This is a genomic window from Streptomyces sp. CB02056, assembly GCF_001905545.1.
GTDB lineage: Bacteria > Actinomycetota > Actinomycetes > Streptomycetales > Streptomycetaceae > Kitasatospora.
Window position 1 is genome coordinate 109948 of record NZ_LIPD01000016.1, and the last position, 57174, is coordinate 167121.

The following is a 57174-nucleotide window of genomic DNA, read 5'->3' on the forward strand; positions in this document are numbered from 1 at the left end:
GAGCCCGTACCGCGCCTGAGTACTCCGGTACGCCGGGTGCTCCGGTACGGCGAAGGGGCCCGCTGCTCCCCGTGCAGCGGGCCCCTTCGTCCTCCCCATCCCCTCCGTCCCCTCCTGTTCCCTCCCGCTTCCCCTCCGTCGCCGCCGCCCGGCTTCCCCGTCCGAGCGCCCCTGCCGGCGTCCCCACACATCGCAATTCCTCCCCTCGGCCGATCATGGCAATCCTTGAGTGCTGTCACTCGTACGAGGGGCTTTGCCGGTTGACCAGCGGGTACACGGAGGCCTTATCCGGACATGCGTATGACGGGCCCCGTCCCCGGTGGGGGACAAGGCCCGTCACTCGCGCGCGTGGTGTCGCGCGGAGCACGCCCTCACCCGATCGGCAGAGGGCGGCTGGTCTCGGGGGCGTCCGACACGCCCGGGGCCGAACGGAGCAGGCCGGATGGCGCGGCTCGGACGGAGTGGGTCGGACGGAGCGGCCCGGGCTCAGCCCACCGGCGCGGGCTGGGCGGCCCCGGCGGTGCGGACCGAGGGCGCCTCGCGGCCGCAGGCGTACGCGAGCGGGCTGATCAGTTCCGCGGCGTCCGGCAGCCAGCGGTTGAGCGCGGTGGGGGAGCGGGCCCACTGGGCGTACCCGACGGAGCCGATCCGGGACGGCGGGGCGACCGTCCAGTCCCCCTCGCCGCGGGCGACCAGGTCCAGCCGGCCGGGCGGCCAGCCGAGCCGGCGGAGCATCTCCGGGAGCCTGGCCGCGACCCCGGGCAGCACCAGGAAGTGCAGCCGCCGCCCGATCCGCCCGGGCGCGGCGGGCTGGACCGCCACCGGTCCGAGCTGGAGGTCCATCCGCTCCATCCGGGCGAGCGCCAGGCAGCCGGCCGTCTCCGGGACGTCCAGGACGTCGAACGAGCGCCCGGTGGGCAGCAGGATCGACGCCTGCGACCGCTCGGTCCACCAGCTCCGCACCGCGCCGGGGCCGGCGCTCGCCTGCCGCGCCCAGTCCGGGTCCAGCGGGTGGGCGCCCGGCAGCGTGCAGCGCCGGTCGCCGCAGGAGCAGCGGACGCCGCCGTCGCCGTCGTCGACCAGCCAGGCGCCCGGGGCGACCTCCCAGTGGCGGGTCTCGGCGTAGCCGACGGCTTCGATGAGTAAGGGGGGCGGAGCGGCCTTCTCGTTCCGGTCCGCGTCGGGGATGTCTTCCACGGGGTGCTCAACTACCGTGCGTGAGGCTGGTTACGGCCCGGAGCCGCCCGGTTGGGTGCATCGCGGCAATGTCACCCGTTCCGGTTAGTCGACCGAGTTGAAGGGCCCGAGGGCAGGCGCAGCGGGGGCGCACAGGAGCATTTACCAGGGCGCAAGGGGGGTGCGGTTCGTCACCGTGGGTATCCCGCTGGCGTTGCTGATCGCTAACCTGGTGTCAGATTCCTTGGACGGTCGGACAGTCGGCAACAGATCAGCAGAATCGTCGCCCGCCGGCCGGGACCGGAGGGTGTGGGGAGGCGAAGCCCAATGGCCGCGAGACCACTCGTCGCACGACAGCCCAACGAGCGTCTGCAGCAACTGATCCAGGAGGCCAGCTGTTCCAATGCCGGCCTGGCCCGCAGGGTCAACCTCTGCGGCGCCGAGCACGGGCTGGACCTTCGGTACGACAAGACCTCCGTCGCCCGCTGGCTGCGCGGGCAGCAGCCGCGCGGGCAGGCGCCGGCCGTGATCGCCGAGGCCCTCGGCCGCAAGCTCGGCCGCAGCGTGTCGGTCGAGGAGATCGGCATGGCGGACGGCAAGAACCTGAGCTCCGGCATCGGGCTCCAGTTCGCGCCGACCATCGGCGCCGCCCTGGAGCAGGTGTGCGAGCTGTGGCGCAGTGACGTCGGCCGGCGGGACTTCCTGACCGGCGCGACGGTCGCCGCGTCCGCGCTGGTGGAGCCCAGCCGGGACTGGCTGATCACCCCGCCGGACCCGGTGGTGGCGCGGGCCGGCGGCCCCCGGGTCGGTCCGACCGACGTGGCCGCGATCAAGGCGACCACCGCGATGCTGGTCGACCTGGACCACCGCTTCGGCAGCGGCCACGTGCGCCCGGTGGTGGTGCACTACCTCAACTCGGTGGTCTCCGGCCTGCTCGGCGGCGCCTACCGGGAGGAGACCGGGCGCCAACTCTTCGCCGCCGTGGCCAGGTTGACCGAACTGGCCGGCTACATGGCGGTGGACACCGGACAGCCCGGGCTCGCCCAGCGCTACTACATCCAGGCGCTGCGGCTGGCCCAGGCCGCCGACGACCGCGGCTACGGCGGCTACGTGCTGGCCGCCTCGATGAGCCACCTGGCCGCCACCCTCGGCAACCCGCGCGAGATCGCCCAACTCGCCCGCGCCGCCCAGGAAGGCGCCCGCTCGGTGGCCACCCCGACGGCGATGGCGATGTTCTACGCCGCCGAGGCCCGCGGCCACGCCCTGCTCGGCGACGCCCGCTCCTGCGAGACCGTGTCGGCCAGGGCGCTGGAGGCGATGGAGAAGCGCCGCCCGGAGGACGACCCGGACTGGATCGCCCACTTCGACGACGCCTACCTCGCGGACGAGCTCGCCCACTGCCACCGGGACCTGGAGCAGGCCGGCCCGGCCGAGCACTACGCCCGGCGGGCGCTCGACCTGCACCCGCCGACCCGGGTCCGGCGCCGCGCGGTGGACCTCGTCCTGCTGGCCACCGCCCAGCTCCAGCAGCGGGACCTGGAACGCGCCTGCGAGACGGGCACCCAGGCGGTCCGGCTGCTGAGCGGGCTGCGCTCCAACCGGGGCGTGGAGTACCTGGACGAGTTCCGGCGCCGCCTGGAGCCCTACCGGGAGCAGCGGGTGGTCCGGGAGTTCCACGCCCGGGCCGACGCCGAGGCGGCCTAACCAGGGGCCGCCGCGGATCGTCTGTGCAGGGAGCGTGACGGATGTCCCGCCCACGTGGTCACCCGGTGAGGCGAACCGGTAGCGTGGGCGCGACGTCCAATGGAACTGTGATGCTCCCAAGAACCGACGAGATGTGGTCCGCCGTCAGTGCGCGGTCCTGCACAGGTGAGGAATCGCGTTGAGTCAGCGCCGCTCGTACCCGAACTCCGGTGACTTCAACCTGGACGACCTGTTCCGCCCCGAGCCCGGCCAGCCCCAGGGCCAGCCGGGCCAGCCGGGCCCGCCGCAGGCCCACTCGGCGGTGCCGCCGCAGGCCCACTCGGCGGTGCCGCCGGTGGGACAGCCGTCCGGGCAGCCGGAGTACCTCGGCGAGGGCGCGCACGCGCTGCCGACCCAGGCCATGCCCGCGCAGCCGATGCCCGGCCAGTCGATGGCGGGCCAGCCGATGCCCGCGCCGAACGCCCCGTGGGGCGCGCCGCAGCCCGGCTACGGCGCCGCGCAGCCCGGGTACGGTGCGCCGCAGCCCGATCCGGCCCCGGAGACCCAGTACCTGCCGCCCTACCCCGGCGGCGACCCGCAGACGGCCGGCTACCCGGCGGCGCAGGCCCAGCCCGGCTACCCGCAGCCGCAGCCCGCGCCCGGCTACCAGGCCTACCCGCCGGCCGCGCAGCCGCAGCCGGCCTACCCGGCGCAGGACTACCACCAGGGCTACGCCCCGGAGCAGGGGCAGGACTACGGCCAGGGCTTCGACGCGACCCAGGCGGGTGGCTCTAGGCGGGGCGGGCGTCCGTCCAACAAGCTGATCATCGGCGGTGTGGTGGCGGGCTGCGCGGCGGCCGGCATCCTGGTCGCCGTCCTGATGAACGGCGGCAGCGAGCCCACGGACGACACCAAGAAGACCGGCCCGGTGGCCGCCACTGCCGGCGCCACCGGCACCGGCGCCCCCGGGACGGCGAGCGCGAGCGGCTCCGGCGCGGCCGTCGACCCGGACGTCAAGGCCCAGGCGCAGCCGCTGTCGGACCTGCTGGGCACCGCGAGCGACAGCCGCAGCTCGGTGGTCTCCGCGGTCGCCTCGGTGCAGAAGTGCGACAAGCTGCCCGAGTCCCAGCAGGCGCTGACCGCCGCGGCCGGCAAGCGGCGCGAGCTCCAGAGCAAGCTCGGCCAGCTGAAGACCGACAAGCTGCCCGGCGGCCAGCAGCTGGTCGACCAGCTCAACGCGGCCTGGACGGCCTCCGCCCAGGCCGACGACGAGTACGCGGCCTGGGCGCAGGACGCCCAGGGCGCCTGCGACGCGAAGAAGCAGGACAACCCGCACTACAAGAACGCCGTCCAGGCCAGCGGCACCGCGACCACCGCGAAGAAGCAGGCCGCCACCCTCTGGAACACGATCGCCGCCCAGAGCGGACTGCCGAACCGGAACGACGGCGACCTCTGAGCGACGGCGACCGCTGAGCGACGGCGGCCCCTGAACGACCGGAGGGGACGGGCCCGAGGGCCCGTCCCCTCTCCGGGCGGCGCGCGTCAGGCCGGCGGACGGCCTCCGGTGAGCGTCCAGCGGATGTCCACGAAGCCCGGCTGCTGCAGGGTCATCCGGCCGTTCCTGACCACCTGGTAGGTGACCCAGGTGTTCACCAGCCGCGGCGACCCGCTGCTGGGCAGCATGTTGGTGGTGCCCCAGTTCAGCGGCGGGGTGATCCCGACGTCGATGACCTCGCCGCCGTCCAGCAGCGAGGAGACGGCCTTCGAGGAGACCGGCTTGCCGGCCTCCGCCAGCTTCTGCACCGCCGTCCGGAACACCTCGTACGCGACCCAGGTGGTCTGCACGCCTGGGTCGGAGACGTCGATCGGGTGCCCGTTGGTGGTGTCGGTGCGCACCACGGCGCGCAGCCCGTCCCAGATCTTCGCCGACTCCGGCGGGTACCAGCTGGTGACGTAGGCGCCGCCGAGCGGGCCCGAGTCGCCGCCGGTGGAGTCCACCACCGACTGCTGGACGCTGCCGATGATCGAGGCGATCCGGGTGTTCTTCGGGTTCAGCCGCCGGTAGGAGTCCAGCAGGTTGCCGGTCGGCTCGGCGGCCAGGGCGCTGGTGACGCAGGTGCCCGGCTCGTCCTTGCCGATCGCCTTGCGGACCACCGGGGTGTAGTCGGAGGACTGCTCGGGCGCCTTGACGTCCGTCAGCCGGATCCCGGCCGGCCGCAGCGCGGTGCCCAGGTAGCCGAGCAGGTTGTCGCCGGCCGGGGTGTCCGGGCGGACCAGGGCGACGGACTTGCAGCCGGCGTCCACCAGCTGGCGGCCGTTGCCCGCGATCAGCGCCGGCATGCCGCCGTCCACCGGGTAGGACAGCGGGCTGGCGAACTCCGGCTGGGAGAGCCCGTAGCCGCCGATCAGCGGGATGCCGGCGCGCTCCAGCACCGGCATGAACGCCTCGCCCCACTGGCTGTACGAGCCGATCACGGCGACCGCCTTGGCGTCCACCGCCTGCTGGGCGCAGGCGCGGGCACCGTCCACGGTGTTGTGCTCGTTGCAGGTGATCACGCGCAGCCGGTGGCCGTTCAGTCCGCCCTTGGTGTTGACGTCCTGGCCGATGGCGGAGGCGAGCGCCGTCATGCCCGGGCGGTCGGCGGAGCCGGTGCCCGCCGGGGCCCAGGTCATCACGGTCAGGTCGCTGCCACTGGTGGAAGCATCGGCCGATCCGCCGCACGCGGAGGCCGAGAAGAGGGTGGGGAGCAGGACCGCGGCGGTGGCGGCGGCTGCGATCGGGCGTCGGCGGCGGCGTCGCACGATCGGGGGACGGGCCTGGAAGGAGTCCCTTCGGCTGGTCATCGGTTTTCCCTCTCTGGGGCGCCCTCCGGCGCACCGGAGCAAGCCAAGCCCCGGCGCCGCAAGCCGAGAGGGCCGAAGTGCGAACGGACGGCAAACGGACGCCGAAATCCGGGGCGGTACGCGTGTAGATCGCGAGTGGAGCACGAACAGACGGGGAACGTACGATCGTTCACCATGTCCGCCAGCACAGATTCTTCGTATCGGTCCACCCGAAACCCTTCTCGTCCGGGCCACCGCTCCAGCACGATGGGCGGCATGCCGCTCAACGACCTGCCCTGGTGGCGCTGGCGAGCCCGAATGCGCTCGGCGCTGCACATGCTGTCCGACCCCGGTTTCCAGCACGAGGCCTGGCTGACCGGCCGGGAGGGGTACGGCGACGTGACCGACGCCGTCTACCGGCTGGTCGAGGACACCTGGCTGGACCACTGGTCGGCCGAGAAGTACGTCGGGACGATCTTCCGCGACGCCGCCGAGGCCGCACTGGTGGACGTCGCGGTGCTGCGGGCCGTGCAGATGCTGCACGAGGTCGGTGCGGACGCGCCGGCCTCGGCCTACCTCGGCCACCCCGGCTGGCCGGAGACCGTCCGGGCCGCCCGCGAGGCGCACGTCGCGATGGCCGTGGGCGACGGGGACGACCCGGACGCGCCGCCGAAGTCGCTGGACGTGCTGCGCATCCTCACCCGGGTCTGACCGCCGGGCGCCGCCGTCCCGCAGTAGCAGCCGCCCCGCGGCAGCAGCCGTCCCGCAGTACGGGCAGCGGGACGGCGCATGTCCGGGATGTGACACGCTGGACCGTCCACGCACGTCACGACCTAGAACGGGATACCCCCAGTGCAGCAGCCGGCCGGCGCCCAGTACGTCCTCACGCTGTCCTGCCCCGACAAGCAGGGCATCGTCCACGCTGTCTCCAGCTACCTCTTCATGACCGGCTGCAACATCATCGACAGCCAGCAGTTCGGGGACGGCGACAGCGGGCTCTTCTTCATGCGGGTGCACTTCTCCGCCCCCGAGCCGGTCACCGCCGACAAGCTGCGGGCCAGCTTCGCCGCGATCGGAGCCTCCTTCGGCATGGACTGGCAGATCCACCCGACCGAGCAGCGGATGCGGATCGTGCTCATGGTCAGCAAGTTCGGGCACTGCCTGAACGACCTGCTCTACCGCACCCGGATCGGCGCCCTGCCGGTGGAGATCGCCGCGGTGGTCTCCAACCACACCGACCTGAAGGACCTGACCGAGAGCTACGGGGTCCCGTTCCACCACATCCCGGTCACCAAGGACACCAAGGCCGAGGCCGAGCAGCGGCTGCTCGACCTGGTCGCCGAGGAGAACGTCGAACTGGTCGTGCTGGCCCGCTACATGCAGGTGCTCTCCGACCAGCTGTGCACCGCGCTGTCCGGCCGCGTGATCAACATCCACCACTCCTTCCTGCCGAGCTTCAAGGGCGCCAAGCCGTACCACCAGGCGCACGCGCGCGGCGTGAAGCTGATCGGCGCCACCGCCCACTACGTCACCGCCGACCTGGACGAGGGCCCGATCATCGAGCAGGAGGTCGCCCGGGTCACCCACGACGTCAGCCCCGACCAGCTGGTCGCGCTCGGCCGGGACGTCGAGTGCCAGGCACTGGCCCGCGCGGTGAAGTGGCACAGCGAGCACCGGGTGCTGCTGGACGGGACCCGTACGGTCGTCTTCGCCTGAGGCGCGGCGCCGGGGCCCTGGGGCCCGCTACGGCCTGGAGAGCAGCGGGAGCGCGTGCAGCACCTCGCGGACGGCGGCCCGGTCGCCGTGGGTGCCGACCGGCAGCCGGTCCGGGTCGCGGTGCGCCGCGGCCAGCTGGCACAGCTCCAGGCCGTCCAGCACCATCGAGGCCACCGGCTCGGTGCCGTCTCTGCCGGCTCTGCCGTCGGTGCTGTCGGAGCCGTCGGTGCGGAGGCCGTCGCCGTCGAGGGGGACCAGCCACTCGCCGCCCGCCGGGCCGTCGACCATCAGCCGCACCCGCCGGGCCGCCTTGACCCCGCCCACCGGCGCGGCTGGCACCCCGGCGAACTCGGGGCGGGCCGCGCGCAGCCCGGCCAGCGCCCGGGGGAGCAGCCGGACCACCAGCTCCACCATCTGCCGCAGGTGCTGCGGCGCCGGCGGGTCGTACGGGTAGGCGACCGCCCGGGCCACGTCCTCGCCGTGCACGAAGCACTCGAAGGCGCGGTCCACGAAGGCGTCGCGCAGCGGCAGCACCGTGAAGCCGTAGTCGACCGGGGTGTTGCCCTGCGGCCGGAGCGCGGCCCCGCGCACCAGGTCGTGGGCCTGCCGCCGCCAGCGGGAGCGCACCGACTGCGGTGCCAGACCGCGCTGGTCGGCGACCAGCCGGGCGGTGCGCGCGGTGATCGCGGCGTACGGACCGCCCTGCGCCGGGACGCGCGGCACCGCCGGACCGGCGGCCGGCTCCTGCGGCGGCACCCGCCGCCCGATCCGCGCGGCGGGCAGGCCCGGGGCGGCCGGCACCGGGTCGGGCAGACCGAGCGCCAGCGCCAGGAAGCCGTCCACCGCGGTCAGGTGGCCGAGCACCTCGGCCGGGCGCAGCCACTCGGTGCCGCCGTGCCAGGGCAGTTCGGCCACCTCCTGCCACTCCTCCGGGCCGAGGTCGCGCAGCAGCGCGTCGAGCTTGGCGGTCTCCGCCGTGTACGGCATCCCCCAGGCGGGGACGGGCAGTTCGGCCGGCCGACGGGCCAGGCACCAGTCGAGCACCTGCTGGCGCAGTGAGCCGGGCTGGTCCAGCGGCTCGTCCAGGGAGAGCCAGCCGGCCGCCTCGCGCAGCCGGGCCGCCTCCTCGGCGCACTCCCGGCAGTCGCGCAGGTGCTGCTCCAACTCGGCCGCCTCGCGGGCCGGGCAGGCGCCGAGGGCCCACGCGCCGAGCAGCGAGCGCAGGGCGTCGTGCTGCTCCTCAGTGCTGCTCACGTCTCCCCGTCCCCGTGCCCGATTCCGTCCCCGGCTCCGTCCTGGCGGGCGCGCTCCTCGGCCAGTTCGGTGGCCAGCAGCTCCAGACCGAGCCGCATCCGCTGCTTGGCGACCTGTTCGCTGATGCCGAGCAGCCGGGCCGTCTCGTGGTAGGTGCGACCGTCGTAGTAGGTCACCGCGATGGTCTCACGCAGGGGTTGGGGCAGGGAGTCGACCACGTACTGCATCCGCGCGGCGGTGGCCACGGCGCGGATCTCGGCCTCCGCGCCCGGTCCGCGGTCGGCGGCCCGCCGCGCCCGCAGCCGTTCGACCGCGCGGTGGTGGGTCAGCGCGCCGAGCCAGGAGCGCAGCGAGCCCCGGGCGGGGTCGAAGTCCTCGGGGTGCTCCCAGACGTGGGCGAAGACCTCCCGGGTGAGCTGGGTGGCGGCGGCCTGGTCGGCCAGTATCCGCCCGGCCAGGCCGTGCACCATCGGCGCGAGCTGGTCGTAGAGTTCGCCGAGCGCCGTCTCCTCGCCGCGGGCGAGGCGGCGCTGCAACTGCTCGTCCCAGCGCGGGGTCCGCTCCGGGGTGGCCATCGGGAACCACCCTCCTGACGGGTTCGCTGGCGTACCCAACGGTATCCCGCGGCCGGGCGGCGCCGGGGGCGATTCCGGCAAGAACGGAACCGTTCCCCACGGATCGCCGTCCTCCTGGACGTGCTCCCCGGTCCGGACCGCCGACCCCGGGACCGGACCGCCGACCCCGGGACCGGACCGTCGTCCTCCGGGACCGGGCCGTCGTCCTCCGGGACCGGACCGTCGGATGGTGCGACGGTCGGTCGATGTGACGGCAGGGGCGGCGGGGGCGTCCGTCGGCGCCGCCGTACGAGCACCGTCGGACACGCGCCGCACGGGTGGTTCGCGAGTGGCGGGCGGGGCGCCCGGGGTGCGCGGCGGTAGGTTCCCGACCGCGGGACCGGCAGGTCGGCCCGGGTCGGACGATCACCGGTACGAGGCTCGCGAGCGTGAGCGGGACAGTATGCACCGCGCTGTCGCCCGATCGCCGGAATATGCCCGAAGCGCTTGCTGCGTTCCGTCCCCCCGCCCATCCTGAGGCGTATTCGTGTCGCGGCCGGTGCCCGACCGACGAGACGGCGCGGACGAACGGGCGCGGGCGAACGGATCGCGCGGGCGCCCGGGCACGGCTCGGGCGGCACCGGGCGACGGGCTCGGGCCCGCCGGCCGGTCCGGCCCGACCGGGACTCAGCCGAACTGCGAGTGCGGGTGGTGGAGCGGTGCAGGTTCTTCAGGTACAGCTGGCGGTGCAGGCTGACCCCGCCGAGGTCGGTCGGGCCCGCCGGTGGGTGCGCTCGCGGCTGCTGAACCACGGGGTGGACCCGGACGCGCCGATGGCCGAGACGGTGGTGCTGGTGGTCTCGGAGCTGGTGACCAACGCCGTGGTGCACACCGGCTGTCCGGCCGTGCTGCGGCTCTGTCTGCCGGTGGCCGACGGCCCGCAGGAGGGCGGCCCGGCCGCCCCGCTGCGGGTGGAGGTCGCCGACGCGAGCCAGGCCCCCCCGGCCCCGCGGCACGCGGGCGCGGACGAGGACGCGACCAACGGGCGCGGCCTGGAGCTGGTCGAGCTGCTCTGCGAGCGCTGGGGCTGGTACCCGGACGGCTCGGGCAAGCGGGTCTGGTGCGAGATCGGCAGTGACGCCCGGCCGACCGAGCCGCTGGCCGACGTGGACTGGGCGGCTTTGGCGCAATAGCGGCTTTCGCGGCGGCCGTCCGCGGGTGCCGATCACCGGTGCTGATCACCGGCCGAAAGGTGACGCAACCATTCCGAATTTCGGACTACCCATTGACGTGACGTATCCGACTGATCACTCTTGGGTGCGGCGCTCCGTTGCGAGGGGACGCCGAGGGGACGTTCGTCCACCGTCGCGGTGCTGCTGTCCAGGGGATTCGTGCCAGCAGGGGGGATCGCGGACGGTCGGCCACGGGCCGCTCCTTGGCGAGTGCGGAGGGTGTGGCGCGGACTCAGGGCTCGCGCGCCGCGGTTGGATGGCGGCCTGCCGTGCCGTGCTCGCAGTGCGCTCGGCCTGCCGCCATCCAATGCGTCGCCCCCGTGCGACAGGATCCGGCCACCGGCCGGTCCGTTCCCAGACTTCGCTCAGGAAGCCCGTCGGGTAGGGCCTTCGGCGACGGTGGGGCTCCCGTGGCCGGTGCCGCTCTCGGGGAGGGCGCTGCTTTCGGGAAGGGCGCTGCTTTCGGGAAGGGCGCTGCTTTCGGGGAGGGCGCGGAAGGTGCGCCGGTAGGCGCTCGGCGCGACGTCGAGCCGGCCGCGCAGCTGGAGCCGCAGCGAGGCGGCGGTGCCGAAGCCGGACTCCCGGGCGACCTGGTCGATCGTCAGGTCGGTCCGCTCCAGCAACTGGCGGGCCCGCTCGGTGCGCTGGGTGGTGATCCACTGGCCGGGGCTGGCCCCGGTCTCCTCCCGGAAGCGCCGGGTGAAGGTCCGTACGCTCATCCCCGCCCGGTCGGCGAGCTGCCGCAGCACCAGCGGCCGGTCCAGGTGCTCCAGCGCCCAGGCGCGCACCGCGGCGGTGCCGCTGTCGCCGGGGTCCACCGGGCTCGGGGCCTCCACGTACTGCTTCTGGCCGCCCTCGCGCCACGGCGGTACCAGGCAGTTGCGGGCCACCGCGTTGGCCACCGCGCTGCCGTGGTCGCGGCGCACCACGTGCAGGCAGAGGTCCACCCCGGCGGCCACCCCGCCGGAGGTGAGGACGTCGCCGTCGTCGGTGTAGAGCACGTCGGGGTCCAGCCGCACCCGGGGGAACAGCTGGGCGAAGCGCTCGGTGTAGCGCCAGTGGGTGGTGGCCGGGCGGTCGTCCAGCAGGCCGGCGGCGGCGAGCACGAAGGAGCCGGTGCAGATCGACATCAGCCGGGTGCCGGGCCGGATCCGGGCCAGCGCGGCGGCCAGTGCTGGGGTGAAGCAGGTGTCGGCGACGGCCGGGCTGGAGTCGGCGGAGGCCGGGATCACCACGGTGTCGGCCCGCTCCAGCAGTTCGGGCCCGTGGTCGACGACGATCCGGAAGTCGGCGCTGGTGGCGACCGGCCGCCCGTTCAGGGTGCAGGTGGCCACCTCGTACAGCGGCCGCCCGGCCGGGTCCTTGGCGCCGCCGAAGATGCGGGCGGGGATGCCGAGTTCGAAGGCGATCACGCCCTCCAGGGCGAGTACCGCGACCAGGTGTGCCATGCCGTCCCCTCGGATGTCGGTGGGTCCGGGCCAGCCTACGTCGGACCTTGGCCCGATTCTTGCGAAAGCTGTCATTCAGGCCACTCGTCCGGCGCCGGGCGGCCCGGAACACTCGTTCGCGTGACCGAACGCCGTGTCCTCGCCCCCGCCTCCCGCTCCGGACCGCCCGCCCCGGCCAAGCGCCCCCGGGTGCACTACGCCTGGGTGGTGGCCGCCGTCTCCCTGCTCGTCCTGCTCGGCTCGGCCGGCTTCCGCTCCACGCCGAGCCTGATGATGGACGCCCTGCACAACGAGTTCGGCTGGTCGCTCGGGACGATCTCCAGCGCCACCTCCGTCAACCTGACGCTCTACGGCCTCACCGCCCCGTTCGCCGCCGCCCTGATGGACCGTTTCGGGGTGCGCCTGGTGGTGGTCTGCGCGCTGCTGACCATCTCGGTCGGCGCCGGGCTGACCATGCTGATGCGCGAGCCCTGGCAACTGGTGCTCTGCTGGGGCGTGCTGGTCGGCCTCGGCAGCGGCTCGATGGCCGGCGCCTTCGCCACCACCATCACCGGCCGCTGGTTCCAGGCCAGGCAGGGCCTGGTCACCGGGGTGCTGACCGCCGCCGGGGCCGCCGGGAACCTGGTCTTCCTGCCGGTCGGCGCCTGGCTGGTCGAGCAGCACGGCTGGCGCTCGGCCGTGGTCGTGGTCTCGCTCGCCGCCAGCGCCGTCGCCGTCCCGGTCCTGCTGCTGATGCGCGAGCGGCCCGCCGACGTCGGCCTGCTCCCGTACGGCGCGACCGAGGCCCCGCCCGCGCCGGTGACCGAGGGCCGCGCCCTGACCCGCTCGCTGAAGGTGCTCCGGGACGCCGCCCGCACCCGGGCGTTCTGGCTGCTGGCCGGCTCCTTCGCGATCTGCGGCGCCACCACCGCCGGCCTGGTCGGCACCCACTTCATCCCGGCCGCGCACGACCACGGCATGCCGGTCACCACCGCCGCGAGCCTGCTCGCCCTGATCGGCGTCTTCGACGTGGTCGGCACCGTGGCCAGCGGCTGGTTCACCGACCGGGTCGACTCCCGGCTGCTGCTCACCGTCTACTACGGGCTGCGCGGGCTGTCCCTGCTCCTGCTGCCGCAGCTGATGGCCGGCACGCTCCAGCCGCCGATCCTCGCCTTCGTGATCTTCTACGGGCTGGACTGGGTGGCCACCGTGCCGCCGACCGTCGCGCTGTGCCGCCGGCACTTCGGCGGGGACGCCCCGATCGTCTTCGGCTGGGTGCTCGCCGCCCACCAGATCGGCGCGGCCGTCGTCGCCGGACTGGCCGGCCTGGCCCGCGACGCGCTCGGCAACTACGACCTCACCTGGTACGGGGCCGGCGGGCTGTGCGCGGTCGCGGTCGGGCTCTGCCTGGCGCTGCGCACCGGGCGGACCGACCGGGCGGTGCCGGCGCTGCCGTGACGGCCGGTGCCCCCGGTGGGCTCCGGTGACGGCCGGTGCCCCCGGGCGGGGCTGTCGTACCGGAGGTCTAGGCTCCGGTCCATGGCCGCCCTGACCTTCACCCTGGACCCGAAGCCCGACCCGGACCTGCGGACGGACATCGTCCGGCTGTGGGTCGACGTCACCAACGCCGGCGGGGCGGTCGGCTTCGTGGCGCCGGTCACCGAGGAGGAGGTCTGGGACACCGCCGACCACCAGTTCGCCGGGATCGCGCCGGACGGTCCGGACCGGTTGCTGGTCGCCCACGAGAGCGGGACGGGCCGGCTGGTCGGCGTGCTGTTCTTCGAGTCGATGCGCTTCGACCTCATGGAGCACTGGCGGATGCTCAAGCGGGTCATGGTGCACCCCGACTTCCAGGGCCTCGGCCACGGCGCCCGGCTGCTCGCCGAGGCCGAGCGGGTGGCCCGGGAGTGGGGCCTGGAGTCGCTGCGGCTCACCGCGCGCGGCGGCCAGGGGCTGGAGCGGTTCTACGCCCGCAGCGGCTACCGGGAGGTCGGCCGGGTGCCGGCCGCGATCCGGGTCGCCCCCGGGGACGACCGGGACGACATCACCATGTGGCTCGACCTGCGCTGACACCGGCCCCGGTCGGGCCGTCCGGGCCGGACCGGGTGCCCCGTGCCCCGTTCCGGCTGTCAGGCATGCTTGACTGGAGGACCGGCCCCAGCGCAACGAAGAAGGATGTGTCGAGTGACCAGCAACGGCCCGGAGAAGTCGCACGCCACGCTCCGCTACACCTCCATGCGGGTCAGCATCTTCCTCGGCTGCCTGCTGGTGGCCCTGCTGCTCGGGCACTTCCAGGTCATCCCGGTCAGCGGCGAGGCCGGCATGATCTTCCTCTTCCTGCTGGCCGCGCTCGCCTCCGCGCCGCTCAGCTACGCGCTGCTGGGCAGGCAGCGCGACGCGATGTCCGAGCAGATCAGCGGCAAGGTCTCCGGGATGCGCAGCCGTACCGCCGAGCGGATCGCCGCGCAGAACGCCGAGGAGGACGCCGCCGACGACGCCGCCCGCGCGGCCACCGCCGGCCAGAGCTGACCCCGGCCCCGCCCGCGAGCGCAGCCGCCGTGCCCGCCACCCGAGACTCCGTGCCGTCCGAGCCGCCTTCCGCCGAGTCGCCCGAGCCGTCTTCCGCCGTGCCGTCCGAGCCGCCTTCCGCTGAGCAGCCGTCCGCCGGGCAGCCGTCCGTCGAGGCGGCGCTCGGCACCTGGCCGGCCCCCGTCCGCCGGCCCACCGGCCGGGACGTGGCCCGGCTCGCCGGGGTCTCCCAGGCCACCGTCTCCCTGGTCTTCTCCGGCGCCGAGGCCGGCCGACGGGTCTCCGAGGCGACCCGGGAGCGGGTCCGGGAGGCCGCCCGCAGCCTCGGGTACCGCCCGCAGGCGGCCGGCCGGCAGCTGCGGCTCGGCCGCAGCGGGATGATCCTGCTGGCCGTGCCGAACCTCCAGGGCCCGTTCTTCGGCCGGGTGCTGGAGGGCGTTCACGAGGAGGCCGGCCGCAACGGCCTGGCCGTCGTGGTCAGCTCCGGCTGGGGCAGCGCCACCCTCGCCGAGGCCGCCACCGCGGGCCGCTTCGACGGCCTGCTGATCTGCTCCCCGGACGACAGCCAGCTCGGCGAGCTGCCCGCCGACACCCCCGCCGTCTTCCTGGACGCCGACCCCGGCACCGACCGGGCGCGTCCGACCGTCGAACTCGACGTGGCCGGCGGGATGCGCGCCGCGGTCGAGCACCTGGCCGCGCTCGGCCACCGCAGGATCGGCCGGCTGCGCTCCAGCCACTCCGCGTACACCTTCCGGGTCCGGCAGGCCGCCTTCGAGCAGGCCGTCCGTGAACTCGGCCTGGAGGTGGTGGAGTTGGGCGTGAGTCTGAACGACGGACATCGGGCCGCGCGGGCCGTCGCGGGCCGGCTGCTGGAGCGGGCGGACCGGCCGCGCGCGGTGCTCTGCGACGACGACGTGGTCGCCTCCGGGGTCTACCAGGCCGCCGCCGAGCTGGGGCTGCGGGTGCCGGAGGACCTGTCGGTGGTCGGCATGGACAACGTCGCGGTGGCCGCGCTGCTCGCCCCGCCGCTGACCACCGTCGACCTGCCGGGCGAGGAGCTGGGCCGGGCGGGCGCGGCCGCGCTGGCGGCCCTGCTGCGCGGGGAGCGGGTGGCGCCGGTCGCGCCGCTGGCGACCTCGCTGGTGCTGCGCTCCTCCACGGCGCCGGCCGGTTCGGCCTCGACGGGCTGATCACGGTCCGTCACCACTGGGTGGTGCCGCTCCGTCCGGATTGCCCCCGTATGGCCCTCAGGTGGCTCACAGATGCCCCTCGGATGCGTTCAGAATTGCTCCAATCGGGTGAATAATCCTCATTTACTCTCGCGCCGTACCTCCATTCGGATTAACAGAGGGTGAGATTCCAGGATGCGGACGCTCCGATCAATACCCTCACCCTCGTCCAAGGCGGGCCGGATGGCCACCGCCCTGGGCCTCTTCGCGGGCACGCTGCTCACCGGCACCCTCACCGTCCCGACCGCCCAGGCGGCCGTCGGCTTCACCAAGACGGTGGACAAGCCGACGGCGGCGCCCGGCGAGAACGTCACCTACACCCTGCGCTACACCTGTTCCGTCACCGACTGCGCCAACGGCCGGATCACCGACACCCTCCCGGCCGGGATGGAGTTCGTCGGCTGGACCCCGGACGCGAGCACCGTCGACGTCGCCGGCTCGACCGTCCCGGCGGCCGGCACCGTCGGCGGCACCCTCGACATCAGGCTCCTCACCCTCACCCCGGGGACCACCGCGACCGTCAAGGTCGTCCTCAGGTTCCCCAACTTCACCACCCCCAACGGCACCAAGGCCGTCAACTCGGCCACCCTGACCGCCGACGGCGAGCCCGAGCAGTCCGGCTCCGCCACCACCGGCGCCGTCGTCCAGCCCGACTACAAGGTCACCAAGGGTGTCCAGACCAGCAGCCAGGACGGCCGCTCGGTCACCTACCAGTTCAGCGCCTGCTCCACCAGCGGCGTCCCCAACGTCGACCTGGACGCGAGCCGGCTGGTCGACACCCTGCCGCCCGGCGCCGTCGTCGACACCGGCCGCTCGCCCGGCTGGACCCAGGACCCGGGCAACCCCGACCGCTGGGTGTTCGACATCGGCGCCTTCCGGGCCGGCAACGGCCAGGCCGGCTGCCGCAACCCCGGCGTCCTGGTCGTCAACTACCCCGACCCGGCGTTCCCCAGCGGCACCACCTCCACCAACTCGGTGGTCCTGCAGGGCGACCCGCTCGGCCCCGAGGGCATGCGCGACCTGTCCGACGCCACCGCCGTGTCCCCGGTCTTCCAGCCGCCGACCACCGGCATCCAGGTCACCGCCTCCAAGGTCTGGCAGGACCGGGTGGTCTCCGGCGACATCGCCTCCTTCAGCCTCCACGCCGTCAACACCGCCGGCCCTGTCACCCGCCTGGTGATGACCGACCCGGGCGGCGGCACCACCACCGGCCTCTACAACTGGCTGATCCCCCAGTCCATCCAGCTGGAGGCCTGGAACCCCGCCACCATCGGCCTCACCCTCCAGTACCGGCTCGACGGCGACCCGACCTGGCGGACCTTCACCCCCGGCAAGCCGTTCGACGGTTCGGGCAGCCGCCGGATCACCTTCGCCGAAGGCGCCGGGAACCCGGCGAACGACGTGCTCGGCCTCCCGGCCGGCCGCCGGCTCGACGGGCTGCGCTTCGAGTGGAACGGCCCCGTCCCCACCGGCTGGAGCCCCGGCAACGCCGTCCAGGTGCTCTCCCAGGTGGTCACCCCCGGCCACGACGGCCGCACCGCCCCCGGCCCGCTGCACAACTGCGTGGACGTGACCGGCACCGACGCGGCCGGCGCCACCGCCTCGGCGAACGCCTGCGCCGACACCACCGTCTCCGCCGCCACCAACCTGGGCGCCGCCAAGACCACCGTCTCCGGCGAGGTCCTCGCCCCCGGCGGCATCGCGACCTTCCAGCTCACCCCGTACAACCGCACCGGCCGCACCCTGGGCACCCCGCTGGTGATGTACGACCTGCTGCCGCCCGGCCTCGTCTACCAGGACGGCAGCGCCCGGCGCGACCCCGGCTACCCGGAGTCCGTCGCCCCGAGCTCCGTCCAGGTGCTGCCCGGACCGGACGGCCGCCAGTTGCTCAAGCTGACCTGGCCGGCCGGCGCGCCCGACATGACCTACCTCAACGACCACCGGGCCTACCGCACCCTGATCGACGTCCAGGTGGCCGGCAGCGCCAGGCCCGGGACCCTCACCAACGACGCGTACGTCACCACCGAGGGCGCCGGGGAACCCGTCGCCTGCTCCTACTTCGGCACCGACAGCGGTGTCCCGGACACCCACGACCTCGACGGCGACGGCAACACCACCGAGACCATGTGCCACGCCTCCTCCCGGGTCGAGGTGCAGGTCCCGGCCGTGCTGCGCTCCTTCAAGGAGGTCAAGGGCGACCTCGACCAGGACTACGCCACCACCGGCACCACCACGCCCGGCGGCGGCCTCTCCTACCGGCTGACCGTCCGCAACGACTCGCCGGACCCGGTCACCGACTTCGTCGCGTACGACAAGCTGCCCACCCCCGGCGACTCCTACCTGCTGCGCCCGGACGTCCCGCGCGGCTCCGCCTGGACGCCCTCGCTCACCCGGCCGCTGACCTCCAGCGACCCGACCGTGGCGATCGAGTACACCACCTCGCCGAACCCCTGCCCGACCGGCCCGATCACCGTGCCCGGGCCGTGCGACGCGAACGCCACGTGGAGCACCGACTTCCCCGGGCCGGGCAACACCACCTGGTTCAAGGTCAGCCGGCCGGGCACCCTGCCGTCCGGCGGACTGTTCACCCTGACCTGGCCGATGGTCGCCTCGGTGGACGCCGGCAACGCCGACTTCGCGTGGAACAGCTTCGCCTACACCGCCACCGACTCCACCGGTAGCCCGCTGCTGCCGGCCGAGCCCGCCAAGGTCGGCGTCGGCGTCCAGGCGCCCGCGCCGCCGGACAACGCGCTCGGCGACCACGTCTGGGCCGACCGCGACGGCAACGGCGTCCAGGACCCCGGCGAGAACGGGGTCCCCGGCGTCCGGGTCGAGCTGCTGGACGGGACCGGACAGCCGGTCCGGGACAAGCTGGGCAAGCCGGTCACCACGGTGACGGACGCGGACGGGAACTACCTGTTCGACAAGCTGCCGGACGGGGAGTACGCGGTGCGCTTCGACCTGACGACCGCTCCGGCGGGCGCCAGGGCCACCACGCGGCACGCGGGGAAGGACCCGGCGCGGGACTCGGACGCCGACCCGGCCACCGGGACCACCCAGACCGTACGGCTGTCGGGCGGGGCCCGGGACCTGAGCCTGGACCTGGGGCTGGTGCCGGTGGACGAGCCGACGCCTACGCCTACGCCTACTCCGACTGCGACTCCGACGGGTTCGCCGACGCCGACCGGTTCCCCGTCTCCGACCTCGTCGCCGACTCCGACGAACTCGCCGTCCCCCACGGGTTCGCCGACGCCGACCGGTTCGCCCACGGGTACGCCCACGAGTACGCCCACCGGTTCGCCGGCACCGACGGACTCGACCTCGCCGTCGGACGGCCCCTCGAACGGCCCGTCGTCGAGCGAGCCCCCGAGCACGGGTGAGCCCGGCGGGCCGTCGCAGGATCCGCAGCGGCCGTCCCCGGACCGGGATGGCGGCGAGCTGCCGCACACCGGTGGGCCCGGTCTGCTGCCGGCCGCTCTCGGCGCCGCCGCCCTGGGCCTCGGCGTGCTGTTCACGGTGGTCGCCCGGCGCCGTCGGGGCCGCCACAGCTGACCGCGCGTGGCTGATCACCCGTAGGTGAAGGACAGGAAGGACAAGACCGCGCCCGCCGGCCAGACCACCGGCGGGCGCGGTCGTTCGTGGGGGCGGGTCAGCCCACCGGGACGGGCTGCTCGGCGGGGGCGGCCGGCGCCGGGTGGAACCAGCGCCGGGCGCCGAACAGCAGCAGCCCGCCGAGCGCGATGCCGCCCACCGCGCACAGGGCCACCGGGCGCAGCGAGTCCTCGGCGAGCTTGCCGGAGACGGCGTAGCCGAGCGAGTTGCCGGTGGCGAACAGCGTCACCAGCCAGGCGAAGGCCTCGGTGACGGTGCCGGTCGGCGCCAGTTCGGCGACCAGCACGAACGCCGCCGCCAGCAGCGGGGCCAGCATGATCCCGGAGAGGAAGGCCAGCGCGGCCATCGGGTACGGCCCGGGCAGGGTGATCAGCGGCAGGTAGGAGGCGGCCATCGCGAGGGCCATCATCCAGGTGCGGGTGGCCGTGGTCTGCCGCCAGCTGACGGCGCCGTAGGCGAGTGCGCCGAGCAGGCCGCCGAGCGCCGCCAGGGCGAGCAGGGTGCCTCCGCCGCCGGGCAGCGCGCCGACGTTCCGTTCGGCGTAGGCGATGAACAGCACGTTCTGCGCGCCGACGGCCCAGCCGGCCCCGGCCAGTCCGACCAGCAGCAGCACCAGCCCGGGGGAGCGCAGCGGTCCGAGCAGTCCGGCGGACTGTTCCCGGGCCGGGGCGCGCCAGGACCGGGCGGGTCCGGTGGTGGCCACGATCAGCGCGCCGGCCAGTCCGAGTCCGGCGGCCACCCAGAGCGCGGCGACCGGGCTGAACAGTCCGGAGATGGCGGCGACGGCCAGTGGGCCGGCCACGTAGAGGATCTGCTGGGAGGCGGAGTCGAAGGCGTACGCGGTGTCGAGCTGCTTCTCCTCGACCACGTCCGGCCAGAGCGAGCGCAGGCAGGGCTCCAGCGGGGGCATGGCGAGGCCGGCGATCGCGGCCCCGACGGGCGCGCCGACCGCGGAGCCGGGGGCGAGGGCGAGCAGCGCGTACCCGCCGCCGGCCACCACGGCGGAGGCGAGCAGGACGCGCGGCTGTCCGGTGCGGTCGATGATCCGGCCGAGCACCGGCCCGCCGACGGCGGCGGCGATCGCGTAGCAGGAGGTGGCCAGTCCGACCCGGCCGTACGTCACTCCGGCGTCGCGCAGCGCGAGGGCGATGACGAGGGCGGTCATGCCGGCGGGCAGGCGGCCGAGCAGGGTGCCGAACAGCAGGCGGGTGACGTGCGGGGCACGGAGCAGGGCGAGGTAGCCCATCGGCGTCCTCTCCGGGTGGGCAGGCAGGGGCGGGGACGCCGCCAAAGTTATACGTATAACCGTTCAGCGGTCAATCGGACCACCGAGCCGTCCTGATGGGGCGTCAGCTTCGTTCGTGTCCGGAGCGCGGGTTCGCGGCGGGGTTCGGGTGGGCAGGAACTCTCCGTGACCTCAAACAAGTACTTTGAACATCTCAAACCTTTGCTGCTAACGTATCGGCCATGACAGCCTCAGACGCACTGCGGATGCACGGCCCGGGCCCGCTGCCCGGCGCCGCCCGCCCGTGTGCTCTGACCGGTGCTGTGGACAGTCCGCGCCGTTGTCGCGCCATGGGCCGTTGCCGCGCCATGCGCTGTACCGCCCCGAGCTGTACCGCGGCGGCACGCCCCTGATCGGGGGTCGACCCCTTCGTCCGGCCCCGCGCCGTGCCGCCTGCTCCGCCCCCACCTCACCGTCAGCAACGCCCTCCCCCGGAGACGCTCCCCCATGTCCACAGCGCCCGAGGCGACCTCGTCGCCGTCCGTGCTCGCCCGCATCCGCAAGACGCCCTTCTGGGTGCAGATCGTCGCCGGCCTCGTGCTCGGCGTCGGCCTCGGCTACCTGGCCCGCGCCGCCGACATCTCCTGGCTGGCCACCACCCTGGAGACGATCGGCAAGATCTTCGTCCAGCTGCTCAAGGTCGCCGTCCCGCCGCTGGTGTTCACCGCGATCGTGGTGAGCGTCGCCAACCTGCGCAACGTCACCAACGCGGCCCGCCTGGCCACCCGCACGCTGCTCTGGTTCATGATCACCTCTCTGATCTCGGTCGGCATCGGCATCGGCCTGGGCCTGCTGACCAACCCGGGCGAGGGCACCAACCTGAAGACCGAGGGCCTCAAGGCGCTCGACTCCAAGGGCACCTGGATCGACTTCCTGACCGGGATCTTCCCGACCAACATCGTCGACTCGTTCGCCAAGGTGAACGTGCTCCAGATCGTCTTCCTGGCGGTCGTGGTCGGCGCGGCGATCATCAAGCTCGGCGCCAAGGCCGAGCCGGTCCTCAAGCTCAGCGAGTCCGTGCTGGAGCTGACCCAGACCGCCCTGTGGTGGGTCATCCGGCTCTCCCCGCTCGGCACCCTCGGCCTGATCGGCAAGTCCGTCGCCAAGTACGGCTGGGACCTGCTGAAGCCCTTCGCCACGCTGACCCTGGACATCTACCTCGGCTGCGCGCTGGTGCTGTTCGTCGTCTACTCGCTGGTGCTGCGCTTCGCCGCCGGGCTCAACCCGCTGCACTTCTTCAAGGGCGCCTGGCCCGCCATCCAGCTGGCCTTCGTCTCCCGCTCCTCGGTCGGCACCCTGCCGGTCACCCGCCGCGTCACCGAGCGCCTCGGCGTCCCGAGCGAGTACGCGTCCTTCTCCGTGCCGTTCGGCGCCACCACCAAGATGGACGGCTGCGCCTCGATCTACCCGGCCGTCGCCGCGATCTTCGTCGCCCAGGTCTTCAACATCGAGCTGGGCATCAAGGACTACATCCTGATCGCCTTCGTCTCGGTGGTCGGCTCGGCCGCCACCGCGGGCCTCACCGGCGCGATCATCATGCTGACGCTGACCCTGTCCACCCTGGGCCTGCCGCTGGAGGGCGTCGGCCTGCTGCTCGCCATCGACCCGATCCTGGACATGATGCGCACCGCGACCAACGTCGCCGGCCAGGTCGTCGTGCCGATCGTGGTCGCCGCCCGGGAGAAGATCCTGGACGTCGCCGCGTACAACAACCCGTCCGGGGACCTGTACGAGGAGGACGCCAAGCCGGCCGTCGTCGCCGCCCAGGGCGGAGCGGCCACGGCCGCGGCCTGAGGCTCGTTCGGCCTCCGGTCCGGCCGCTCAGCCGGAGGCCGAATGCCCGATCGGACGCCAGAGGGGACGTCCGATCGACCGGACGGAAAGGGCCCTCTCCCGGTGACGGGGGAGGGCCCTTTCCGCATTCCTTTTCTCCGCACCCGAACTTCCCGGCCCGAACCACCCGTTCGATGTTCGAGTGACGTTCGAGTGGAGTTCGGCCGGAAGGCGTTCGAAAAAAGGCAGGGGGCCCGCCGGACGGGCGGGCCCCCTTGGGTACTGCTCTTGTGCTCATGGTGGCGGCTGTCGGGAGCCGCCGGCGGACCCGTCGGGGTCCACGAGCGATCAGATCATCAGAGGATGGTCAGACAGCGGTGACGTTCTCCGCCTGCGGGCCCTTCGGGCCCTGGGTGACGTCGAAGGTGACCGCCTGGTTCTCCTCCAGCGAACGGAAGCCGTTCGCGTTGATGGCGGAGTAGTGGACGAAGACGTCCGGGCCGCCGCCCTCCTGGGCGATGAAGCCGAAGCCCTTCTCAGCGTTGAACCACTTGACGGTTCCCGTGGCCATGCCGTTCTCCTTGCGAGGCGTGTCGGGGGCCACACCGTGTGGCACCCGGTCCGCTGCGCTGATCGCCCTGCCTCCGGACGTGTCCGAAATTTTTCGATATTGCTGAAAAACTACAAAAAGCCTGCGGTTACATGCTCCGCAGGCTTCAAGTACTGCAAGGGGAATCAAACTGCAACTGAGGGCAACGCTAGCATGCGGCCGCTGTGACGACCAGAGGTCACTTACGGCGTGGAAGGCGCGTGTCGTAGGGCGGTCCTGAGGCGCTCACAGGGGCCGGGCGCAAGGCTGTTGCGGGTGTTCGCCGGGTCGGTTGCCGGGCGGCCGTCGGTCGGTCGGGAGGGTGGTCAGCCCGGTGGTCGTCGGCCGTTCGTCAGGGTGGGGGCGGGCGCGGAAAGGCCCGCCGGCGGCGCGTGAGGGCGTGTCGGGTGGCCGGTGCGAGCCACCGCCGACAGCAGGCATACGCTGCGGGGAGGCACGAACAGCAAGGGAGCGGCGCAGTGGCAGCACCGGAAGCACGAACACCGGACGCGCGGACGCGGGAGCCCCGGCAGGACACCCCGGTCAGGCCGCGGGTCGGCCACATCCAGTTCCTGAACTGCGTCCCCCTCTACTGGGGGCTCGCCAGGACCGGCAACCTGCTCGATCTGGATCTCACCAAGGACACCCCGGAGAAGCTGAGCGACCAGCTCGTCGACGGCGCCCTGGACATCGGCCCCATCACCTGCGTGGAGTACCTGCGCAACGCGGACGACCTGCTCGTCCTGCCGGACATCGCGGTCGGCAGCGACGGCCCGGTGATGTCCTGCCTGATCGTGAGCAAGGTGCCGCTCGCCGACCTCGACGGCCGCCGGGTCGCCCTCGGCTCCACCAGCCGCACCTCCGTACGGCTCGCCCGGCTGCTCCTGGAGGAGCGCGAGGGCGTGCGCCCGGACTACTTCAGCTGCCCGCCGGACCTCGGCTCCATGCTCGCCGAGGCCGACGCCGCCGTCCTGATCGGCGACCCGGCCCTGCGCGCCTACCTCGGGCAGGCCGCCGACCTCGGGCTGACCGTCCACGACCTCGGCGAGATGTGGAAGGAGTGGACCGGACTGCCCTTCGTCTTCGCGGTCTGGGCGGTGCGGCGCGAGTTCGCCGAGCGCGCCCCGGAGATGACCGCCGCGGTGCACCGGGCCTTCCTGGAGTCCCGCGACCTGTCGCTGGTGGAGGCCACCAAGGTCGCCGAGCAGGCCGCCCGCTGGGAGACCATCGGGGCGGACGTGCTGGAGCGGTACTTCAGCGAGGCGCTCGACTTCTCGCTCGGCGAGCGGCAGCTGGCCGGGGTCACGGAGTTCGCCCGGCGGGTCGCGCACGACAGCGGGTTCGCCCCGGACGTCGCGGTGCGGCTGCTGGAGCCGGCGGCGCTGCCGCTGGGGTCGTAGGGCCCGTCCTCGCCCCCGCCCGCGGGGCGACGGGAGTGTGACGACGGCCCCCGGGGGCGCGCGGTCCGGCTCCTGGCCCCGTTCCGGTCCGCGGGCCGGGCGGGGCCCGGCCGGGCCCGGTACGGTCTGCACCCGAGGCGCGTCCGGCTGACGGTCGGTCGGATGGCCGACCGGACGGCCGACCCGGGTGGTCGGCCGGCCGGGTGGCCGCTCGGCCCCCGGCGGTCGGCGGCGCGCGCGGCCGAGCGGGCGAGGGAGCGTACGGGGATGCGGGCACTGGGGTCGGACGATCCGCGCCAGGTGGGCGGCTACCGGCTGCTGCGGCGGCTCGGCGCGGGCGGGATGGGCCGGGTCTACCTCGGCCGGACGGCCGGCGGGCGCACCGTCGCCGTCAAGGTGGTGCGGTCGGAACTCGCGGACGACGCCGAGTTCCGCGCCCGGTTCCGGCAGGAGGTGGCCGCCGCCCGGCGGGTCGGCGGCGCGTGGACCGCGCCGGTCCTGGACGCCGACACCGAGGGCGGGCAGCCCTGGGTCGCCACCGGCTACGTGGCGGGCCCCGCGCTCGGCGAGGCCGTCCGGACGTACGGGCCGCTGCCCGAGCCGGCCGTGCGCTCGCTCGGCGTCGGACTCACCGGGGCGCTGGCCCACGTCCACGGGCTCGGCCTGGTGCACCGGGACGTCAAACCCTCCAACGTGCTGCTCACCCTGGACGGGCCCCGGCTGATCGACTTCGGGATCGCCCGGGCACTGGACGCCGCCGGCGGCCTCACCCGTTCCGGTTACGTGGTCGGTTCGCCCGGCTTCATGTCACCCGAGCAGGCGAACGGGCAGGCGGTCGGGCCGGCCGGGGACGTCTTCTCGCTCGGCGCCGTCCTCGCCTTCGCCGGGTCCGGCGTGCACCCCTTCGGAGAGGGGGTCAGCGCGGCCGTGCTGCTCTACCGGGTGCTGCACGAGGAACCGGACGTGGCCGGACTGCCCGAGCCGCTGCGGGGGACCGTCCTCGCCTGCCTGGCCAAGGACCCGGCCGCCCGCCCCACCCCGCGGCAGCTCCACGACCGGCTGGACCCGGACGGCACGGCCGCCACCCGGCTGTCGCACGGCGGCTGGCTGCCGGCGGAGCTGGCGGCGGGGGTGGGGCGCAGTGCGGTGGGGCTGCTGGACCTGGACCTCGACTTGGACCCGGGCCCGGACCCGGAGGGGATTCCGGGGGCTTCGGGGGAGCCGGCTCCGGAGGCGGGTGCTCTCGGGGTGGTGCGGACTCCGACCGTCGCATCCGGGGGCGGGCCGGAGGGCGAGGGGGATCGGCAGCCGCTGTGCTCGGGTGTCTGGGACGAGCCGGCGGGGGCGCGGCCGCGGCGGGTCCGGACCGGGGTGGCGGTCGCGGCGGCCGTGGCGGCGCTCGCGGTGCTCGGGGGCGGCGGGTACGGGCTGTACGAGTGGCTGCACCGGGCCGAACCGGCGGCCTCGGGGCCGTCGCCGACGGTGGGGCCGCTGCCGGAGGTGTCGGTCGATCCGAGCCAGGCCGTCCTGCCGAGCGGGGCCTACGGCTCCGGGGTGGCGTCGGCCCCCGGTGCTCCGGGGAGCGCGACGTCGTCCGCCCCGGGCGCGGTGCCACCCGGGACGGGCGGGCCGAGCGTGGTGCCCGCCGCCTTCCTGGGCACCTGGAGCGGGGACATGGTCACCGACAAGGGGCTGCCCGCCGGGACCACCACGCTCACCGTCCGTCCGGCGGCGATCGGTCAGGAGAGCACCACCAGCCGCAACGCGGCCTCCGGGCTGATCTCGATCAGCTGCGAGGGCGCCTGGACGCTCAGGTCGGCCTCCGCCACCGCGCTGGTGTTCCAGTCCCGGCTGGTCCGCTCCTCGATCCCCGGCGCCTGCACCGGCGGCTCCAACGCGGAGACGCTCACCCTCCAGTCCGACGGGACGGTCCGGTTCACCTCCGCCGACCCGCCGGCCGGGAACCCGGCGGGCACGATGCGCAGGGCGAACGGCTGAGACGTGGTCCGAGCTGCTCGGGGGTGGTCCGGGGTGCTCCGCGCGCTGTTCAGCGGGCTGACGCGGGCGGCGGAATGTGCTGGCGTAGGCTGGTTCGGCCGTACCCGAGTAGCACTTGAGAGAGAGAAGGCCGCCAGGTGACCGAGCTCGCAGCGACCACCCTCGATGCGTCCAGCACCGACCTGAAGGCCGTGCTCGACCGGGCCGCCGCCGGCGGCCGGATCACCCCGGAGGAGGCGCTGGAGCTCTACCGCTCCGCGCCGCTGCACGCGCTCGGCTCCGCCGCCGACGCGGTGCGCCGCCGCCGCTACGCGGGTACCGAGCACATCGCGACGTACATCATCGAGCGCAACATCAACTACACCAACGTCTGCGTGACGGCGTGCAAGTTCTGCGCCTTCTACGTGCCGCCGAAGAGCGACAAGGGCTGGTCCCGCGAGCTCGACGAGATCCTGCGCCGCTGCGCCGAGACGGTCGAGCTGGGCGGCACCCAGATCATGTTCCAGGGCGGCCACCACCCGGACTACGGCGTGGAGTACTACGAGCGCGCGTTCTCGGCGATCAAGGCCGACTTCCCGCAGCTGGTGATCCACTCGCTGGGCGCCTCCGAGGTCGAGCACATGGCGCGGATCTCGGGCGTCTCCGTCGAGGAGGCCATCACCCGGATCCACAAGGCGGGCCTGGACTCCTTCGCCGGCGCCGGCGCCGAGCTGCTGCCGGAGCGGCCGCGCAAGGCGATCGCCCCGCTGAAGGAGTCCGGCGAGCGCTGGCTGGAGATCATGGAGATCGCCCACGGCCTCGGCGTGGAGTCCACCTCCACCATGCTGATGGGCACCGGCGAGACCAACGCCGAGCGGATCGAGCACCTGCGGATGATCCGCGACGTGCAGGACCGCACCGGCGGCTTCCGGGCCTTCATCCCGTACACCTACCAGCCGCAGAACAACCACCTGAAGGGCTCGACCCAGGCCACCGTCTTCGAGTACCTGCGGATGATCGCGATCGCCCGCCTGTTCCTCGACAACGTCGCCCACATCCAGGGCTCCTGGCTCACCACCGGCAAGGAGGCCGGCCAGCTGTCGCTGCACTACGGTGCGGACGACCTCGGGTCCGTGATGCTGGAGGAGAACGTCGTCTCGGCGGCGGGCGCCAAGCACCGCTCCAACCTCACCGAGCTGATCCACCTCATCCGGGCCGCCGACCGCGTCCCGGCGCAGCGCTCGACCACGTACGAGCACCTGCGGGTGCTGGACGACCCGGCCAACGACCCGGTCGACCCGCGGGTCGCCTCGCACATCGCCTCCACGGCGATCGAGGGCGGCACCGCGCACCCCGAGCTGAAGATCCTGGACAACTGAGTCCTCGTTCCTCCTCCCTTCCTTCTTGTCGTGCCGGTGCCGGTGCCGCTGATGGTGGTGCCGGCGTCGGCGCTGTTGCCGTTGCCGTTGCACTTGCCGTTGTTGTCGAAGTCGAAGGCGCTGTTGTGCTGACTCTGCACCGGGCGGCGTTCGTGCTGCCCGACCCGGCCGATCCCACCGCCCCGTCCATCGCCGACGGGGCGGTGGTGGTGCGTGGCGAGCTGGTCGAGGCGGTCGGGCCGTACGGGGAGCTGGCGACCGGGTACCCGGGCGCGCGGGTGCGGGACTGGGGGGCGGCCGTGCTCGCCCCCGGGCTGCGCAATCCGTACGGGCACTGGCTGCTGGAACGCGCGTACCACCCGGATCCGCGGGAGGAGGTCGGCGTCGAACCGGTGGCGGACGGGCTGGCCGGGTCCACCGACGAGGCGCGGTGCGGGGCCAGCGCCCGGCGGGGGCTGCAGCGGATGCTCGGGTACGGGGTGACGGCGGTGGCCGGGCCCTTCGAGCGGGCCTCGGTGCGGACGGCGGTGGCGCGGTCGGGGGTCGTGGGGCTGCCCGGTTCCGCCGTGTCGTCCGCTGTGTCGTCCGGCGGGGTGGGCGGCGGGCCGCAGGACGGCGGGCCGGAGGGCAGCGGGCCGCAGGACGGTGGCGCGCGGCCGTTGGACCCGCTGGCCGTCCTGCCGTTCGCCGAGGCCGTGTACGGGCGGGTGGCGGCCGGGGGCCGGGCGGACTTCGCGGTGTTCGCGACGGCCGCGGTCGCGGGGGACGGGGGCGCGCAACCGGTGGCCGGCGGGTGCCTGGCCACGGTGCTGGGCGGGCGGTTGGTGTACCGCCGACGCTGAGACGGGCGTCACGGCGGGTGTGACGTACTCGTCAGTAGCCGGATTTCCTTGTGGCGCACGGGACTTCCTTCGTGTGCACCCGAACTCCGGGACCGGTACCGGAGAGTGATTGTCCCTTCATCGTGACCTGAGGGCCCGCCAGCGGATACGATCCCGGACAGCTCACCCACTCCGTACCCTCACCACACCACCGCCCGCGCCCGCGGGTGGCGGGGCCGTGTCCCCGGCCCCGAAGGCAAGCCAGGACAGGAACCATGCGAACCGCGACCGTTCCCCCGCCGCGCACCCCGCGGATGGGCCGTGGTTGGTACCTCGCCGCCGTGCTCAGCGCAGTGCTGGCCGTCGGCATGTGCCTGCTGGGTTGGCGCCAGGCCGACCAGGCCGACCGGATCGAGGCGCACCCGGTGAGAGTCGAAGGAGTCGTCACCCAGCTCCCGACCGGCGGCGGCACCTACAGCGCCGTCAGCTACCGGGCCGACGGGGAGCCGCACACCGCGGCCGCGCTGCCGCTCTCGGACAGCGCCAAGGTCGGCGACGCGGTCTGCCTGGAGCACGCCGCCGACGACCCGGGCGCGGTACGGATCTGCGGCGACACCTACCCGCAGCCGGTCGGCGTGGGCCTGGCCCGGTTCAGCGTGCCGGTGGCCCTCGTGTTCTTCGTGATCTGCGTGCTGCGCATCCGTCGGCACCACAAGGCCCTCGCGGTCCGCAGCGGGCAGGGGGCGCTGGCCGCCAACCTCGCGTTGGCGGCGGGGGCGCTCGCGGACGGGATGCCCGCGATAACCCACGGCAAGCGGTCCCGGCGGCGGCGCCGCGCGGGCGGGCGGCGCGCCCAGCACTGACGGGGGCGTGCGGGAACGGCCCGACCGGTGAGGACCGTGGGGGGCGGCCGGTGAGGTCCATGGGCGCGGCCCCGTTGGTCGGGGTGTCCGTGCGAGGGTGAACAATGGGGGGCGTGACCCGAGCCTCTCTGGACAAGCAGCCGCACGAAGTCGCCGCCATGTTCGACGACGTCGCGGCCAAGTACGACCGCACCAACGACGTGCTCTCCCTCGGCCAGGCCCGCGCCTGGCGCCGGGCGGTGGCCGAGGCGGTGGCCGCCGGCCCGGGAGACCTCGTGCTCGACCTCGGGGCCGGCACCGGCACCTCCTCGCTGCCCTTCGCCGAGGCCGGGGCGAAGGTCGTCCCGTGCGACTTCTCCGTCGGCATGCTCACCGAGGGCAAGGGCCGCCACCCCGAGCTGGCGCTCACCGCCGGCGACGCCACCCGGCTGCCGTTCGCGGACGACACCTTCGACTCGGTGACGATCTCCTTCGCGCTGCGCAACGTCCAGGACACCGACGAGGCGCTGCGCGAGATGCAGCGGGTCACCAAGCCCGGCGGCAAGCTGGTGATCTGCGAGTTCTCCACCCCGACCTGGACGCCGTTCCGGACGGTCTACACCGAGTACCTGATGCGCGCGCTGCCGCCGGTGGCGACCGCCGTCAGCAGCAACCCGGAGGCGTACGTCTACCTCGCCGAGTCCATCCGGGCCTGGCCGGACCAGCCGGGGCTGGCCGCCAAGCTCCAGGACAACGGCTGGTCGAAGGTCGCCTGGCGGAACCTGACCGGTGGGATCGTCGCGCTGCACCGGGCGTACAAGATCGCGTAGCCGGGCTTGGCGGGCTCGGGGCTCTGGGCTCGGCGGGCCCGGTGGGCCCGTGGCCCGGTCGCTCGGCCGCCCGGCTGCCCGGCTCGGGTTGGTGGTTGGGGCGGTCGGGGCTGGCGGTCGGGGCTGACGGGCGGAGCCGGAGGTCGGGGGCGGGGGCGCATCCGGTGGCGTGAGCGGAACTAGACTGCCGGAGACAAAGCCGCCGTCCCCCGCCGCAGTTCCAGGAGTGTGTCCACGTGTCCGAGACCGCAGCCGATCTGACGAAGCCGGACAGCCCCGTCGAGAGCACGGCCGACGTCATCGTGGTCGGCGCGGGCCCGGCCGGCGCCACCACCGCGTACTACCTGGCCCAGGCCGGGCTGGACGTGCTGCTGCTGGAGAAGACCGCCTTCCCGCGCGAGAAGGTGTGCGGCGACGGCCTGACCCCGCGCGCCACCAAGCAGCTGGTGGACATGGGCATCGACGTCTCCACCGAGAACGGTTGGCTGCACAACAGGGGCCTGCGCATCATCGGCGGCGGCGTCCGCCTGGAGCTGGACTGGCCTGAGCTGTCCTCCTTCCCCGACTACGGCCTGGTGCGCAAGCGCGCCGACTTCGACGAGCTGCTCGCCCGTCAGGCCGAGAAGGCCGGCGCGCGGCTCTACGAGCGCTGCAACGTCAGCGGGCCGGTCCTGGACGAGCGCACCGGCCGGATCGTCGGCGTCACCGCCAAGCTCGGCGACGAGAAGCGGCCGGTCACCTTCCGGGCCCCGCTGGTGGTCGCCGCCGACGGCAACTCCACCCGGCTCTCGCTCGCCATGGGCCTGCACCGGCGCGAGGACCGCCCGATGGGCGTCGCCTACCGCACCTACTTCACCTCGCCGCGCCACGACGACGACTACTTGGAGTCCTGGCTGGAGCTGTGGGACACCCGCGACGGCGACCGCAAGCTGCTGCCCGGGTACGGCTGGGTCTTCGGCATGGGCGACGGCACCTCCAACGTCGGTCTCGGCATCCTCAACTCCTCGCCGGCGTTCGGCGAGCTGGACTGGCGCGAGGTGCTCAAGGCCTGGTGCGCCAACATGCCGGAGGAGTGGGGCTACACCCCCGAGAACATGACCGAGCCGATCCGCGGCGCCGCGCTGCCGATGGCCTTCAACCGGCAGCCGCACTACACCCGCGGCCTGCTGCTCGTCGGCGACGCGGGCGGCATGGTCAACCCGTTCAACGGCGAGGGCATCGCCTACGCGATGGAATCCGGGCAGATCGCCGCCGGGGTCATCGTGCAGGCCCTCGCCCGGGTCACCGACGGCGGCCGCGAGCGCGCCCTCCAGGCCTACCCGCGCATCCTCAAGGACGTGTACGGCGGCTACTACACGCTGGGCCGCGCCTTCGTGAAGCTCATCGGCAACCCCAAGGTGATGCAGATCGCCACCCAGCGCGGCCTCACCCACCCGATGCTGATGCGCTTCACCCTCAAGCTGCTCGCCAACCTCACCGACCCGCAGGGCGGCGATGCGATGGACCGCGTGATCAACGGCCTCGCCAGGGTCGCGCCGAACGCCTGACGGCTGGTGTCTGGCGCCTGACAGCTGGTGCCTGACGGCTGGTCTCTGGCGCCTGATGCCTGGCGGCTGACGCCGAAGGGCCGGACGCCGAACGCCTGGCGCGGACCGGGTGTTGGGGCCGGTGGGGATGTCCGTCCCCGCCGGCCCTACGGCTGTTCGGCCGCCCGGGGTGCCTCCGGCGCCCGGCGGGAGGCGGCGGAGCGCTGCTCGACGTAGGCGAGACGCTCGTCGAAGATCCGGGCCGCATCGGGGGTGAGGGTCCTCAGGGCGACGAGGGCGGTGAAGACGACGTCGCAGAGCTCGTGCTGGACGTCCTCCCAGGTGTGGGTGACCCCCTTGCGCGGGTTCTGGCCGGTGGCGCCGATCACCGCGGCACCGACCTCGCCGACCTCCTCGGAGAGCTTGAGGATCCGCAGCAGTCGCTCCTCCTGGGGCGACTGCGTGCTCTGCTCGTCCAGCCGTGCGACCAGGTCGTCGACGCTCTCCCAGATCCGGCTGTCCATGCGGCGTTGCTCCTGCTCCCACGCGGTGTCGTTGGTGTTGCCACCGTACGGGAGCGGGGGCGGGCGGGAGCGGGCCGGGGCTGTCCGGCCCGCCGGGGACGAGCAGCCTCAGCGGGCGCTGATCTTCACGTTGCGGATGTTCACCGGGAGGTTGGGGAAGCCGTCGCCCGGGTTGTTCTGGTCGTCCTCGCCGCCGGCGGCGATCTTCTGGAGCACGTCCAGACCGCCGGTGATCCGGCCGAAAGGGGTGTAGGCGGGGGAGAGCTTGGTGTCCTTCCAGACGAAGAAGAACTGGCTGCCGTTGGTGTTCGGGCCGGCGTTGGCCATGGCCACGGTGCCGGCCGGGTAGGTGGCGCCGGTCAGGTTCTCGTCCGGGAACGAGTAGCCGGGACCGCCGCTGCCCGTGCCGGTCGGGTCGCCGCACTGGAGGACGTAGATCCGCTGGGTGGTGAGGCGGTGGCAGTGACTGCGGTCGAAGTAGTCGTGCTCGGCGAGGAACCGGAACGAGAAGGTGGTGCAGGGCGCCTTGTCGGTCAGGGCCTCGAAGCTGATCTGGCCCTGACTGGTCCGCAGTGTCGCGCGGTAGCGCTTCGCCGCCTTCTTGGCGTCGAACACCGGGATGCCCTTGAAGTTGTCGGCCGGGACGGCCGGTGTGTAGGCGCAGCCGGTAGCGGGGGTCGCGGCCGCGGGGGTGTCCGCGATGGCGGTGCCGGTGCTCGCCACGAGCGGGAGGACGGTGGCGGCGGCGACCAGCGCCCAGTGCTTGCGCTTCATGTGACGGGCCTTCCGGGGGGTGGTGGACGGCGGTGTTGTCATGGGTGCATCATCCACGGCCGGATGGGGATGCGGTAGGGGTTGGGGCGGCCGTGGCTCCCCGGGCGGCGACAGTGTGATGGTTTGTCAGTTCTGCTCCGGGGTGGTCGTGGTGGGTGTGAAGAGTCCCGCGCGGGCGGCCAGGGCCGCGGCGTCGGCGGCCCGCTCGGCGGTGCGGGCGTCCAGCGGCTCGCCGGAGACGAAGAGGCGGTAGTAGAGCGGCGCGGTGGCGGCCCGGACCACCTCGGTGCCGTCCGTCCCGGCGGGCAGCTCGCCCCGGGCGACGGCCCGTTCGGCCACCTCGGCGGCCTGGCGGTGGCGGGCCGCGAAGAAGGCGCGCAGGGCGGCCGCGCCGGTGTCCGAGCGCTGGGCCGCGGAGATCAGCGCGGTGGGCGTGGGGCCGAGCTCCGGATCGGTGAAGACGCTGAACACCTCCTGGGTGATCCGGCGGAGGTCCTGCCGGAGGTCGCCGGTGTCGGGCAGGGGCCAGGGCTGGTCGGCGGAGGCGGTCAGGGCGTCGGCGACCAGGCCGTCCACTCCGCCCCAGCGCCGGTAGAGGGTCGCCTTGTGGACGCCGGAGCGGGCGGCGACCGCCTCGACGGTGAGCCCGTCGTACCCCTTTTCGGCGACCTCGGCGAGCGTGGCGGCGACCACCTCGGCCCGGACCCGGGTGCTGCGGCCGCCCGGGCGCGGGGTGGGGGTGCGGGGCTCCGGTGCGGGGTGGGTTGCTCCAGTCAAAGTCGACTCCAGTCGCATTAAGGCTTGCTGTGGGGTGGCGGCCGTGCCATGCTCATCGTAATGCGACTCACGTCGCATTACGAGAGGAGCCCGCGTGCCTGCCACTGCCGTTCCCGACCCCACCGCCCTCCACCCGCTCGCCGGCCACGACCGGGTCGTCCTGCTGCGCCCGCTCGTCACCGACCCGCGAATCGAGGTCGGCGAGTACACCTACTTCGACGACCCCGACGGTGCCACCCGCTTCGAGGAGCGCAACGTCCTCTACGCGTACGGCCCCGAGCGGCTGGTGATCGGCAGGTACTGCGCGATCGCCACCGGCACCCGCTTCCTGATGGCCGGCGCCGCCCACCCGACCGTCGGCGTCTCCACCTTCCCCTTCACGATGTTCGGCGGCAGCTGGACCGAGCGGACCCTCGACATCGTCACGGGCCTGCCCAGCCGGGGTGACACCGTGGTCGGCAACGACGTCTGGTTCGGCCACGGGGCCACCGTCCTGCCCGGCGTCCGGATCGGCGACGGTGCGATCATCGCGGCCGGGGCGATGGTCACCGCCGACGTCGAGCCCTACACCGTCGTCGGCGGCAATCCGGCCCGCCCGATCCGCCGCCGCTTCGACGACGCCGACATCGAGTGTCTGCTCCGTGCGGCCTGGTGGGACTGGCCGGTGGAGCTGGTCACCGAGCACGTCCGCGCCATCATGTCCGGCACCCCGGCCGACATCGAGGCGATCGCCGCGGCGAACGGTCTGTTCTCCGCCTGACCCAACCGTGCCCGTGGAGGGCATTGATCATCGGGGGCCCGGTGCGCGAAGATGGCGCCCCCTTGCTCCGCGCACCGCCCCGTCCACTGCCGGGCCTTCCGCCCGGCTCCTGGGTCCGTCCGACGCCGTACGGTACTCGCGCCCGCCGGTTCCGTTCGTTCGGAGGGATCTTTCGCATGCCAGCCTCCTTGTCCGACCCGTCCGAGGGTTCGTCCTCGTCGGTCCTTCGCGATCTTCCGGTCCTGCTCGTGGCCGTGGTGTGGGGATCGAGCTTCCTCGCCGTCCAGCGGGTGGCCGAGCCCGGGACGGTCGTGGCGATGCTGGTGCTGCGGTTCGGCCTGGTGCTGCCGCTGCTCGGGCTGGTCGCCTGGCGTGCCCTGCGGAGGCTGAGCCGCGCCGAGTGGCTCGGCGGCGCCGCGCTGGGGCTGGTGCTCAGCGGGATCTTCCTGCTGGAGACCTACGGAGCCGTGCACACCTCCGCGACCAATGCCGGGCTGATCATCAGCCTCGCGATGGTGCTCACGCCGCTCGGCGAGAGCGCCCTCGCCCGGACCGCGCCGCCGAAGGCCTTCCTCGCCGCCGCCGGGCTGGCCGTCCTCGGCGTCGCCCTGCTCACCGGGGACGGCGGGCTGCGCCCTCCGGCACTCGGTGACCTGCTGGTGCTGGGCGCCGCCCTCGTCCGCTCGGCGTACGTCCTCGCGATGGCCCGCACCCGGGCCGTCCGCGACACCGACGCGCTCGCCGTCACCTGGGTCCAACTCGCGGTTGCCACCGGTGTGTTCGCCGCCGTCGCGTTCCTGGTCGGACCAGCGCCGTGGACGGTCGCGCGTTCGTACGGGGCCGGCCAGTGGGGCTGGCTGCTGCACCTGTCCTTGTTCTGCACCCTGTTCGCCTTCTTCGTCCAGATGTGGGCCGTGCGGGCCACCTCGCCCTCGCGGGTGAGCCTGCTGCTCGGGACCGAGCCGCTCTGGGCCGCCGTCTTCGGCATCACCGTGGCCGGGAACCGCATGGGCCCGCTCGCCCTGCTCGGCGGAGCCCTGGTGCTGGTCGCGACCGAGTGGGGCCGGCGCACCGCTCCCGTACCCGCCCCGGCTGCCGCTCCCGCCCCGGCGCCGCACCCGGCCGGGGGCGAGTGCGAGAGCGGGGCCGACGCGGTGGGGCCGGGCGCGGAGCCGGCTCCGGTATGACCCGCCGCCCTCGTCACCGGCGCCGCCGCAGCGTCCGGCGGGCGTAGCCGAGGGCGACCGCGCCGAGCAGCGGGCCCCAGGCGACCAGGGGCAGGTAGGCGAGCGTCATCACCACGGCGGCGAAGCCGTGCGGGGAATCCGGCTCGGCCAGGTTGTGCGCCCAGCCGCCGAGCAGTGCGGCCGTGCCGACGTAGGTGAGGACCGCCGAGCCCAGCAGCGCCGGGACGATCGCGGCGAGCGGCCGGACCCGACGGCCGCCTATCAGGGGGATCCACCGGGGCGCCACCAGCCCCCAGGGCCGGACCAGGCCCAGGGTCAGGAAGGCCAGCGCCTCCGCCAGGGCGCTCAGCGCCACGCAGTAGACCGTGCCCCAGCCCGGCTGGTGCGCGCCGTACGCCGCGGCCGTCGCGCCGGAGAAGCCGACCGGGACGCCGAAGCCGAAGGCGATCCGCCACAGCCCCGAGGGGATGGTGCTGAGGACGGCGGCCCCGGCGGCGAGCCGGGCCCAGCGCGGGGCGGGCGGGACGTTCGGGGCCGCCGCCGCGGCCCGGTGGGCGGTGCCGCGGGCGGTGATCACGAGCTTCGACATGGTGGTGGACTCCCTTCGGCTCCGACCTCCGTGGCCGGTGCGATGACTCAAGACTGGAGGCCCGCCAGGGGTTCGCGGCAGATGCCGATCGGGCTGTTCCTCCTGCTCAACCGGCCTTTGAAATATGCCGATCGGCACAGGCGCGCCGCCCGGGCGGCGTCGTAGTGTGACGGCAGTCGAAGGGTCGAGAAGGGGTGATGACGATGACTCAGATCCTGTCCGGGATCGTCCTGGTCCTGGTGCCGCCGGCCTGGGCGGCGCGGGGGCGGTACGGGGCGGCGGCCGTGACCATGGCGCTCGGGGCGGCGTCGGTCGTGGTCACGGTCGCCGTCTGGCTCCTCGGCCGCTGGACGGAGGGGCAGCGGTGGGCCGGGCTGGCGGGCCTGGTCGAGCTGGCCGTCCTGCTGCTGTCGGTGGTCGTCAGCCTGCGCGCCGAGGACGGCCCGCGGTACGCGGCGGCGGCCTGGACGGCCTGCGGAGCGGTCGCCCTCTGGCCGTCCCGGTTCGCGTTCGTCGAGGGGCCCGCGGACACGCTCACGCTCTTCGGCTTCGGATCGATGCTCTCCCTGCCGGCCGTCCTGGTCGGGCTCTACCTGCGGGGCCTGGACGAGGGGCGCCGCGAGGCGGTGGCCGAGGCCAGACGGGCACAGCGGCTCGAACTGGCCCACGACCTGCACGACTTCGTGGCGCACGATGTCAGCGGCATGGTCGCCCAGGCCCAGGCGGGGGCCTATCTGGCGGGGATCGATCCGGCCGGCGCGGCCGAGATGTTCCAGCGAATAGAGCAGGCCGGGCAGCGGGCGCTGGCCTCGCTGGACCGGACGGTACAGCTGCTGCGCAGCGAGGAGCAGGGCGGCCGCGGTCCGCAGCCCAGACTCGCCGAACTCGCCGAGGTGGCCGAGCGGTTCACCGCGACGGGCGGCGTGAACGTCCGCCTGGAGCTGCCGGAGGAGCCGGTGCCGCGCGAGGTGGAGGGCACCGTCCACCGGATCGTGGTCGAGTCCCTGACCAATGTCCGGCGGCACGCTCCGGCCGCGCGGGCGGTCGAGATCCGGGCCCGCCGCAGCGGTGGACGGCTGGAGCTGACCGTGACCAACGACGGTCGGGCACCGGGCCCGGCGGGGCGGCCGCGCCGGGGCGGCGGCAGCGGACTGCCGGGGTTGGCGGCCCGGGTGGAGGCCCTCGGCGGTTCGCTGGAAGCCGGTCCGTACGAGCGGGAGGCCTGGCGGGTGACGGCGGTGCTGCCGCTGGAGGAGGCCGGCACGGGGCCGGCGTGATCGTAGGAGCCGACGAAGGTCGGCAACGGGGAGAGGTGCGGGACATGGGCAGTGGCACAGGGCCGGTTCGGATCCTGATCGCGGACGACCAGGCGGATGTCCGCAGCGCGTTCCGGATGATCCTGGACGTCCAGCCGGACATGGTGGTGGTCGCGGAGGCGGCGGACGGCGCCGCGGCGGTGGCGGAGGCACGGAGGCTGCGGCCGGACGTGGTGCTCGCGGACATCCGGATGCCGAAGCTCGACGGCCTGGAGGTCACACGCCAGTTGGCCGACCAGTGCAAGGTGATCGTGGTGACCACCTTCGACCTGGACGAGTACGTGCACACGGCGCTGCGGCACGGAGCGGCCGGGTTCCTGCTGAAGCGCTCGGGGCCGGTGCTGCTGATCGAGGCGGTCCGGGCGGCGATGGCCGGGGACGCGTTGATCAGCCCGCAGGTCACCGTCCGGCTGCTGCGGCACATGGCACTCCCGGGCGCGGAGTCGAAGCCGGCGCTGAAGTCGGGGCCGGGCGTGAAGGCGGCCGCGGCGGTTCCGCAGCCGACAGCCGGGCCGACGGAGGAACTGACCACGAGAGAAAGGGAGATCGCCGAGCTGGTGGCAGACGGTGCGACCAACGCCGAGATCGGCGCAGGGCTGTTCATCTCACCGGGGACGGTGAAGAACCACCTCGCCAACGTCCAGCGCAAGATCGGCGCCCGCAACCGGGTGGGCATCGCGGCCTGGGTCTGGGAGCAGACGGCCGGCCGCCAGTAGCGGGCCCCGTCCCGGAGCACGAGGGCCCGCGGCCCCGGCGGGCACCACCGGAGCGGGACGGCGGGCGCGTGGGAGAGGGGGAAGGGAACCCCGCCCGACGGCAGGCTCGCGCGCTTGTGAACGAAGGGTCAAGCGAGCGTTCGGGCCCCGCCACCCCTGCGAGTGAGCCGCTATAACACGTCAACATGACGTCTGAAAATTTGCTCCCTACGACGCATAGTTGATATAGGAACACGCCCCTGACCTGCCACTTCACAAGTAAATGCGACCGCTTGTGATCGTTTGACTGCTTTGCGTCGACAAATCTGGGCATGCTCACATTCGACCCCATTTACAGGGTGTCGTAGATCACAAAGATGGCGTTGAACTGCGTGTCGCAGATCACAAGCCGACGGGCATAAGATGCGCTCGTTCCAGGCTTTGTGAACTGCCTCACATGAGGTGGATCTCGGGAACCGGAACGCGGGTTCACCTCAGTGTGACCTGCCGGTTCCGATCTGCAGTCAAGGACGACTGGACGGAGGGAGCGGGGGCTATGAATGCCTACGCGCCGATCCTCGTACTCGGTGCCATCGCGGCGGCGTTCGCGGTCGGCTCCGTCGTGATGGCCTCACTCACCGGCCCCAAGCGCTACAACCGGGCCAAGTTGGAGGCGTACGAGTGCGGCATCGAGCCGACCCCGCAGCCCGTGGGCGGCGGTCGGTTCCCGATCAAGTACTACCTGACGGCGATGCTCTTCATCGTCTTCGACATCGAGATCGTCTTCCTCTACCCCTGGGCGGTGACCTTCGACGCCCTGGGGATCTTCGGGCTGGTCGAGATGCTCCTGTTCATCGCCACCGTCTTCGTCGCGTACGCCTACGTGTGGCGGCGCGGCGGTCTGGAGTGGGACTGAGCGCGGGGTGGTCAGAGCGCGGGGTGGTGGCCCACCCGTCCGCCGGCTGAGCACCCGCTTGTGAACGAGCGGACAAGCCAGAACCGGCCCACGTATCAGAGGACTTGAGGGCATTGAGAGGGATCTGATGGGAATCGAGGAGAAGCTGCCGAGCGGCTTTCTGCTCACGACCGTGGAGACGGCCGCCGGCTGGGTGCGCAAGGCGTCACTCTTCCCGGCCACCTTCGGTCTGGCCTGCTGCGCGATCGAGATGATGACCACCGGGGCGGGCCGCTACGACCTGGCCCGGTTCGGCATGGAGGTCTTCCGGGGCTCCCCCCGGCAGGCCGATCTGATGATCGTGGCGGGCCGGGTGAGTCAGAAGATGGCCCCGGTGCTGCGCCAGGTGTACGACCAGATGCCCAACCCCAAGTGGGTCATCTCGATGGGTGTCTGCGCCTCGTCCGGCGGGATGTTCAACAACTACGCGATCGTCCAGGGCGTCGACCACATCGTCCCGGTGGACATCTACCTGCCCGGCTGTCCGCCCCGTCCGGAGATGCTGATGGACGCCATCCTGAAGCTGCACGACAAGATCCAGCACGAGCCGCTGGGCGTGAACAGGCGCCGGGCCGAGGAGCTCGGCGAGGCGCTCGCCCTCAAGGCCACCCCGATCAGCGAGATGCGGGGGCAGCTGCGATGAACGAGCAGGTACCCGAGACCCGCCGCGAGCAGCCGGTCCGCGAGATCCCGGTCGAGGTGGTCGGCCGCCGCCAGGGCATGTTCGGTGCCGAGGGCAGTGGCGACACCTCCGGCTTCGGCGGTCTGGCCGCCCCGATCGTGCTGCCCGGTCCGAGCGAACGCCCGTACGGCGGTTGGTTCGACGAGGTCGCCGACGAGCTGGAGGGCGCCCTGGAGGAGCAGGGCCTGGACCCGGTCGAGGTGATCGAGAGGACGGTGGTCGACCGCGGCGAGATCACCTTCCACATCGAGCGCGACCACCTGCTGAGGACCGCCCGGATCCTGCGCGACGACCCGGCGCTGCGCTTCGAGCTCTGCCTGGGGGTGAGCGGCGTGCACTACCCCGGCGACAAGGGCCGCGAGCTGCACGCGGTCTACCACCTGCGCTCGATCACCCACGGCCGGCTGATCCGGCTGGAGGTCACCGCGCCCGACGCCGATCCGCGCGTCCCCTCCGTGGTGAGCGTCTACCCGACCAACGACTGGCACGAGCGCGAGGCCTACGACTTCTTCGGCCTGGTCTTCGAGGGCCACCCGGCGCTCACCCGGATCATGATGCCGGACGACTGGCTGGGCCACCCGCAGCGCAAGGACTACCCGCTCGGCGGCATCCCCGTCGAGTACAAGGGCGCCCAGATCCCGGCTCCCGACCAGCGGAGGTCGTACAGCTGATGAACACCCAGCACTATGGAGAGACCGAGGAAGCCGACGCCCGCGAGACCACCGAGGGCCGGGTCTTCACCGTCACCGGCGGCGACTGGGGCGAGGTGGTCGAGGCGGTCGGCCGGGCCGACGACGAGCGCATCATCGTCAACATGGGCCCCCAGCACCCGTCCACCCACGGCGTGCTGCGGCTGATCCTGGAGATCGACGGCGAGACGGTGAAGGAGGCCCGCTGCGGCATCGGCTACCTCCACACCGGCATCGAGAAGAACATGGAGTTCCGCAGCTGGGTCCAGGGCACCACCTTCGTGACCCGCATGGACTACCTGACCCCGCTGTTCAACGAGACGGCCTACTGCCTGGCGGTCGAGAAGCTGCTCGGCATCACCGGCGACGTCCCGGACCGCGCCAACGTCATCCGGGTGATGATGATGGAGCTCAACCGGATCGCCTCGCACCTGGTCTGCCTGGCCACCGGCGGCATGGAGATCGGCTCCACCACCCTGATGATCTACGGCTTCCGGGACCGCGAACTGATCCTGGACGTCTTCGAGCTGGTCACCGGCCTGCGCATGAACCACGCGTACGTGCGCCCCGGCGGCCTCGCCCAGGACCTGCCGCCCGGCGCGGTCGACCAGATCCGCGAGGCGGTCAAGGTCTTCCGCTCCCGGATGCACGAGTACGACAAACTCGCCACCGGCAACCCGGTGTTCAAGGCCCGCCTGGTCGACGTCGGCTTCCTGGACCTGCCCGGCTGCCTGGCCCTCGGCGCCACCGGTCCGATCCTGCGCGCCACCGGCCTGCCGCACGACCTGCGCAAGACCGACCCGTACTGCGGTTACCAGGACTACGACTTCGAGGTCGCGATCGCGGAGAGCGCCGACTCCTACGGCCGCTTCCTGATCCGCCTGGAGGAGATGAAGCAGTCGCTGCGGATCGTCGAGCAGTGCCTGGACCGGCTGCGGCCCGGCCCGGTCATGGTGGCCGACAAGAAGATCGCCTGGCCGGCCCAACTGGCCGTCGGCCCGGACGGGATGGGCAACTCCCTCGACCACATCCGCAAGATCATGGGCACCTCGATGGAGGCCCTGATCCACCACTTCAAGCTGGTCACCGAGGGCTTCCGGGTCCCGGTCGGCCAGGCGTACGCGGCGGTCGAGTCGCCCAAGGGCGAGCTGGGCGTGCACGTGGTCAGCGACGGCGGGACGCGTCCGTACCGGGTCCACTTCCGGGACCCGTCGTTCACCAATCTGCAGACGATGGCGGCGATGTGCGAGGGCGGCCAGGTGGCCGACGTGATCGTCGCGGTGGCCGGGATCGACCCGGTGATGGGAGGCGTGGACCGGTGACCAACGTCGAACTCGGACTGCCGGCACTGCCGGCCGCACCGTACCCCGAGGAGGTGCGTGCCCGGCTGGCCGCCGACGCCGCCGAGCTGATCGCCCGCTACCCGCAGGCCCGCTCGGCGCTGCTGCCGCTGCTGCACCTGGTGCAGGCGGAGGAGGGCTTCGTCAGCCCGACCGGGATCCGCTTCTGCGCCGAACAGCTGGACCTCACCACCGCCGAGGTCACCGCGGTCGCGACCTTCTACACCATGTACCGGCGTCGCCCGGCCGGGAAGTACCACGTCGGGGTCTGCACCAACACCCTGTGCGCGGTGCTCGGCGGCGACCAGATCTTCGCCGAGCTCCAGGAGCACCTGGGCGTCCGCAACAACGAGACCACCGAGGACGGCGAGGTCTCGATCGAGCACATCGAGTGCAACGCGGCCTGCGACTACGCGCCCGTGGTGATGGTCAACTGGGAGTTCTTCGACAACCAGACCCCGGACAGCGCCCGGCAGCTGGTCGACGACCTGCGCGCCGGCCGAGAGGTCCGGCCCACCCGCGGCGCCCGGCTGTGCGGCTTCAAGGAGACCTCCCGGATCCTGGCCGGCTTCCCCGACGAGCGCCCGGGGGCCAACGACGAGTCCGGCGCCGGCGGCGCGCCCTCCCTGGCCGGCCTGCGGCTGGCCCGCGGCGAGGCGCTGCCCGGCGCCCCCGGCACCAAGGTGGTCGCCCCGCGCCCCGAATCCCCGCGCCCCGACGCACCCCGCCCCGAGGCCAACGGCCAGGCAGGCAACGGCCAGGCGGGCACCACCCAGGCGGGCAACGGCCAGGAAGGGAGCGAAGCGTGATGACCTCCGCCGAGCCGGCCGAGAAGCTGCTCACCCCGGTCCTGTCCGACTCCTGGGACGACAGCCGCCCCTGGACGCTCGACACCTACCGCCGCCACCACGGCTACGAGGGCCTCAAGGCGGCCCTCGCCATGCCGCCCGACGACGTGATCGCCCTGGTCAAGGACTCGGGCCTGCGCGGCCGCGGCGGCGCAGGCTTCCCCACCGGGATGAAGTGGCAGTTCATCCCGCAGAACGACGGCAAGCCGCACTACCTGGTGGTCAACGCGGACGAGTCCGAGCCGGGCACCTGCAAGGACATCCCGCTGCTGTTCGCCAACCCGCACGCGCTGATCGAGGGCATGATCATCGCCTCCTACGCGATCCGCTGCGACCACGCCTTCATCTACCTGCGCGGCGAGGTCGTCCCGGTGCTGCGCCGGCTGCACGCGGCCGTCGCCGAGGCGTACGGGGCGGGGCTGCTGGGCCGGAACATCCTCGGCTCGGGCGTCGACCTGGACATCACCGTGCACGCCGGCGCCGGCGCCTACATCTGCGGCGAGGAGACGGCGCTGCTGGACTCGCTGGAGGGCCGCCGCGGCCAGCCCAGGCTGCGGCCCCCGTTCCCGGCCATCGCCGGCCTGTACGCCTGCCCGACGGTGGTCAACAACGTCGAGTCGATCGCCTCGGTGCCGCCGATCCTGTCCCGCGGCAAGGAGTGGTTCAAGGCCCTGGGCACCGAGAAGTCCCCCGGCTTCACGCTCTACTCGCTCTCCGGCCACGTCACCAACCCCGGCCAGTACGAGGCCCCGCTCGGCGTCACGCTGCGCCAGCTGCTCGACCTCAGCGGCGGCGTCCGCGCCGGGCACCGGCTGAAGTTCTGGACCCCGGGCGGCTCCTCCACCCCGATGTTCACCGACGAGCACCTCGACGTCCCGCTGGACTACGAGGGCGTCGGGGCGGCCGGCTCGATGCTCGGCACCAAGGCGCTCCAGGTCTTCGACGAGACCACCTGCGTGGTGCGGGCCGTCACCCGCTGGACGGAGTTCTACGCCCACGAGTCCTGCGGCAAGTGCACCCCCTGCCGCGAGGGCACCTACTGGCTGGTCCAGCTGCTCAAGCGGATCGAGGCGGGCCAGGGCGTCGACGGGGACCTGGAGAAGCTCCTCGACATCGCCGACAACATCAACGGCAAGTCCTTCTGCGCCCTGGGCGACGGCGCGGCCAGTCCGATCGTCTCCTCGCTCCAGCACTTCCGGGCCGAGTACGAGCAGCACCTGGCCGAGCGCCGCTGCCCGTTCGACCCGGCCGCCTCCACCGTCTGGGCCGACGGCCCCCGCCCCGGCCACCAGTCCGCCACCGAAAGGGAGGTGCACGCGTGACGATCACAGAGCCAACGGCCTCCGAGACAGCGGTCGAACTGGTCACGCTCACCATCGACGGCGTCGAAGTGCGGGTCCCCAAGGGAACGTTGGTGATCAGGGCCGCCGAGACCATCGGCACCCAGATCCCGCGCTTCTGCGACCACCCGCTGCTCGACCCGGCCGGCGCCTGCCGCCAGTGCATCGTCGAGGTCGAGGGCCAGCGCAAGCCGGTCGCCTCCTGCACCATCCCGGTGGCCGAGGGCATGGTGGTGCGCACCCAGCTCAGCTCGCCGGTGGCCGAGAAGGCCCAGCGCGGCGTGATGGAGCTGCTGCTGATCAACCACCCGCTGGACTGCCCGGTCTGCGACAAGGGCGGCGAGTGCCCGCTGCAGAACCAGGCGATGAGCAGCGGCGCCGCCGACTCCCGCTTCGAGGGGATGAAGCGCACCTACGAGAAGCCGGTGCCGATCAGCAGCCAGGTGCTGCTGGACCGCGAGCGCTGCGTGCTGTGCGCGCGCTGCACCCGCTTCTCACAGCAGATCGCCGGGGACCCGTTCATCGACCTGGTGGAGCGCGGGGCGCTGCAGCAGGTCGGCACCGGCGAGGGCGACGACTTCGAGTCCTACTTCTCCGGGAACACCATCCAGATCTGCCCGGTGGGCGCGCTCACCTCGGCGGCGTACCGGTTCCGCTCGCGCCCCTTCGACCTGGTCTCCTCGCCGAGCGTGTGCGAGCACTGCGCCTCGGGCTGCGCGCAGCGCACCGACCACCGGCGCGGCAAGGTGCTGCGCCGGCTGGCGGGCGAGGACCCGGCGGTGAACGAGGAGTGGAACTGCGACAAGGGCCGCTTCGCCTTCCGCTACGCCCAGCAGCGCGACCGGCTGACCACCCCGCTGGTGCGGGTGGACGGCGAGCTGGTGCCGGCCTCCTGGCCGGAGGCGCTGGCCCGGGCGGCCGAGGGGCTGCGCGGGGTCCGGGCGGGGGTGCTGGCCGGCGGCCGGGTGACGGTCGAGGACGCCTACGCGTACGGGAAGTTCGCGCGGGTGGTGCTGGGCACCAACGACGTGGACTTCCGGGCCCGCCCGCACAGCGGCGAGGAGGCGGACTTCCTGGCCGCGGCGGTGGCCGGGCGGGGCGTCGACGTGGACGGCACCGGGGTGTCGTACGAGGACCTCGACCGGGCGCCGGCGGTGCTGCTGGCGGGCTTCGAGCCGGAGGAGGAGTCGCCGATCGTCTTCCTGCGGCTGCGCAAGGCGACCCGGGCGACGGGCCTGAAGGTGTTCTCGGTGGCCGCGTTCGGCTCCCGGGGCCTGGCGAAGCTGCGCGGGGCGCTGCTGCCGGCCGCCCCCGGCACCGAGCCGGAGTGGTTCGCGGCGCTGGCGGCGGACGAGCCGCTGAACGACGACGCGGGCCGGGCGGCCGAACTGCTGCGCACCCCGGGCGCGGTGATCCTGGCGGGCGAGCGGCTGGCCGCCGTCCCGGGCGGGCTGACGGCGGTGCTGCGGCTGGCGCACGCGACGGGTGCGAGGCTCGCCTGGGTGCCGCGCCGGGCCGGTGAGCGCGGGGCCGTCGAGGCGGGCGTGCTGCCGGGCCTGCTGCCCGGCGGGCGTCCGGTGGCCGTTCCGGCGGCCCGGGCGGAGGCGGCGGCGGTGTGGGGCGGGGCCGAACCGCCGTCCCGGCCGGGCCGGGACACCGACGGGATCCTGGCGGCGGCCGCGGCGGGCGAGTTGGACGCGCTGCTGGTCGGCGGCGTGGACCCGGACGACCTGCCGGATCCGGCGCTGGCCGACGAGGCGCTGGCGGCGGTGCCGTTCCTGGTGTCGCTGGAGCTGCGGCCCTCGGCGGTGACGGCGCGGGCCGACGTGGTGCTGCCGGTGGCGGCGGTGGCGGAGAAGGCCGGCACCTTCCTGGACTGGGAGGGCCGGGTGCGGATGTTCGAGTCGGCGCTCAAGCCGGACCAGCAGATGGGCCGCCACCTCCAGCCGGACCTGCGGGTGCTGGGCATGCTGGCCGACGCGCTGGGCCACCGGCTGGGCCTGCCGGACGTCCGGGCGGCCCGGCTGGAGCTGGACCGCTTCGCCCCCTGGGAGGGCGACCGCACGGCCGACCCGGCGGCGCACCCGGACCTGCTGCCCCGACCGGCCACCGGCCAGGCGGTGCTGGCGGGTTGGCGCCTGCTGCTGGACAACGGCGTGCTGCAGCAGGGGGACCCGCACCTGGCGGGCACCCGGCACCGGGCGGTGGCCCGGATCTCGGCGGAGACGGCCAAGGAGATCGGCGCCGAGGCGGCCGAGGAGCTGCGGCTGACCGGTCCGGCCGGATCGCTGACCCTGCCGCTGGAGGTCACCGACTCGATCCCGGACCGCACGGTCTGGGTCCCGCTGGACTCCACGCCGGGCGGTGCCCACCGCGCTCTCGGCACCACCGTCGGCCACCTGGTCACGATCGCCCCGGCCGAGTCGGAACCCGAGCCCGAAGTCGGACCCGGACCCGAAGTCGGACCCGCACCCGGGGCCGGCTCCGAACCCGGGGCCGCGGACGAGACCGCCGATGACGGCACAGGGGAGGACCGATGACGTCGCAGCCGTACGAGACGCTCCACTTCTTCGGGCAGGACCCGTGGTGGCTGGTGCTGCTGAAGGCGGTGTTCTGCTTCGCCTTCCTGGTCCTGACGGTGCTGATCGCGATCGTCTGGGAGCGCAAGGTGGTGGCCTGGATGCAGCTGCGCATCGGGCCCAACCGGCACGGCCCGTGGGGCCTGCTGCAGTCGCTGGCGGACGGCGTGAAGCTGGCGCTGAAGGAAGACCTGGTGGTCAAGGGCTCGGACAAGGTGGTCTACATCCTGGCCCCGATCGTCTGCGCCATCCCCGCGTTCATGGCCTTCGCGGTGATCCCGTTCGGTCCGGCCGGCAACGAGGTGTCGATCTTCGGCGCCCGTACGCCGCTCCAGCTGACGGACTTCCCGGTCGCGCTGCTGTACGTCCTGGCGACGGCCTCGGTGGGCATCTACGGCATCGTGCTGGCCGGCTGGTCCTCGGGTTCGACGTACCCGCTGCTGGGCGGGCTGCGCTCGTCCGCGCAGATGATCAGCTACGAGATCGCGATGGGCCTGTCCTTCGCGGCGGTGTTCATCTACTCGGGCTCGATGTCGACCTCGGAGATCGTGGCGCACCAGCAGCCGACCTGGTTCGCGGCGCTGCTGCCGGTGTCGTTCATCGTCTACATCATCGCGATGGTCGGCGAGACCAACCGGGCGCCGTTCGACCTGCCGGAGGCCGAGGGCGAGCTGGTCGGCGGCTTCAACACCGAGTACTCCTCGCTGAAGTTCGCGATGTTCATGCTGGCCGAGTACGTGAACATGGTGACGGTCTCGGCGGTGGCCTCGACCCTCTTCCTGGGCGGCTGGCGGGCCCCGTGGCCGGTGACGACCTTCTGGGAGGGCGCCAACCACGGCTGGTGGCCGATGCTGTGGATCACGCTGAAGATCCAGCTGCTGCTGTTCTTCTTCATCTGGCTGCGCGGCACGCTGCCCCGGCTCCGCTACGACCAGTTCATGAAGCTGGGCTGGAAGGTGCTGATCCCGGTCTCGCTGGTGTGGCTGGTGCTGATCGCGAGCGTGCGGGCGCTGCGCAACGAGGGCTACGGCTTCGGCCAGGTGGTGCTGTACGTGGGCGCCCCGGTCGGGGCGGTGCTGCTGCTGGCGCTGCTGCGGGACTTCCTGAGGAAGCAGCCGGAGCCGGGGGAGGCCCCGCCCGGTGCGGGCCCGGCCCGGCCGAAGGACGGGGGGGAGTTCGACCCGATGGCGGGCGGCTACCCCGTCCCGCCGCTGCCCGGCCAGGTGCTCCCGCCGGTGCCGCGCCGCCGCAGCCGTGCCCCGAAGCAACTCCAGGACGCCCTCAACGGGGCCGACCATTCCGAAGGGAGCTGAACCGAGATGTCCGACCAGTCCGATCGAACGGGCCACGCCGAACGGGGCGACCGTCCGTCGATCCTCGGCCCGGCCGCCGGCTTCGGCGTGACCTTCAAGGCCATGTTCAAGAAGCGGCTCACCGAGCAGTACCCGGAGCAGAAGAAGCCCACCGCTCCGCGCTTCCACGGCCGCCACCAGCTGAACCGGCACCCGGACGGCCTGGAGAAGTGCGTCGGCTGCGAGCTGTGCGCGTGGGCCTGCCCGGCCGACGCGATCTACGTGGAGGGCGCGGACAACCAGGACGAGGAGCGCTACTCCCCGGGTGAGCGCTACGGCGCGGTGTACCAGATCAACTACGCCCGCTGCATCCTGTGCGGGCTGTGCATCGAGGCCTGCCCGACCAGGGCGCTGACCATGACCAACGAGTACGAGCTGGCCGACTCCTCCCGGCGGGACCTCATCTTCAGCAAGGAGCAGCTGCTGGTGGGCCTGTCCGAGGGCATGGTCGACACTCCGCACGCGATCTTCCCGGGCACCGACGAGGGCGCGTACTACCGGGGCGAGGTCACCGCGGCGGCGCCGGGGACGGTCCAGCAGGAGCGCACCGAGCGGGACAAGGAGGTGCAGCAGTGATCGCGCGGCTGGCGGAGGCGACCGGGACGACCTCGACGGGCGAGGCCGTCCAGTTCTGGGTGCTCGCGGTGATCGCGGTCGGCGGTGCGCTCGGCATGGTGCTGATGCGCAAGGCCGTGCACAGCGCGCTCTGCCTGGCGGCCACCATGATGGCGCTGGCGGTCTGTTACATGGCCCAGGGTGCGGTGTTCCTGGGCGTGGTGCAGATCGTGGTCTACACCGGCGCGATCATGATGCTGTTCCTGTTCGTGGTGATGCTGGTCGGCGTCACCGGCGAGGACTCGCTGAAGGAGCAGCTGAAGGGCCAGCGGTTCGCCGCGGCGCTGTGCGGGCTGGGCTTCGGCGTGCTGCTGATCGCCGGGATCGCCAACGCGAAGCTGGACCACTTCACCGGGCTGTCCGAGGCGAACGCCGAGGGCAACGTGCCGGGCCTGGCCCGGCTGATCTTCACCCGCTACGTGTGGGCCTTCGAGGTCACCGGCGCGCTGCTGATCACCGCGGCGATCGGCGCGATGGTGCTGACCCACCGGGAGCACGTGAAGGCGCCGAAGACGCAGCGCGAGCTGGCGGCGCAGCGGGTCGTGGACAACATCCAGCTGCCGCCGCTGCCGGCGCCGGGCGTGTACGCCCGGCACAACGCGGTGGACGTGCCGGGGCTGCTGCCGGACGGCACGATCGCCGAGGACTCGGTGATGGCGACGCTGCGCGAGCGCGGCCAGGTCCGGGACGTCAGCCAGGCGATGCTGCGGCGGATGGCGGAGCTGGAGAACAGCACGGCGGACTGGCTGGGCCGTCCGTCCTCGGAGCGGCCGGCCGTGAAGGCCCCGCGCAAGTCGCTGGAGCCGGTGCCGGCCAACGGCGCTCCGCTGCCGGCGAACGGCGGGGCGGTGACGGCAAAGGGGTCGGCGAACGGGCCGGCGAACGGCGGGCCGGTGCCGGCGAACAACGTGAAGCACCCGGCCGACGAGGAGGGCGCGGAGTGAACCCGGTCAACTACCTCTACCTGTCGGCCCTGTTGTTCACCATCGGAGCGGCCGGGGTGCTGGTCCGACGCAACGCGATCGTGCTGTTCATGTGCGTGGAGCTGATGCTGAACGCCTCGAACCTCGCCCTGGTGACCTTCTCCCGGCTGCACGGGACCTTGGACGGCCAGATCATCGCGTTCTTCACGATGGTGGTCGCGGCGGCCGAGGTCGTGGTCGGCCTCGCCATCATCGTCTCCATCTTCCGGACCAGGCACTCCGCTTCGGTCGACGACAGCAACCTGATGAAGCTGTAGGCGGAGGGCCCTCGGTGAAATCTCTCATTCCGCTGCTGGTGGCGGCTCCACTGGCGGGCGCCGCCCTGCTGCTGCTCGGCGGCCGGGCGCTGGACCGCTTCGGCCACTGGCTGGCCACCGCGCTCGCGGCGCTCTCGTTCGGCTTCGGCCTGGCCCTGTTCTCGGACATGCTCGGCCGTGACGCCGAGCACCGGGCGGTCACCCGGCACCTGTTCAGCTGGATCCCGGTGAACGGCTTCCAGGCCGATATCTCCTTCCGGCTCGACCAGCTGTCGATGACCTTCGTCCTGCTGATCACCGGTGTCGGCACGCTGATCCACCTCTACTCGGTCGGCTACATGGCGCACGACGAGCGCCGGCGCCGCTTCTTCGCGTACCTGAACCTGTTCCTGGCCGCCATGCTGCTGCTGGTGGTCGCGGACAACTACCTGCTGCTGTACTTCGGCTGGGAGGGCGTGGGCCTGGCCTCGTACCTCCTGATCGGCTTCTGGCAGCACAAGCCGAGTGCGGCGACGGCGGCGAAGAAGGCCTTCATCGTCAACCGGGTCGGCGACATGGGCCTGTCCATCGCGATCATGCTGATGTTCGCCGAGTTCGGCTCCTTCGCCTTCGACCCGGTCTTCGGCGGTGCCCACCAGGCGAGCGAGGGCAAGCTGACGGCGATCGGCCTGATGCTGCTGCTGGCGGCCTGCGGCAAGTCGGCGCAGGTGCCGCTGCAGTCCTGGCTCGGGGACGCGATGGAGGGCCCGACCCCGGTGTCGGCGCTGATCCACGCGGCCACCATGGTGACCGCGGGCGTCTACCTGATCACCCGCTCCTCGGCGGTCTTCGACCTGGCGCCGGACGCGCAGACCGCCGTGGTGGTGGTCGGCGCGGTCACGCTGCTGTTCGGTGCGATCGTCGGTTGCGCCAAGGACGACATCAAGAAGGCGCTGGCCGGCTCGACGATGTCGCAGATCGGCTACATGGTGCTGGCGGCCGGGCTCGGCCCGATCGGCTACGCCTTCGCGATCATGCACCTGGTGACCCACGGCTTCTTCAAGGCCGGGCTGTTCCTCGGCGCCGGGTCGGTCATGCACGGCATGAACGACGAGGTGAACATGCGTCACTACGGCGGCCTGCGGAAGTACATGCCGGTCACCTTCGTCACCTTCGGCCTCGGCTACCTGGCGATCATCGGCTTCCCGGGCCTGTCCGGCTTCTTCTCCAAGGACAAGATCATCGAGGCGGCCTTCGCCAAGGGCGGCACCGAGGGCTGGATCCTCGGGGGGTGCGCGCTGGTCGGCGCGGCGGTCACCGCGTTCTACATGACCAGGGTCATGGTGCTGACCTTCTTCGGCGAGAAGCGCTGGCAGCCGGACGCGGGGGGCAACGCCCCGCACCCGCACGAGTCGCCGCGGACGATGACCGTCCCGATGGTCCTGCTGGCCTTCGGCTCGGTCTTCGCGGGCGGACTGTTCGCCTTCAACGACTCCTTCCTGAAGTGGCTGGAGCCGGTCACCGGGCACGAGGAGGGCAACTCCCCGCTCGCCCCGCTGACCGTCACCCTGCTGACCACGGCCTGCATGCTGGCCGGCGTCGGCCTCGCGTACCTGGTGTACGGGCGCTCGCCGGTCCCGGTGGTGCCGCCGGTCGGCTCCCCGCTCACCCGGGCCGCCCGCCGCGACCTGCTGCAGGACGACTTCAACCACGCGGTGCTGGTGCGGCCGGGCTCGGCGCTCGCCGCGGCGCTGGTCTTCTTCGACAGCCGCGGCCTGGACGGCGTGGTCAACGGCCTGGCCGCCGGGATCGGCGGGCTCTCCGGCCGGCTGCGGCGGGTCCAGAACGGCTATGTCCGCTCGTACGCGCTCTCCATGTTCGGCGGCACGCTGGTGCTGGTCGCCATGACTCTCCTGATGAGGTCCACGTGATGACTCGTCCTGATATCCGTTGGGGGGCCAGGCCTATGAGCGAGCGCAGCGAGCTCGTCATCAAGAGGCGCGTGTGGGCGAATGCCCCTGCCGAGCGCAGCGAGGTGGGCGCATGAGCTTCCTGTTGACCGCCACGTGCGCCGTCCCGGCGGCCGGCGCGGTGCTGACGGCCGCGCTGCCCGCCGGGTCCTCCGAGAGCCGGCGCAGGACCACCAAGGCCGTCGCGCTGGGCGCCTCGGCCGTCACCCTGGTGCTGGCCGCCGTGGTGGCGGCCCGGTTCGACCCGCACGGCGCCCGCTTCCAGCTGAACGAGTCGTACAGCTGGATCCGCTCCTTCGGCATCACCTTCTCGCTCGGCGTGGACGGTATCGGCGCGGTGCTCGCCCTGCTCACCGCCGTGCTCGTGCCGCTGGTGATCCTCGCCTCCTGGCACGACGCCGACCCGGCGCCGGCCGGGCCGGACGGCACCTTCGAGAACAAGCGCCGCACCCAGGCCTTCTTCGCCCTGATCCTGGCGGTGGAGGCGATGGTGGTCGTCTCCTTCTACGCCACCGACGTCTTCGTGTTCTACGTGTTCTTCGAAGCCATGCTGATCCCGATGTACTTCCTGATCGGCGGCTTCGGAGACCGGGCGGGCGGCCCCGAGTCGGCGCGTCAGCGCTCCTACGCGGCCGTGAAGTTCCTGCTCTACAACCTGCTCGGCGGCCTGGTGATGCTGGCCGCCGTGATCGGCCTGTACGTGACGGCGCAGGACCAGGGCTTCGGCACCTTCGACCTGCCGACGCTGACCTCGGCGATCGCCGACGGCCGGCTCCAGCTGACCGGCACCGCCGAGAAGGCGCTGTTCCTGGGCTTCTTCTTCGCCTTCGCGGTGAAGGCCCCGCTCTGGCCGCTGCACACCTGGCTGCCGAACGCGATGGGCGAGTCCACCGCCGGCACCGCGGTGCTGATCACCGCGGTGGTGGACAAGGTCGGCACCTTCGCGATGCTGCGCTTCTGCCTCGGGCTGTTCCCGAACGCCTCGAAGACCTTCGCCCCGGCGATCCTGGTCCTCGCGCTGATCGGGATCGTCTACGGCGCGCTGCTGGCGATCGGCCAGAAGGACATCAAGCGGCTGGTGGCGTACGCCTCGATCTCGCACTTCGGCTTCATCATCATGGGCGTCTTCGCCCTGACCAGCCAGGGCCAGAGCGGCGCGACCCTCTACATGGTGAACCACGGCCTGTCCACGGCGGCGTGGATGCTGGTGGCCGGCTTCCTGATCTCCCGTCGCGGCTCGCGGCTGATCGCCGACTACGGCGGCGTGCAGAAGGTCGCCCCGGTGCTGGCCGGGACGTTCCTGATCGGCAGTCTGGCCACCCTGTCGCTGCCCGGGCTGGCCCCGTTCGTCAGCGAGTTCCTGGTCCTGGTGGGCACCTTCACCCGCTACCCGGCGATCGGGATCGTGGCCACCTTCGGCATCGTGCTGGCCGCGCTGTACGCCCTGCTGCTGTACCAGCGCACCATGACCGGCCCGGTGAAGGACGGGGTGCGCACGATGCCCGACCTCAAGGCCCGCGAACTCGCCGTGGTCGGCCCGCTGGTGGCGCTGACCATCCTGCTCGGCGTCTACCCGAAGCCGCTCACCGACCTGGTCAACCCCTCGGTGAACGCGACGCTCTCGCAGGTCCACCAGACCGACCCGGCGCCGGCCCACCCGGTCGCCGCCACCTCAGGAGGTGAGCAGAAGTGAGTGCCACCGCAGTGCTCGCCGCCGCCGGCGGCAACACCCCCAGCATCCCGGCGCCGCACATCGAGTACGGCCAGCTCTCCCCGATGCTCGTGGTGTTCGCGGCCGCCGTGGCCGGCGTCCTGGTGGAGGCCTTCGTGCCCCGCCGGTACCGGCACTGGACCCAGGTGACGCTCGCCCTGGCCGGGCTGGTCGGCGCCTTCGTCGCCGTGGTGGTGCTGGCCGTGCAGAGCCACGGCTTCACCCGGATCGACCTGCTGGCCATGGAGTCCGTCGCGATGGACGGCCCCGCGCTGTTCCTCCAGGGCGTGATCCTGCTGGCCTCCGTGGTCGCGGTGCTCACCTACGCCGAGCGGAGGCTGGAGCCCAAGGCCGGCGGCCTGCCCGCCGACGCCTTCGCCGCCCAGGCCGCCGCCACCCCCGGCGGCGAGCAGGAGCGGGCCGCGGTCCGGGCCGGCTTCGCCACCAGCGAGGTCTTCCCGCTCACCATGTTCGCGGTCGGCGGCATGCTGCTGTTCCCCGCCGCCAACGACCTGCTGACCATGTTCGTGGCGCTGGAGGTCTTCTCGCTGCCGCTGTACCTGCTGTGCGCGCTGGCCCGGCGCCGCCGGCTGCTCTCCCAGGAGGCGGCGGTCAAGTACTTCCTGCTCGGCGCCTTCGCCTCGGCGTTCTTCCTGTTCGGCACCGCGCTGCTGTACGGCTACGCGGGCAGCGTGAAGCTCGGCGACATCGGGGACGTCATCTCCGGCAAGGCGATGACCACCCCCGCGCAGCTGAGCACCACCCAGAGCGACGCGCTGGTGCTGACCGGCCTGGCGATGCTGGCGGTCGGCCTGCTGTTCAAGGTCGCCGCGGTGCCCTTCCACTCCTGGACCCCGGACGTCTACCAGGGCGCGCCGACCCCGGTGACCGGCTTCATGGCGGCGGCCACCAAGGTCGCGGCCTTCGGGGCCTTCCTGCGGCTGTTCTACGTGGCCTTCCCGGGCCTGCGGTTGGACTGGCGGCCGGTGATGTGGGGCGTCGCGATCCTCACCATGGTGGTGGGCGCGGTGCTCGCGGTGACCCAGCAGGACGTCAAGCGCCTGCTGGCGTACTCCTCGATCGCGCACGCGGGGTTCATCCTGACCGGCGTGATCGCCGTCAACAAGCAGGGCATCTCCTCGGTGCTGTTCTACCTGCTGGCGTACTCCTTCGTGACGCTCGGCGCGTTCGCGGTGGTGACGCTGGTGCGCGACTCCAAGGGCGAGGCGACCCACCTGTCCAGCTGGGCCGGCCTCGGGCGGCGCTCGCCGCTGGTGGCGGCGGTGTTCGCGCTGTTCCTGCTGGCCTTCGCCGGGATTCCGCTGACCTCCGGGTTCACCGGGAAGTTCGCGGTGTTCCAGGCCGCGGCCAGCGGCGGGGCGACCCCGCTGGTGGTGGTCGGTGTGCTGAGCTCGGCGGTGGCCGCGTTCTTCTACATCCGGGTCATCGTGCTGATGTTCTTCTCGGACCCCCAGCCGGGGGGCCCCACGGTGGCGGTCCCGAGCGCCTTCACGGCGACCGCGATCGGGGTGGGGGTGCTGGTCACGCTGGGTCTCGGACTGCTGCCGCAGTACTTCCTCGACCTCGCCTCCAAGGCCTCGCTGTTCGTGCGCTGACCTTTACGCCCACCGCCTCCGACCAGGGCCCCGTCCGGGCCGCGCTCAGCCCGCGCGGCCCGGACGGGTCTGTGTCGGGTGCCGGGGTCGGGGGAGTTCCGGGGGCTCTCCCACCTTTATTACCAGCCGAATTCGCCCCCACCGCCGTCCGGCCCGCGCAGCCGCCCTGACCAGGGCATCAAGCCCGATCATGACAGGATCCGCACGCCCGTGCAGTGATCCACTCGCGACCGGATACCCTGCCTGTATGGCCAGCGGCGGCACTCAGGGACCAGGCCGCTAGATCGACCAGGGACAGAGGAGTGGTCTTCGTGACCGTCGTGGAACCCTTCGGGCTCAGCGTGCAGGACCGCGACCTGACCCGGGACGTCCAGGCCGGACTGGACGCTGTGGAGGCGGCGCTCGGTGAGGCCGTCAAGAGCGACGTCCCCTTCATCACCGTCACCGCCAGTCACCTCCTCGAGGCCGGCGGCAAGCGCTTCCGCCCGCTGCTCCTGCTGCTGGCCGCCCAGTTCGGCGACCCGGGGGCGCCCGGCGTGGTGCCCGCCGCCGTGGTGGTCGAACTGACCCACCTGGCCACGCTCTACCACGACGACGTCATGGACGAGGCGCCGGTGCGCCGGGGCGCCCCGAGCGCCAACTCCCGCTGGGACAACTCGGTCGCCATCCTCACCGGCGACTTCCTGTTCTCCCGCGCCTCCCAGGTGCTCTCCGACCTCGGCCCGGAGGCCGTGCGGATGCAGGCCGAGGCCTTCGAGCGGCTGGTCACCGGCCAGATCCTGGAGACCCGCGGCCCGGGCCAGGACATGGACCCGCTGCTGCACTACCTGGACGTCCTGGAGGGCAAGACCGGCTCGCTGATCGCCGTCTCCTGCCGGATAGGAGCGCTGATGGCCGGTGCCGAGCGCGAGCTGGTGGACACCCTCGGCGAGTTCGGCGAGCGGATCGGCATCGCCTTCCAGCTGGCCGACGACGTGCTCGACATCGCCAGCGACGGCCACGAGTCCGGCAAGACCCCCGGCACCGACCTGCGCGAGGGCGTGCCGACCCTGCCGACCCTGCTGCTGCAGCAGATGCCCGCCGACCCGGCCGACCCGGACGACGCCCGGCTGCGCGAACTGCTCGACCAGGACCTCTCCGACGACGACCTGCACGCCGAGGCGCTGCGCCTGCTGCGCGCCCACCCCGCGCTGGAGCGCGCCCGCGCCGAGACCCTGCGCCGGGCCGAGGAGGCCCGGGCGCTGCTCGCGCCGCTGCCGGACTGCGCCGCGAAGGCCGCCCTGGAGGGCCTCTGCGACGCGGTGGCGATCCGCACGATGTGAGGCCCCGCTCCGGGGAGGACCCCGCTCCGGGCGGGACCGCCGGGAGCCGTCCGGGCCGGGCCGAGAGGTGGCCCGTCCCGGACCCTCCGCCCGCCCCGGGATGGGGGAGACTGACTTCCGTCAGCACACGCCTGCCCGGAAGGTCGTTATGCGTCGCGTCGTCATCGCCGAGGACTCCGTACTGCTCAGGGAGGGGCTGACCCGGCTGCTCACCGATCGCGGCCTGGAGGTCGTCGCCGGGGTCGGTGACGGAGACGCCCTGGTGAAGACCATCCACGACCTGGCCGCCGCCGACGCCCTGCCGGACGTCGTGGTCTCCGACGTGCGGATGCCCCCGAACCACACCGACGAGGGCCTGCGCGCCTGCGTGGAACTGCGCGCCCGTTACCCGCAGCTGGGCGTGCTGGTGCTGTCGCAGTTCGTGGAGGAGCGCTACGCCTCGGAGCTGCTGGCCGGCTCGACCCGGGGCGTGGGGTACCTGCTGAAGGACCGGGTCGCCGAGGTGCGCGAGTTCGCCGACGCGGTGGTCCGGGTCGCCGAGGGCGGCACCGCGCTGGACCCGGAGGTGGTGCAGCAGCTCCTCAGCCGCAGCCGCAAGGGCGACGTTCTGGCCAATCTCACGCCGCGCGAGCGCGAGGTGCTCGGGCTGATGGCGGA

At 73.0% G+C, this 57174-nt stretch carries 50 protein-coding genes (2 of these 50 cut by a window edge); 39 read left to right on the forward strand and 11 right to left on the reverse strand.

All coding sequences use genetic code 11. From position 1 onward, the window contains the following. Nucleotides 1–2, forward strand: a 2-nt sliver of a protein-coding gene (locus tag AMK13_RS34070) for a metal-dependent transcriptional regulator (protein WP_049649967.1). It extends 691 nt beyond the left edge of the window; only 2 of the gene's 693 nt are visible here; its start codon lies off the left edge, out of view; its stop codon straddles the left edge of the window (only 2 of its three bases are visible, at nt 1–2). A 484-nt stretch (nt 3–486) separates the two neighbouring features. Here AMK13_RS34070 and AMK13_RS34075 read toward each other — a convergent pair whose 3' ends face one another. Then, the gene (locus tag AMK13_RS34075; protein ID WP_074005501.1) at nt 487–1197 is read right to left on the reverse strand and encodes a bifunctional DNA primase/polymerase; all 711 of its coding nucleotides are present in this window, start codon (nt 1195–1197) and stop codon (nt 487–489) included. Nucleotides 1198–1503: 306 nt separating this feature from the next. On the opposite strand from AMK13_RS34075, the gene AMK13_RS34080 reads away from it, so the two are divergent. After that, entirely contained in the window at nt 1504–2880 is a 1377-nt protein-coding gene (locus AMK13_RS34080; protein WP_049649968.1) for a hypothetical protein, read from the forward strand. A gap of 178 nt (nt 2881–3058) precedes the next feature. Further along, complete coding sequence (locus tag AMK13_RS34085; RefSeq protein WP_074005502.1) at nt 3059–4315, forward strand: hypothetical protein; 1257 nt, start codon at nt 3059–3061, stop codon at nt 4313–4315. Between the two features lie 86 nt (nt 4316–4401). Here the strand turns inward: AMK13_RS34085 and AMK13_RS34090 are convergent, their stop codons facing one another. Beyond that, nucleotides 4402–5703, reverse strand: a complete 1302-nt coding sequence (locus AMK13_RS34090) for an ABC transporter substrate-binding protein (RefSeq protein ID WP_049649970.1) — start codon at nt 5701–5703, stop codon at nt 4402–4404. Between the two features lie 255 nt (nt 5704–5958). Here AMK13_RS34090 and AMK13_RS34095 point away from each other — a divergent pair, with 255 nt between their 5' ends. Together AMK13_RS34095 and purU are read left to right on the forward strand one after the other, a co-directional pair. Then, a complete protein-coding gene (locus AMK13_RS34095) occupies nt 5959–6393 on the forward strand; it encodes an SCO4402 family protein (RefSeq protein ID WP_234348233.1) in 435 nt (144 codons plus the stop codon). A gap of 141 nt (nt 6394–6534) precedes the next feature. Beyond that, nucleotides 6535–7398 carry a formyltetrahydrofolate deformylase gene (purU, locus tag AMK13_RS34100; protein WP_181970649.1) on the forward strand — a complete coding sequence of 288 codons (864 nt, stop codon included), beginning with the start codon at nt 6535–6537 and terminating at the stop codon, nt 7396–7398. A 27-nt stretch (nt 7399–7425) separates the two neighbouring features. Here purU and AMK13_RS34105 read toward each other — a convergent pair whose 3' ends face one another. Both AMK13_RS34105 and AMK13_RS34110 read right to left on the reverse strand, forming a co-directional pair. Beyond that, nucleotides 7426–8652 (reverse strand): zf-HC2 domain-containing protein, encoded by a 1227-nt coding sequence (locus AMK13_RS34105; RefSeq protein ID WP_074005504.1) that lies wholly within the window; start codon nt 8650–8652, stop codon nt 7426–7428. Beyond that, the gene (locus AMK13_RS34110) at nt 8649–9227 is read right to left on the reverse strand and encodes an RNA polymerase sigma factor (protein WP_074005505.1); all 579 of its coding nucleotides are present in this window, start codon (nt 9225–9227) and stop codon (nt 8649–8651) included. The genes AMK13_RS34105 and AMK13_RS34110 overlap by 4 nt, the downstream gene beginning before the upstream one ends. A 698-nt stretch (nt 9228–9925) precedes the next feature. On the opposite strand from AMK13_RS34110, the gene AMK13_RS34115 reads away from it, so the two are divergent. Then, nucleotides 9926–10399: an ATP-binding protein gene (locus AMK13_RS34115; protein ID WP_049658191.1), complete on the forward strand. Its 474-nt coding sequence runs from the start codon at nt 9926–9928 to the stop codon at nt 10397–10399. Nucleotides 10400–10803: 404 nt separating this feature from the next. On the opposite strand, the gene AMK13_RS34120 is transcribed toward AMK13_RS34115, so the two are convergent. Next, the gene (locus AMK13_RS34120; RefSeq protein ID WP_074005506.1) at nt 10804–11886 is read right to left on the reverse strand and encodes a GlxA family transcriptional regulator; all 1083 of its coding nucleotides are present in this window, start codon (nt 11884–11886) and stop codon (nt 10804–10806) included. A gap of 120 nt (nt 11887–12006) precedes the next feature. Here AMK13_RS34120 and AMK13_RS34125 point away from each other — a divergent pair, with 120 nt between their 5' ends. The 5 genes from AMK13_RS34125 to AMK13_RS34145 all read left to right on the forward strand — a co-directional run bounded on the left by AMK13_RS34125 (nt 12007) and on the right by AMK13_RS34145 (nt 19175). Then, nucleotides 12007–13323, forward strand: coding sequence for an MFS transporter (locus tag AMK13_RS34125; protein WP_074005507.1), 1317 nt, complete (start codon nt 12007–12009; stop codon nt 13321–13323). 81 nt (nt 13324–13404) lie between these two features. After that, nucleotides 13405–13935 carry a GNAT family N-acetyltransferase gene (locus AMK13_RS34130; RefSeq protein ID WP_074005508.1) on the forward strand — a complete coding sequence of 177 codons (531 nt, stop codon included), beginning with the start codon at nt 13405–13407 and terminating at the stop codon, nt 13933–13935. A 114-nt stretch (nt 13936–14049) separates the two neighbouring features. Then, nucleotides 14050–14394 (forward strand): DUF4229 domain-containing protein, encoded by a 345-nt coding sequence (locus tag AMK13_RS43835; RefSeq protein WP_380718657.1) that lies wholly within the window; start codon nt 14050–14052, stop codon nt 14392–14394. A 98-nt stretch (nt 14395–14492) separates the two neighbouring features. Next, entirely contained in the window at nt 14493–15584 is a 1092-nt protein-coding gene (locus AMK13_RS43145) for a LacI family DNA-binding transcriptional regulator (RefSeq protein ID WP_158077780.1), read from the forward strand. Between the two features lie 222 nt (nt 15585–15806). Beyond that, nucleotides 15807–19175, forward strand: coding sequence for an SdrD B-like domain-containing protein (locus tag AMK13_RS34145; RefSeq protein WP_074005510.1), 3369 nt, complete (start codon nt 15807–15809; stop codon nt 19173–19175). Nucleotides 19176–19272: 97 nt separating this feature from the next. Here AMK13_RS34145 and AMK13_RS34150 read toward each other — a convergent pair whose 3' ends face one another. Beyond that, the gene (locus AMK13_RS34150) at nt 19273–20481 is read right to left on the reverse strand and encodes an MFS transporter (protein WP_074005511.1); all 1209 of its coding nucleotides are present in this window, start codon (nt 20479–20481) and stop codon (nt 19273–19275) included. Nucleotides 20482–20967: 486 nt separating this feature from the next. Between AMK13_RS34150 and AMK13_RS34155 the strand changes: the two genes are divergently transcribed. After that, the gene (locus AMK13_RS34155; protein ID WP_049655677.1) at nt 20968–22314 is read left to right on the forward strand and encodes a dicarboxylate/amino acid:cation symporter; all 1347 of its coding nucleotides are present in this window, start codon (nt 20968–20970) and stop codon (nt 22312–22314) included. A 346-nt stretch (nt 22315–22660) separates the two neighbouring features. Here AMK13_RS34155 and AMK13_RS34160 read toward each other — a convergent pair whose 3' ends face one another. Next, nucleotides 22661–22864, reverse strand: a complete 204-nt coding sequence (locus AMK13_RS34160) for a cold-shock protein (RefSeq protein ID WP_045692393.1) — start codon at nt 22862–22864, stop codon at nt 22661–22663. Nucleotides 22865–23361: 497 nt separating this feature from the next. On the opposite strand from AMK13_RS34160, the gene AMK13_RS34165 reads away from it, so the two are divergent. From AMK13_RS34165 to AMK13_RS34195, 7 genes are all read left to right on the forward strand, one after another. Next, entirely contained in the window at nt 23362–24282 is a 921-nt protein-coding gene (locus tag AMK13_RS34165) for a menaquinone biosynthetic enzyme MqnA/MqnD family protein (RefSeq protein ID WP_074005512.1), read from the forward strand. A gap of 267 nt (nt 24283–24549) precedes the next feature. After that, the gene (locus AMK13_RS34170; RefSeq protein WP_074005513.1) at nt 24550–26280 is read left to right on the forward strand and encodes a protein kinase domain-containing protein; all 1731 of its coding nucleotides are present in this window, start codon (nt 24550–24552) and stop codon (nt 26278–26280) included. Nucleotides 26281–26417: 137 nt separating this feature from the next. After that, nucleotides 26418–27638, forward strand: coding sequence for a cyclic dehypoxanthinyl futalosine synthase (gene mqnC / locus AMK13_RS34175; RefSeq protein WP_049651178.1), 1221 nt, complete (start codon nt 26418–26420; stop codon nt 27636–27638). Nucleotides 27639–27763: 125 nt separating this feature from the next. Then, nucleotides 27764–28480, forward strand: a complete 717-nt coding sequence (locus AMK13_RS34180) for an amidohydrolase family protein (protein ID WP_074005514.1) — start codon at nt 27764–27766, stop codon at nt 28478–28480. Between the two features lie 254 nt (nt 28481–28734). Next, nucleotides 28735–29322, forward strand: a complete 588-nt coding sequence (locus AMK13_RS34185) for a hypothetical protein (protein WP_074005515.1) — start codon at nt 28735–28737, stop codon at nt 29320–29322. A gap of 113 nt (nt 29323–29435) precedes the next feature. Further along, complete coding sequence (locus tag AMK13_RS34190) at nt 29436–30131, forward strand: demethylmenaquinone methyltransferase (RefSeq protein WP_049651181.1); 696 nt, start codon at nt 29436–29438, stop codon at nt 30129–30131. A gap of 257 nt (nt 30132–30388) precedes the next feature. Further along, entirely contained in the window at nt 30389–31678 is a 1290-nt protein-coding gene (locus tag AMK13_RS34195; RefSeq protein ID WP_049651180.1) for a geranylgeranyl reductase family protein, read from the forward strand. 146 nt (nt 31679–31824) lie between these two features. Here AMK13_RS34195 and AMK13_RS34200 read toward each other — a convergent pair whose 3' ends face one another. From AMK13_RS34200 to AMK13_RS34210, 3 genes are all read right to left on the reverse strand, one after another. Beyond that, a complete protein-coding gene (locus AMK13_RS34200) occupies nt 31825–32181 on the reverse strand; it encodes a MazG-like family protein (protein ID WP_074005516.1) in 357 nt (118 codons plus the stop codon). A gap of 108 nt (nt 32182–32289) precedes the next feature. Beyond that, the gene (locus AMK13_RS34205; protein ID WP_241853149.1) at nt 32290–32997 is read right to left on the reverse strand and encodes a peptidylprolyl isomerase; all 708 of its coding nucleotides are present in this window, start codon (nt 32995–32997) and stop codon (nt 32290–32292) included. Nucleotides 32998–33081: 84 nt separating this feature from the next. Continuing rightward, nucleotides 33082–33732 carry a TetR/AcrR family transcriptional regulator gene (locus AMK13_RS34210; RefSeq protein WP_074005518.1) on the reverse strand — a complete coding sequence of 217 codons (651 nt, stop codon included), beginning with the start codon at nt 33730–33732 and terminating at the stop codon, nt 33082–33084. 94 nt (nt 33733–33826) lie between these two features. Here AMK13_RS34210 and AMK13_RS34215 point away from each other — a divergent pair, with 94 nt between their 5' ends. Then, a complete protein-coding gene (locus AMK13_RS34215) occupies nt 33827–34492 on the forward strand; it encodes a CatB-related O-acetyltransferase (protein ID WP_075983692.1) in 666 nt (221 codons plus the stop codon). A 176-nt stretch (nt 34493–34668) separates the two neighbouring features. Then, nucleotides 34669–35679 (forward strand): DMT family transporter, encoded by a 1011-nt coding sequence (locus AMK13_RS34220; RefSeq protein WP_079272752.1) that lies wholly within the window; start codon nt 34669–34671, stop codon nt 35677–35679. 13 nt (nt 35680–35692) lie between these two features. On the opposite strand, the gene AMK13_RS34225 is transcribed toward AMK13_RS34220, so the two are convergent. Beyond that, nucleotides 35693–36268: a hypothetical protein gene (locus AMK13_RS34225; RefSeq protein WP_241853150.1), complete on the reverse strand. Its 576-nt coding sequence runs from the start codon at nt 36266–36268 to the stop codon at nt 35693–35695. Between the two features lie 197 nt (nt 36269–36465). Between AMK13_RS34225 and AMK13_RS34230 the strand changes: the two genes are divergently transcribed. From AMK13_RS34230 to AMK13_RS34315, 18 genes are all read left to right on the forward strand, one after another. After that, on the forward strand, nt 36466–37545 hold the full coding sequence (locus AMK13_RS34230; RefSeq protein ID WP_079272753.1) for a sensor histidine kinase: 1080 nt from the start codon (nt 36466–36468) through the stop codon (nt 37543–37545). Between the two features lie 44 nt (nt 37546–37589). Next, nucleotides 37590–38300 carry a response regulator gene (locus tag AMK13_RS34235; protein ID WP_074005519.1) on the forward strand — a complete coding sequence of 237 codons (711 nt, stop codon included), beginning with the start codon at nt 37590–37592 and terminating at the stop codon, nt 38298–38300. Between the two features lie 535 nt (nt 38301–38835). Continuing rightward, a complete protein-coding gene (locus AMK13_RS34240; RefSeq protein WP_030060100.1) occupies nt 38836–39195 on the forward strand; it encodes an NADH-quinone oxidoreductase subunit A in 360 nt (119 codons plus the stop codon). Nucleotides 39196–39322: 127 nt separating this feature from the next. After that, nucleotides 39323–39877: a NuoB/complex I 20 kDa subunit family protein gene (locus AMK13_RS34245; RefSeq protein WP_074005520.1), complete on the forward strand. Its 555-nt coding sequence runs from the start codon at nt 39323–39325 to the stop codon at nt 39875–39877. Further along, complete coding sequence (locus AMK13_RS34250; protein ID WP_074005521.1) at nt 39874–40587, forward strand: NADH-quinone oxidoreductase subunit C; 714 nt, start codon at nt 39874–39876, stop codon at nt 40585–40587. Before AMK13_RS34245 ends, AMK13_RS34250 begins: the two co-directional genes overlap by 4 nt. Beyond that, nucleotides 40587–41927 carry an NADH-quinone oxidoreductase subunit D gene (locus tag AMK13_RS34255; RefSeq protein ID WP_049651167.1) on the forward strand — a complete coding sequence of 447 codons (1341 nt, stop codon included), beginning with the start codon at nt 40587–40589 and terminating at the stop codon, nt 41925–41927. Before AMK13_RS34250 ends, AMK13_RS34255 begins: the two co-directional genes overlap by 1 nt. Further along, entirely contained in the window at nt 41924–42754 is an 831-nt protein-coding gene (gene nuoE, locus AMK13_RS34260; protein WP_074005522.1) for an NADH-quinone oxidoreductase subunit NuoE, read from the forward strand. Before AMK13_RS34255 ends, nuoE begins: the two co-directional genes overlap by 4 nt. Next, nucleotides 42754–44115 carry an NADH-quinone oxidoreductase subunit NuoF gene (nuoF, locus tag AMK13_RS34265; RefSeq protein ID WP_049651165.1) on the forward strand — a complete coding sequence of 454 codons (1362 nt, stop codon included), beginning with the start codon at nt 42754–42756 and terminating at the stop codon, nt 44113–44115. The genes nuoE and nuoF overlap by 1 nt, the downstream gene beginning before the upstream one ends. Then, nucleotides 44112–46673 (forward strand): NADH-quinone oxidoreductase subunit G, encoded by a 2562-nt coding sequence (locus AMK13_RS34270; RefSeq protein WP_079272754.1) that lies wholly within the window; start codon nt 44112–44114, stop codon nt 46671–46673. Before nuoF ends, AMK13_RS34270 begins: the two co-directional genes overlap by 4 nt. Next, nucleotides 46670–48025 (forward strand): NADH-quinone oxidoreductase subunit NuoH, encoded by a 1356-nt coding sequence (gene nuoH, locus AMK13_RS34275; RefSeq protein ID WP_074005523.1) that lies wholly within the window; start codon nt 46670–46672, stop codon nt 48023–48025. Before AMK13_RS34270 ends, nuoH begins: the two co-directional genes overlap by 4 nt. A gap of 6 nt (nt 48026–48031) precedes the next feature. Next, nucleotides 48032–48640 carry an NADH-quinone oxidoreductase subunit NuoI gene (nuoI, locus tag AMK13_RS34280; protein WP_074005524.1) on the forward strand — a complete coding sequence of 203 codons (609 nt, stop codon included), beginning with the start codon at nt 48032–48034 and terminating at the stop codon, nt 48638–48640. Further along, entirely contained in the window at nt 48640–49623 is a 984-nt protein-coding gene (locus AMK13_RS34285; RefSeq protein ID WP_079272762.1) for an NADH-quinone oxidoreductase subunit J, read from the forward strand. The genes nuoI and AMK13_RS34285 overlap by 1 nt, the downstream gene beginning before the upstream one ends. Then, a complete protein-coding gene (gene nuoK, locus AMK13_RS34290; RefSeq protein ID WP_049652557.1) occupies nt 49620–49919 on the forward strand; it encodes an NADH-quinone oxidoreductase subunit NuoK in 300 nt (99 codons plus the stop codon). Before AMK13_RS34285 ends, nuoK begins: the two co-directional genes overlap by 4 nt. A gap of 14 nt (nt 49920–49933) precedes the next feature. Then, nucleotides 49934–51829, forward strand: coding sequence for an NADH-quinone oxidoreductase subunit L (nuoL, locus tag AMK13_RS34295; RefSeq protein WP_074005525.1), 1896 nt, complete (start codon nt 49934–49936; stop codon nt 51827–51829). 112 nt (nt 51830–51941) lie between these two features. After that, the gene (locus AMK13_RS34300) at nt 51942–53561 is read left to right on the forward strand and encodes an NADH-quinone oxidoreductase subunit M (RefSeq protein WP_074005526.1); all 1620 of its coding nucleotides are present in this window, start codon (nt 51942–51944) and stop codon (nt 53559–53561) included. After that, nucleotides 53558–55195, forward strand: coding sequence for an NADH-quinone oxidoreductase subunit NuoN (gene nuoN, locus AMK13_RS34305; protein WP_049652549.1), 1638 nt, complete (start codon nt 53558–53560; stop codon nt 55193–55195). Before AMK13_RS34300 ends, nuoN begins: the two co-directional genes overlap by 4 nt. A gap of 311 nt (nt 55196–55506) precedes the next feature. Further along, complete coding sequence (locus AMK13_RS34310) at nt 55507–56517, forward strand: polyprenyl synthetase family protein (RefSeq protein ID WP_049652569.1); 1011 nt, start codon at nt 55507–55509, stop codon at nt 56515–56517. 148 nt (nt 56518–56665) lie between these two features. Continuing rightward, nucleotides 56666–57174, forward strand: the 5' portion of a protein-coding gene (locus AMK13_RS34315) for a response regulator transcription factor (RefSeq protein WP_049652547.1). Its footprint extends 154 nt past the window's final position; 509 of the gene's 663 nt are visible here — the first part of the coding sequence; its start codon is at nt 56666–56668; its stop codon lies off the right edge, out of view.

What these genes read in the sequence shown, in the direction of transcription:
- AMK13_RS34080 (WP_049649968.1), top strand. Translation starts at nt 1,504, where the DNA reads ATGGCCGCGAGACCACTCGTCGCACGACAGCCCAACGAGCGTCTGCAG.
- AMK13_RS34090 (WP_049649970.1), bottom strand. Translation starts at nt 5,703, where the DNA reads ATGACCAGCCGAAGGGACTCCTTCCAGGCCCGTCCCCCGATCGTGCGA.
- AMK13_RS34095 (WP_234348233.1), top strand. Translation starts at nt 5,959, where the DNA reads ATGCCGCTCAACGACCTGCCCTGGTGGCGCTGGCGAGCCCGAATGCGC.
- AMK13_RS34110 (WP_074005505.1), bottom strand. Translation starts at nt 9,227, where the DNA reads ATGGCCACCCCGGAGCGGACCCCGCGCTGGGACGAGCAGTTGCAGCGC.
- AMK13_RS34120 (WP_074005506.1), bottom strand. Translation starts at nt 11,886, where the DNA reads ATGGCACACCTGGTCGCGGTACTCGCCCTGGAGGGCGTGATCGCCTTC.
- AMK13_RS34130 (WP_074005508.1), top strand. Translation starts at nt 13,405, where the DNA reads ATGGCCGCCCTGACCTTCACCCTGGACCCGAAGCCCGACCCGGACCTG.
- AMK13_RS34145 (WP_074005510.1), top strand. Translation starts at nt 15,807, where the DNA reads ATGGCCACCGCCCTGGGCCTCTTCGCGGGCACGCTGCTCACCGGCACC.
- AMK13_RS34150 (WP_074005511.1), bottom strand. Translation starts at nt 20,481, where the DNA reads ATGGGCTACCTCGCCCTGCTCCGTGCCCCGCACGTCACCCGCCTGCTG.
- AMK13_RS34155 (WP_049655677.1), top strand. Translation starts at nt 20,968, where the DNA reads ATGTCCACAGCGCCCGAGGCGACCTCGTCGCCGTCCGTGCTCGCCCGC.
- AMK13_RS34160 (WP_045692393.1), bottom strand. Translation starts at nt 22,864, where the DNA reads ATGGCCACGGGAACCGTCAAGTGGTTCAACGCTGAGAAGGGCTTCGGC.
- AMK13_RS34170 (WP_074005513.1), top strand. Translation starts at nt 24,550, where the DNA reads ATGCGGGCACTGGGGTCGGACGATCCGCGCCAGGTGGGCGGCTACCGG.
- AMK13_RS34185 (WP_074005515.1), top strand. Translation starts at nt 28,735, where the DNA reads ATGCGAACCGCGACCGTTCCCCCGCCGCGCACCCCGCGGATGGGCCGT.
- AMK13_RS34200 (WP_074005516.1), bottom strand. Translation starts at nt 32,181, where the DNA reads ATGGACAGCCGGATCTGGGAGAGCGTCGACGACCTGGTCGCACGGCTG.
- AMK13_RS34205 (WP_241853149.1), bottom strand. Translation starts at nt 32,997, where the DNA reads ATGACAACACCGCCGTCCACCACCCCCCGGAAGGCCCGTCACATGAAG.
- AMK13_RS34220 (WP_079272752.1), top strand. Translation starts at nt 34,669, where the DNA reads ATGCCAGCCTCCTTGTCCGACCCGTCCGAGGGTTCGTCCTCGTCGGTC.
- AMK13_RS34225 (WP_241853150.1), bottom strand. Translation starts at nt 36,268, where the DNA reads ATGTCGAAGCTCGTGATCACCGCCCGCGGCACCGCCCACCGGGCCGCG.
- AMK13_RS34230 (WP_079272753.1), top strand. Translation starts at nt 36,466, where the DNA reads ATGACGATGACTCAGATCCTGTCCGGGATCGTCCTGGTCCTGGTGCCG.
- AMK13_RS34235 (WP_074005519.1), top strand. Translation starts at nt 37,590, where the DNA reads ATGGGCAGTGGCACAGGGCCGGTTCGGATCCTGATCGCGGACGACCAG.
- AMK13_RS34240 (WP_030060100.1), top strand. Translation starts at nt 38,836, where the DNA reads ATGAATGCCTACGCGCCGATCCTCGTACTCGGTGCCATCGCGGCGGCG.
- AMK13_RS34245 (WP_074005520.1), top strand. Translation starts at nt 39,323, where the DNA reads ATGGGAATCGAGGAGAAGCTGCCGAGCGGCTTTCTGCTCACGACCGTG.
- AMK13_RS34250 (WP_074005521.1), top strand. Translation starts at nt 39,874, where the DNA reads ATGAACGAGCAGGTACCCGAGACCCGCCGCGAGCAGCCGGTCCGCGAG.
- AMK13_RS34255 (WP_049651167.1), top strand. Translation starts at nt 40,587, where the DNA reads ATGAACACCCAGCACTATGGAGAGACCGAGGAAGCCGACGCCCGCGAG.
- nuoF (WP_049651165.1), top strand. Translation starts at nt 42,754, where the DNA reads ATGACCTCCGCCGAGCCGGCCGAGAAGCTGCTCACCCCGGTCCTGTCC.
- nuoH (WP_074005523.1), top strand. Translation starts at nt 46,670, where the DNA reads ATGACGTCGCAGCCGTACGAGACGCTCCACTTCTTCGGGCAGGACCCG.
- nuoI (WP_074005524.1), top strand. Translation starts at nt 48,032, where the DNA reads ATGTCCGACCAGTCCGATCGAACGGGCCACGCCGAACGGGGCGACCGT.
- AMK13_RS34300 (WP_074005526.1), top strand. Translation starts at nt 51,942, where the DNA reads ATGAGCTTCCTGTTGACCGCCACGTGCGCCGTCCCGGCGGCCGGCGCG.